At 63.8% G+C, this 56,677-nt stretch carries 60 protein-coding genes and 1 pseudogene (1 of these 61 cut by a window edge); 52 read left to right on the forward strand and 9 right to left on the reverse strand.

Translation table 11 applies throughout. The features are described 5' to 3' along the window. The first annotated feature begins 267 nt into the window (after nt 1–267). The 11 genes from BI49514_RS12930 to BI49514_RS17080 all read left to right on the forward strand — a co-directional run bounded on the left by BI49514_RS12930 (nt 268) and on the right by BI49514_RS17080 (nt 9,174). Complete coding sequence (locus BI49514_RS12930) at nt 268–1,545, forward strand: helix-turn-helix domain-containing protein (RefSeq protein WP_101546923.1); 1,278 nt, start codon at nt 268–270, stop codon at nt 1,543–1,545. A 146-nt stretch (nt 1,546–1,691) separates the two neighbouring features. Further along, the gene (gene exaC, locus BI49514_RS12935) at nt 1,692–3,215 is read left to right on the forward strand and encodes an acetaldehyde dehydrogenase ExaC (RefSeq protein ID WP_101546924.1); all 1,524 of its coding nucleotides are present in this window, start codon (nt 1,692–1,694) and stop codon (nt 3,213–3,215) included. 128 nt (nt 3,216–3,343) lie between these two features. Next, a complete protein-coding gene (gene adhP, locus BI49514_RS12940; RefSeq protein ID WP_101546925.1) occupies nt 3,344–4,363 on the forward strand; it encodes an alcohol dehydrogenase AdhP in 1,020 nt (339 codons plus the stop codon). Nucleotides 4,364–4,721: 358 nt separating this feature from the next. Continuing rightward, a complete protein-coding gene (gene rplJ, locus BI49514_RS12945; RefSeq protein WP_101546926.1) occupies nt 4,722–5,255 on the forward strand; it encodes a 50S ribosomal protein L10 in 534 nt (177 codons plus the stop codon). A gap of 59 nt (nt 5,256–5,314) precedes the next feature. Then, entirely contained in the window at nt 5,315–5,701 is a 387-nt protein-coding gene (rplL, locus tag BI49514_RS12950; RefSeq protein WP_101546927.1) for a 50S ribosomal protein L7/L12, read from the forward strand. Between the two features lie 214 nt (nt 5,702–5,915). Next, nucleotides 5,916–6,845 carry a hypothetical protein gene (locus tag BI49514_RS12955; RefSeq protein WP_244195039.1) on the forward strand — a complete coding sequence of 310 codons (930 nt, stop codon included), beginning with the start codon at nt 5,916–5,918 and terminating at the stop codon, nt 6,843–6,845. Nucleotides 6,846–6,902: 57 nt separating this feature from the next. After that, nucleotides 6,903–7,151, forward strand: coding sequence for a hypothetical protein (locus BI49514_RS17065; protein ID WP_244195040.1), 249 nt, complete (start codon nt 6,903–6,905; stop codon nt 7,149–7,151). Continuing rightward, nucleotides 7,151–7,960 carry a hypothetical protein gene (locus BI49514_RS12960; protein WP_101546928.1) on the forward strand — a complete coding sequence of 270 codons (810 nt, stop codon included), beginning with the start codon at nt 7,151–7,153 and terminating at the stop codon, nt 7,958–7,960. Before BI49514_RS17065 ends, BI49514_RS12960 begins: the two co-directional genes overlap by 1 nt. Further along, nucleotides 7,957–8,217 carry a hypothetical protein gene (locus BI49514_RS17070; protein WP_244195041.1) on the forward strand — a complete coding sequence of 87 codons (261 nt, stop codon included), beginning with the start codon at nt 7,957–7,959 and terminating at the stop codon, nt 8,215–8,217. Before BI49514_RS12960 ends, BI49514_RS17070 begins: the two co-directional genes overlap by 4 nt. A 27-nt stretch (nt 8,218–8,244) precedes the next feature. After that, complete coding sequence (locus tag BI49514_RS17075; protein WP_244195042.1) at nt 8,245–8,829, forward strand: hypothetical protein; 585 nt, start codon at nt 8,245–8,247, stop codon at nt 8,827–8,829. A gap of 132 nt (nt 8,830–8,961) precedes the next feature. Next, nucleotides 8,962–9,174, forward strand: a complete 213-nt coding sequence (locus tag BI49514_RS17080) for a hypothetical protein (RefSeq protein WP_244195043.1) — start codon at nt 8,962–8,964, stop codon at nt 9,172–9,174. 64 nt (nt 9,175–9,238) lie between these two features. Here the strand turns inward: BI49514_RS17080 and BI49514_RS12970 are convergent, their stop codons facing one another. Further along, on the reverse strand, nt 9,239–10,039 hold the full coding sequence (locus BI49514_RS12970) for an MBL fold metallo-hydrolase (protein WP_101546929.1): 801 nt from the start codon (nt 10,037–10,039) through the stop codon (nt 9,239–9,241). Nucleotides 10,040–10,138: 99 nt separating this feature from the next. On the opposite strand from BI49514_RS12970, the gene BI49514_RS12975 reads away from it, so the two are divergent. The 3 genes from BI49514_RS12975 (at nt 10,139) to BI49514_RS12985 (ending at nt 18,847) form a co-directional block, all read left to right on the forward strand. After that, nucleotides 10,139–11,167 carry a GNAT family N-acetyltransferase gene (locus BI49514_RS12975; protein WP_101546930.1) on the forward strand — a complete coding sequence of 343 codons (1,029 nt, stop codon included), beginning with the start codon at nt 10,139–10,141 and terminating at the stop codon, nt 11,165–11,167. 259 nt (nt 11,168–11,426) lie between these two features. Next, nucleotides 11,427–14,906 (forward strand): DNA-directed RNA polymerase subunit beta, encoded by a 3,480-nt coding sequence (rpoB, locus tag BI49514_RS12980; RefSeq protein ID WP_101546931.1) that lies wholly within the window; start codon nt 11,427–11,429, stop codon nt 14,904–14,906. Nucleotides 14,907–14,974: 68 nt separating this feature from the next. Then, nucleotides 14,975–18,847: a DNA-directed RNA polymerase subunit beta' gene (locus BI49514_RS12985; RefSeq protein ID WP_101546932.1), complete on the forward strand. Its 3,873-nt coding sequence runs from the start codon at nt 14,975–14,977 to the stop codon at nt 18,845–18,847. Nucleotides 18,848–19,017: 170 nt separating this feature from the next. Here the strand turns inward: BI49514_RS12985 and BI49514_RS12990 are convergent, their stop codons facing one another. Both BI49514_RS12990 and BI49514_RS12995 read right to left on the reverse strand, forming a co-directional pair. After that, nucleotides 19,018–20,043, reverse strand: a complete 1,026-nt coding sequence (locus BI49514_RS12990; protein WP_101546933.1) for an ATP-dependent 6-phosphofructokinase — start codon at nt 20,041–20,043, stop codon at nt 19,018–19,020. Continuing rightward, nucleotides 20,040–20,726 carry a DUF1707 SHOCT-like domain-containing protein gene (locus BI49514_RS12995; RefSeq protein ID WP_101546957.1) on the reverse strand — a complete coding sequence of 229 codons (687 nt, stop codon included), beginning with the start codon at nt 20,724–20,726 and terminating at the stop codon, nt 20,040–20,042. Before BI49514_RS12995 ends, BI49514_RS12990 begins: the two co-directional genes overlap by 4 nt. A 147-nt stretch (nt 20,727–20,873) precedes the next feature. Between BI49514_RS12995 and BI49514_RS13000 the strand changes: the two genes are divergently transcribed. The 5 genes from BI49514_RS13000 to BI49514_RS13020 all read left to right on the forward strand — a co-directional run bounded on the left by BI49514_RS13000 (nt 20,874) and on the right by BI49514_RS13020 (nt 27,385). Continuing rightward, complete coding sequence (locus BI49514_RS13000; protein WP_101546934.1) at nt 20,874–22,079, forward strand: glycosyltransferase; 1,206 nt, start codon at nt 20,874–20,876, stop codon at nt 22,077–22,079. Further along, complete coding sequence (locus tag BI49514_RS17085; protein WP_167443929.1) at nt 22,076–24,220, forward strand: ArnT family glycosyltransferase; 2,145 nt, start codon at nt 22,076–22,078, stop codon at nt 24,218–24,220. Before BI49514_RS13000 ends, BI49514_RS17085 begins: the two co-directional genes overlap by 4 nt. 15 nt (nt 24,221–24,235) lie before the next feature. Then, on the forward strand, nt 24,236–24,952 hold the full coding sequence (locus tag BI49514_RS13010; protein ID WP_101546935.1) for a response regulator transcription factor: 717 nt from the start codon (nt 24,236–24,238) through the stop codon (nt 24,950–24,952). Next, the gene (locus BI49514_RS13015; protein ID WP_101546936.1) at nt 24,949–26,484 is read left to right on the forward strand and encodes a sensor histidine kinase; all 1,536 of its coding nucleotides are present in this window, start codon (nt 24,949–24,951) and stop codon (nt 26,482–26,484) included. Before BI49514_RS13010 ends, BI49514_RS13015 begins: the two co-directional genes overlap by 4 nt. A gap of 91 nt (nt 26,485–26,575) precedes the next feature. Continuing rightward, nucleotides 26,576–27,385 carry a hypothetical protein gene (locus BI49514_RS13020; RefSeq protein WP_101546937.1) on the forward strand — a complete coding sequence of 270 codons (810 nt, stop codon included), beginning with the start codon at nt 26,576–26,578 and terminating at the stop codon, nt 27,383–27,385. A gap of 98 nt (nt 27,386–27,483) precedes the next feature. On the opposite strand, the gene katG is transcribed toward BI49514_RS13020, so the two are convergent. Both katG and BI49514_RS13030 read right to left on the reverse strand, forming a co-directional pair. Next, on the reverse strand, nt 27,484–29,691 hold the full coding sequence (katG, locus tag BI49514_RS13025) for a catalase/peroxidase HPI (protein WP_101546938.1): 2,208 nt from the start codon (nt 29,689–29,691) through the stop codon (nt 27,484–27,486). A gap of 120 nt (nt 29,692–29,811) precedes the next feature. Continuing rightward, nucleotides 29,812–30,288 carry a Fur family transcriptional regulator gene (locus BI49514_RS13030; protein WP_101546939.1) on the reverse strand — a complete coding sequence of 159 codons (477 nt, stop codon included), beginning with the start codon at nt 30,286–30,288 and terminating at the stop codon, nt 29,812–29,814. A 556-nt stretch (nt 30,289–30,844) separates the two neighbouring features. Between BI49514_RS13030 and rpsL the strand changes: the two genes are divergently transcribed. From rpsL to map, 27 genes are all read left to right on the forward strand, one after another. After that, complete coding sequence (rpsL, locus tag BI49514_RS13035) at nt 30,845–31,219, forward strand: 30S ribosomal protein S12 (protein ID WP_025777935.1); 375 nt, start codon at nt 30,845–30,847, stop codon at nt 31,217–31,219. Continuing rightward, nucleotides 31,219–31,689, forward strand: a complete 471-nt coding sequence (gene rpsG, locus BI49514_RS13040; protein WP_039206341.1) for a 30S ribosomal protein S7 — start codon at nt 31,219–31,221, stop codon at nt 31,687–31,689. The genes rpsL and rpsG overlap by 1 nt, the downstream gene beginning before the upstream one ends. A gap of 99 nt (nt 31,690–31,788) precedes the next feature. Further along, nucleotides 31,789–33,894: an elongation factor G gene (gene fusA, locus BI49514_RS13045; RefSeq protein WP_101546940.1), complete on the forward strand. Its 2,106-nt coding sequence runs from the start codon at nt 31,789–31,791 to the stop codon at nt 33,892–33,894. 116 nt (nt 33,895–34,010) lie between these two features. Next, nucleotides 34,011–35,204, forward strand: coding sequence for an elongation factor Tu (gene tuf / locus BI49514_RS13050; RefSeq protein WP_101546941.1), 1,194 nt, complete (start codon nt 34,011–34,013; stop codon nt 35,202–35,204). 510 nt (nt 35,205–35,714) lie between these two features. Continuing rightward, complete coding sequence (gene rpsJ / locus BI49514_RS13055; protein WP_009379191.1) at nt 35,715–36,023, forward strand: 30S ribosomal protein S10; 309 nt, start codon at nt 35,715–35,717, stop codon at nt 36,021–36,023. 11 nt (nt 36,024–36,034) lie between these two features. Next, nucleotides 36,035–36,709, forward strand: coding sequence for a 50S ribosomal protein L3 (rplC, locus tag BI49514_RS13060; RefSeq protein ID WP_101546942.1), 675 nt, complete (start codon nt 36,035–36,037; stop codon nt 36,707–36,709). 5 nt (nt 36,710–36,714) lie between these two features. Then, the gene (gene rplD, locus BI49514_RS13065; protein ID WP_101546943.1) at nt 36,715–37,368 is read left to right on the forward strand and encodes a 50S ribosomal protein L4; all 654 of its coding nucleotides are present in this window, start codon (nt 36,715–36,717) and stop codon (nt 37,366–37,368) included. Then, the gene (rplW, locus tag BI49514_RS13070) at nt 37,365–37,664 is read left to right on the forward strand and encodes a 50S ribosomal protein L23 (RefSeq protein ID WP_025777929.1); all 300 of its coding nucleotides are present in this window, start codon (nt 37,365–37,367) and stop codon (nt 37,662–37,664) included. The genes rplD and rplW overlap by 4 nt, the downstream gene beginning before the upstream one ends. 30 nt (nt 37,665–37,694) lie before the next feature. Further along, a complete protein-coding gene (rplB, locus tag BI49514_RS13075) occupies nt 37,695–38,531 on the forward strand; it encodes a 50S ribosomal protein L2 (protein ID WP_025777928.1) in 837 nt (278 codons plus the stop codon). Between the two features lie 15 nt (nt 38,532–38,546). Further along, the gene (rpsS, locus tag BI49514_RS13080) at nt 38,547–38,828 is read left to right on the forward strand and encodes a 30S ribosomal protein S19 (protein ID WP_025777927.1); all 282 of its coding nucleotides are present in this window, start codon (nt 38,547–38,549) and stop codon (nt 38,826–38,828) included. A gap of 42 nt (nt 38,829–38,870) precedes the next feature. Beyond that, nucleotides 38,871–39,257, forward strand: coding sequence for a 50S ribosomal protein L22 (rplV, locus tag BI49514_RS13085; protein ID WP_025777926.1), 387 nt, complete (start codon nt 38,871–38,873; stop codon nt 39,255–39,257). Beyond that, the gene (rpsC, locus tag BI49514_RS13090) at nt 39,257–40,072 is read left to right on the forward strand and encodes a 30S ribosomal protein S3 (protein ID WP_101546944.1); all 816 of its coding nucleotides are present in this window, start codon (nt 39,257–39,259) and stop codon (nt 40,070–40,072) included. The genes rplV and rpsC overlap by 1 nt, the downstream gene beginning before the upstream one ends. 3 nt (nt 40,073–40,075) lie before the next feature. Further along, a complete protein-coding gene (gene rplP / locus BI49514_RS13095; protein WP_025777924.1) occupies nt 40,076–40,492 on the forward strand; it encodes a 50S ribosomal protein L16 in 417 nt (138 codons plus the stop codon). 2 nt (nt 40,493–40,494) lie between these two features. Continuing rightward, nucleotides 40,495–40,746, forward strand: a complete 252-nt coding sequence (gene rpmC, locus BI49514_RS13100) for a 50S ribosomal protein L29 (protein ID WP_025777923.1) — start codon at nt 40,495–40,497, stop codon at nt 40,744–40,746. Continuing rightward, nucleotides 40,746–41,033, forward strand: coding sequence for a 30S ribosomal protein S17 (rpsQ, locus tag BI49514_RS13105; RefSeq protein ID WP_101546945.1), 288 nt, complete (start codon nt 40,746–40,748; stop codon nt 41,031–41,033). Before rpmC ends, rpsQ begins: the two co-directional genes overlap by 1 nt. A 144-nt stretch (nt 41,034–41,177) precedes the next feature. Then, nucleotides 41,178–41,546: a 50S ribosomal protein L14 gene (gene rplN, locus BI49514_RS13110; RefSeq protein WP_025777921.1), complete on the forward strand. Its 369-nt coding sequence runs from the start codon at nt 41,178–41,180 to the stop codon at nt 41,544–41,546. Nucleotides 41,547–41,548: 2 nt separating this feature from the next. Beyond that, entirely contained in the window at nt 41,549–41,917 is a 369-nt protein-coding gene (gene rplX, locus BI49514_RS13115) for a 50S ribosomal protein L24 (protein WP_039206327.1), read from the forward strand. Further along, a complete protein-coding gene (gene rplE, locus BI49514_RS13120) occupies nt 41,917–42,486 on the forward strand; it encodes a 50S ribosomal protein L5 (protein ID WP_039206325.1) in 570 nt (189 codons plus the stop codon). Before rplX ends, rplE begins: the two co-directional genes overlap by 1 nt. 67 nt (nt 42,487–42,553) lie before the next feature. Next, a complete protein-coding gene (rpsH, locus tag BI49514_RS13125) occupies nt 42,554–42,952 on the forward strand; it encodes a 30S ribosomal protein S8 (protein WP_101546946.1) in 399 nt (132 codons plus the stop codon). Between the two features lie 17 nt (nt 42,953–42,969). Beyond that, a complete protein-coding gene (gene rplF, locus BI49514_RS13130) occupies nt 42,970–43,506 on the forward strand; it encodes a 50S ribosomal protein L6 (protein WP_025777917.1) in 537 nt (178 codons plus the stop codon). Nucleotides 43,507–43,508: 2 nt separating this feature from the next. Beyond that, nucleotides 43,509–43,889 carry a 50S ribosomal protein L18 gene (gene rplR / locus BI49514_RS13135; RefSeq protein ID WP_092015640.1) on the forward strand — a complete coding sequence of 127 codons (381 nt, stop codon included), beginning with the start codon at nt 43,509–43,511 and terminating at the stop codon, nt 43,887–43,889. Beyond that, nucleotides 43,886–44,569 carry a 30S ribosomal protein S5 gene (gene rpsE / locus BI49514_RS13140; protein ID WP_101546947.1) on the forward strand — a complete coding sequence of 228 codons (684 nt, stop codon included), beginning with the start codon at nt 43,886–43,888 and terminating at the stop codon, nt 44,567–44,569. Before rplR ends, rpsE begins: the two co-directional genes overlap by 4 nt. Next, nucleotides 44,569–44,751: a 50S ribosomal protein L30 gene (gene rpmD / locus BI49514_RS13145; RefSeq protein ID WP_025777914.1), complete on the forward strand. Its 183-nt coding sequence runs from the start codon at nt 44,569–44,571 to the stop codon at nt 44,749–44,751. Before rpsE ends, rpmD begins: the two co-directional genes overlap by 1 nt. Nucleotide 44,752: 1 nt before the next feature. Then, nucleotides 44,753–45,205 (forward strand): 50S ribosomal protein L15, encoded by a 453-nt coding sequence (rplO, locus tag BI49514_RS13150; RefSeq protein WP_101546948.1) that lies wholly within the window; start codon nt 44,753–44,755, stop codon nt 45,203–45,205. Between the two features lie 347 nt (nt 45,206–45,552). Continuing rightward, a complete protein-coding gene (gene secY / locus BI49514_RS13155) occupies nt 45,553–46,854 on the forward strand; it encodes a preprotein translocase subunit SecY (RefSeq protein WP_101546949.1) in 1,302 nt (433 codons plus the stop codon). 49 nt (nt 46,855–46,903) lie between these two features. Continuing rightward, nucleotides 46,904–47,470 (forward strand): adenylate kinase, encoded by a 567-nt coding sequence (locus BI49514_RS13160; protein ID WP_101546950.1) that lies wholly within the window; start codon nt 46,904–46,906, stop codon nt 47,468–47,470. Then, nucleotides 47,467–48,303: a type I methionyl aminopeptidase gene (map, locus tag BI49514_RS13165; protein ID WP_101546951.1), complete on the forward strand. Its 837-nt coding sequence runs from the start codon at nt 47,467–47,469 to the stop codon at nt 48,301–48,303. Before BI49514_RS13160 ends, map begins: the two co-directional genes overlap by 4 nt. Before the next feature lie 31 nt (nt 48,304–48,334). Here map and BI49514_RS13170 read toward each other — a convergent pair whose 3' ends face one another. Next, nucleotides 48,335–49,480 carry a MalY/PatB family protein gene (locus BI49514_RS13170; protein ID WP_101546952.1) on the reverse strand — a complete coding sequence of 382 codons (1,146 nt, stop codon included), beginning with the start codon at nt 49,478–49,480 and terminating at the stop codon, nt 48,335–48,337. A gap of 366 nt (nt 49,481–49,846) precedes the next feature. Between BI49514_RS13170 and infA the strand changes: the two genes are divergently transcribed. The 6 genes from infA to rplQ all read left to right on the forward strand — a co-directional run bounded on the left by infA (nt 49,847) and on the right by rplQ (nt 53,004). After that, a complete protein-coding gene (gene infA / locus BI49514_RS13175; protein ID WP_009379245.1) occupies nt 49,847–50,068 on the forward strand; it encodes a translation initiation factor IF-1 in 222 nt (73 codons plus the stop codon). A gap of 58 nt (nt 50,069–50,126) precedes the next feature. Next, the gene (rpmJ, locus tag BI49514_RS13180; protein ID WP_009884960.1) at nt 50,127–50,240 is read left to right on the forward strand and encodes a 50S ribosomal protein L36; all 114 of its coding nucleotides are present in this window, start codon (nt 50,127–50,129) and stop codon (nt 50,238–50,240) included. A gap of 212 nt (nt 50,241–50,452) precedes the next feature. Continuing rightward, nucleotides 50,453–50,821: a 30S ribosomal protein S13 gene (rpsM, locus tag BI49514_RS13185; protein WP_025777905.1), complete on the forward strand. Its 369-nt coding sequence runs from the start codon at nt 50,453–50,455 to the stop codon at nt 50,819–50,821. Between the two features lie 51 nt (nt 50,822–50,872). Further along, nucleotides 50,873–51,277, forward strand: a complete 405-nt coding sequence (gene rpsK / locus BI49514_RS13190) for a 30S ribosomal protein S11 (RefSeq protein ID WP_025777904.1) — start codon at nt 50,873–50,875, stop codon at nt 51,275–51,277. A gap of 153 nt (nt 51,278–51,430) precedes the next feature. Next, entirely contained in the window at nt 51,431–52,429 is a 999-nt protein-coding gene (locus BI49514_RS13195; protein WP_025777903.1) for a DNA-directed RNA polymerase subunit alpha, read from the forward strand. A 23-nt stretch (nt 52,430–52,452) separates the two neighbouring features. After that, entirely contained in the window at nt 52,453–53,004 is a 552-nt protein-coding gene (gene rplQ / locus BI49514_RS13200; protein ID WP_101546953.1) for a 50S ribosomal protein L17, read from the forward strand. A 470-nt stretch (nt 53,005–53,474) separates the two neighbouring features. Here the strand turns inward: rplQ and putP are convergent. From putP to BI49514_RS13215, 3 genes and pseudogenes are all read right to left on the reverse strand, one after another. Next, nucleotides 53,475–54,994 (reverse strand): annotated as a pseudogene (gene putP / locus BI49514_RS13205) (sodium/proline symporter PutP). 120 nt (nt 54,995–55,114) lie between these two features. Then, a complete protein-coding gene (locus BI49514_RS13210) occupies nt 55,115–56,269 on the reverse strand; it encodes a hypothetical protein (RefSeq protein ID WP_101546954.1) in 1,155 nt (384 codons plus the stop codon). Continuing rightward, a protein-coding gene (locus BI49514_RS13215; protein ID WP_147293530.1) for a hypothetical protein crosses the window boundary here: on the reverse strand, nt 56,266–56,677 show its 3' end. 755 nt of this gene lie beyond the right edge of the window; 412 of the gene's 1,167 nt are visible here — the last part of the coding sequence; its start codon lies beyond the right edge, outside the window; the stop codon is at nt 56,266–56,268. Before BI49514_RS13215 ends, BI49514_RS13210 begins: the two co-directional genes overlap by 4 nt.

Genomic DNA, 56,677 nt, shown 5'->3' on the forward strand with positions numbered 1-56,677 from the left:
CGAAGAAGTCGAAGAGGGAGCTCAAGCGCAAGCTCAAATGGTATCTCGCGCGTCGAGTTTTCAAGGTTCTCAACGGGCTAGAAACAATTCCCACGTCGGCTTGACAGACATAGAAGGATCGGCCCAGCAACCTCGCGCGAGGTTGCTGGGCCGCCGTCAGGTCGTTCGGGGAGTGGACGGGCTCTTGTCCACGGTCGGGTTCGCGATTAGATTATGAGCAGTTGAGGCTCTCTTCCGACACCCGCCGATGGAGGTGGACCGTCCGCCATGGATTCGACGCTGCTGCTCGAAGACACCTACCAGTGTGCCGTTCGCCGGGCACATGAGCGTCTGGCCGGTCCATCGGATCCTCTCCTCCCTGCACCATCGTCGGAGCCTGGTGTGCGAGCCTCGGTGTTGGAATCCTGGCACCGGTCTCTTGCCCGGTTGCGCGACCCGGACAGCGTGGAGGTCCAAGTCCCGTTCGAAGCCGATCGACTCGCCGAGGTGCGCCGACGCCATCCTTTCCACGCGATCATGCCGCTGCTGCGATCCCACCTCATCGAACCCGCCAAGGATGCCGGTCTGCTCGCCGCCCTCGGCGACGAACAGGGGCGATTGCTCTGGGTCGAGGGGGAGCGAGGCGTGCGGAACCGCGCCGAAGCCATGGGATTCGTCTCCGGCTCGGACTGGTCCGAAGAGGTCATGGGCACTTCCGCTCCGGCGCTGGCTCTGCGCTCGGGCCGTCCGGTGCAGGTCAGCCGCGCCGAACATTTCGCCCCCGACGTCCATTCCTGGAGCTGCAGCGCTGTCCCCGTCACGCACCTTCTGACCGGGCAGGTCATCGGCATCATCGATGTCACTGGGGGAGACGACGCTGTGTCCTCCATCGTGCTCCCGCTGCTGTCCTCGACAGCCAAGGCCGCAGGTGCCCAGCTGTCCCAGCTCTTCACCCCGCAGCAGATGCACACCGGCACCGAGGCGGCCGGAACCAGACTCACCGTGCTCGGTCCCAGCCCCGCCCTGGAAGGACCGAATGGCACCCGGATCCCGCTGACCCGCAGGCATGCCGAGATCCTGCTTCTGCTGCACCGGTATCCGGACGGCATCAGCGGAGCCGGGCTGGTGGAGCGGCTGTGGGCGGTCGGCGGCAGCGAAGTCACGGTCCGGGCGGAGATCAATCGTCTGCGCAGATCGATCGACAGCCTCGGCGATCTGCGCATCGACGCGCGCCCCTATCGACTTCGCGGGGATGTCGATTCGGATCTCGAGCGAACCGTTCAGGCGCTGGCCAGCGGTGACGCGGATTCGGCCCTCGAACAGTTCACGGGAACGGTCCTGCCGGACTCCGATGCTCCGGGGGTGCGGGAGATCGGAGCGGAAGTCGACGCACTCATGCGCGAGACCCTGTTGCAGGACGGAACCTGGCAGCAGCTGTGGCGGTTTGCGAACCTGCCGGACTTCCGTGACGACGTCGAGGTCCTTATGACCGTGCTGCGCCTGGCCCCGCCCGAAGCCGCCGAACGCAACGCCGCGGTCGTGCGTCTGGAGGCGCTGGGTCTCTGAACTCGGCGAACCCATCGCGGTTCGGTGTGCGGGACGGGTTCGACCGCCTCGGCGATTTGTTGCAACCCACATGCAACGTTGGGCTCGGTAGCGTCGTGGTCACACGGAGACTATCCGGTGGAATCAGACGCATCAAAGGAGTTGCAATGACTGTCTACGCACAGCCCGGTCAGGACGGGTCGCCCGTCACGTTCAAGTCCCGCTACGAGAACTTCATCGGCGGTCAGTGGGTGCCGCCGGTCAAGGGCAATTATTTCGAGAATCCCAGTCCGGTCACCGGCAAGACCTTCACGGAGATCCCGGCCAGCACCGCCGAGGATATCGAACTCGCTCTCGACGCCGCGCACAAGGCGGCTCCGGCCTGGGGCAAGACGGCGGTGGCCGAACGGGCCAACATCCTCAATCGGATCGCCGATCGCATCGAGGAGAACCTCGAGACGCTCGCCGTCGCCGAGACCTGGGACAACGGCAAGGCGATCCGCGAACCCCTCAACGCCGACCTGCCGCTGGCAGTCGACCACTTCCGCTACTTCGCCGGAGCGATCAGGGCGCAGGAGGGCGGACTCTCGCAGATCGACGAGGACACGGTGGCGTATCACTTCCACGAACCGCTCGGCGTGGTCGGTCAGATCATTCCCTGGAACTTCCCGATCCTCATGGGCGTGTGGAAGATCGCCCCGGCCCTGGCCGCGGGCAATGCGATCGTGCTCAAGCCCGCCGAGCAGACTCCGGCGTCGATCCTCGTCCTCGTCGAACTCATCGCCGACCTGCTGCCCGAGGGCGTGCTCAACGTCGTCAACGGCTTCGGTCTCGAAGCCGGCAAGCCGCTGGCGTCGAACAAGCGGATCTCGAAGATCGCGTTCACCGGGGAGACGACGACCGGCCGCTTGATCATGCAGTACGCCTCGCAGAACATCATCCCGGTCACCCTCGAACTCGGCGGAAAGTCGCCGAATATCTTCTTCGAGGATGTTTTGGCCAAGGACGACTCGTATGCGGACAAGGCTCAGGAGGGGTTCACGATGTTCGCCCTCAACCAGGGCGAGGTCTGCACCTGCCCGTCGCGTGCGCTCATCCAGGAATCGATCGCCGATCCCTTCCTCGAGAGGGTCGTGGCCAGGACGAAGAAGATCGTCCAGGGCAACCCGCTCGACACGGACACGATGATGGGCGCCCAGGCCTCGAACGACCAGTTCGAGAAGATCATGTCCTACCTCGACATCGGCCGTCAGGAAGGCGCCGAGGTGCTTACCGGCGGCGGCAAGGCCGAGCTCGATGGGGATCTGGCCGGCGGTTTCTACGTCCAGCCGACGATCTTCAAGGGCACGAACAAGATGCGCATCTTCCAGGAGGAGATCTTCGGGCCCGTCGTCTCGGTCGCGACGTTCTCCGACTACGCCGACGCGTTGGCCACGGCCAACGACACGCTGTACGGCCTTGGTGCCGGAGTCTGGTCGCGTGACGGCAACACCGCCTACCGGGCCGGTCGTGAGATCCAAGCCGGGCGTGTGTGGGTGAACAACTACCACGCCTACCCGGCCCATGCGGCCTTCGGCGGGTACAAGGCTTCGGGCATCGGACGCGAAAACCACAAGATGATGCTCAACCACTACCAGCAGACGAAGAACCTGCTCGTCAGCTACTCGGAGAACGCCCAAGGCTTCTTCTGACCCCAATTGCTACCCGACGGCGGCGCAGCAACCTCGCGCCAGGTAGCTGGGCCGCCGTCGGGTAGTTCTTCCACCTCAAGTTCAAGCCCCGCATCGCTTCGTGAACCATCATCACAAAGGAGAGAATTATGTCCGCAATGAAAGCTGCAGTAGTCGAGGGTTTCGGCCAGGAGCTCGTCGTCGGGGACAATGCGATTCCCGACCCCGGCCCGGGCCAGGCCTTGGTCAAGCTCGTCGCCTCCGGCGTCTGCCACACCGATCTCCACGCCGTCCATGGTGATTGGCCGGTCAAACCGAAGGTGCCGCTCATCCCGGGACACGAAGGAGTCGGCATCGTCGAAAAGGTCGGCGAGGGCGTCACCGATGTCGAGGTCGGACAGATGGTCGGCAACGCTTGGCTGTGGACCGCATGCGGGACCTGTGAGCACTGCCGTCAGGGATGGGAGACCCTCTGCGAATCCCAGGTCAACGGCGGCTACGGCGTCGACGGCTCCTTCGGTGAGTACATGCTCGTCGATACGAAGTTCGCCGCCATTGTCCCCGACGATGCCGATCCCTATGAGATCGCCCCGGTCCTCTGCGCCGGCGTCACCGTGTACAAGGGACTCAAACGCACCGAGGTGAAGCCGGGCCAATGGGTCGTCATCTCCGGAATCGGCGGACTCGGACACATCGCCGTCCAGTACGCTGTCGCTATGGGCATGCGCGTCGTCGCCGTCGACGTCGCCGACGACAAGCTGGCGCTGGCGAAGAAGCACGGTGCCGAAATCACCGTCAACGCCTTCGCCGAGGATCCGGCCGAGATCATCCAGGACAAGATCGGCGGCTCACACGGAGTCCTCGTCACCGCCGTCCACCCCGCGGCGTTCGGTCAGGCAATTGGAATGACTCGCCGAGGCGGCACCATCGTCTTCAACGGACTGCCGCCCGGTGACTTCCCGGCACCGATCTTCGACATCGTGCTCAAGGGCCTGACGATCCGCGGTTCGATCGTCGGCACCCGACAGGACATGGTCGAGGCGTTGGAATTCTACGCCGCCGGCAAGATCCACCCGACGTTCACGAAGCGACCGCTCGAGGACATCAACGCGATCTTCGATGAGATGGAACACGGCAAGATCGACGGCCGCGTCGTCATCGAATACTGACGAACCTGCACACCCGCGCCCTAAAACTACCTGACGGCGGCGCAGCAACCTCGCGCCAGGTTGCTGCGCCGCCGTCAGGTAGTGTGGGAGGGGTCTCGGTGGTCGGATTGGACTTGCCGGGACAGACTTCGTTAGACTTGAACCACCCAAGACCGTCGGTCTCTGTGGAATCATCGGAATTCGCCATCGAATCCCGGTGCCCGCAGACGAAGACTCCTAGTGAGTGACCCGCGCAGGTGAGCTCGAAATACTTCCGTAGGATTCCTTTTGGAATCGACGGCCAAGCGTTTCACGCCTTCCTGCGTGGAGCGCTTTTTCTGTTGTCGGGACAGACCGGACGACTTATGAAAGGAACACCATGGCGAGGCCAGACAAGGCAGCCGCAGTCGAGGAGATCAAACAGCAGTTTGAGAACTCCGACGCTGTGTTGCTGACCGAGTACCGCGGTCTCACCGTCGCGCAGATGAAAGAACTGCGCGTCTCTCTCGGTGAGAACGTCAGCTACGCCGTGGTAAAGAACACGCTGACCAAGATTGCAGCCAAGGAAGCCGGAGTCGCCGGTCTCGATGAGCACCTCAATGGGCCCACCGCGATCGCGTTCGTCAACGGCGAACCACCTGAGGCTGCCAAGGCTCTGCGTAACTTTGCCAAGGCGAACGACAAGCTCGTGGTGAAGGGCGGCTACTTCGATGGAGCCGCGCTCAGCCCCGAACAGGTCAACCAGCTCGCCGACCTCGAATCCCGCGAAGTGCTGCTTGCAAAGGCAGCCGGTGCCATGAAGGCAAGCCTCCACCAGGCGGCTTACCTCTTCACCGCTCCGCTGGTCAAGGCCGTGCGCACTGTCGATGCCCTCCGCGAGAAGCAGGACGACGCTCCTGCCTCCGACGCCTGAGCATCACCACAAACCGAACCGGTCGCTGATCGTGACCAAAACAGGAAGGACTAGCCACCATGGCTAAGCTCACCACCGACGAGCTCCTCGAGGCTTTCAAGGAGCTCACCCTCATCGAACTGTCCGAGTTCGTCAAGAAGTTCGAAGAAGAGTTCGACGTCGAGGCTGCCGCTCCGGCCGCCGTCGCCGCTGCTCCTGCCGCTGGCGGAGCCGGCGAAGCCGCTGCTGAAGAGCAGACCGAATTCGACGTCATCCTCGAATCGGCCGGCGAGAAGAAGGTTCCCGTCATCAAGGAAGTCCGTGGACTCACCTCCCTCGGACTCAAGGAAGCCAAGGACCTCGTCGACGGAGCTCCCAAGGCCGTCCTCGAAGGCGCTTCGAAGGAAGACGCCGAGAAGGCCAAGGAGACCCTCGAGGCTGCCGGCGCCACCGTCACCCTCAAGTGATCTTCTGCGCAGCAGCCTGACTGCTGCATAGGCTTCGAACCCCCACGGTCCGCCGTGGGGGTTCTCTGCATTCCCACCGGGAATGTCCACTCCAACAGGAATGCCCTAGGAATGCCCTCATTCGCCGAGGATGTCCGCCCCGACCCGTGCCGATGTGACCGATTCGGGACACCGATCGACAAGGGCCGGGCAGAAGCTGAACTACCCTTGACTGGTGACTGAGACGACGAGCTACGCCCGCGCACAGCAGCAGCTGCGCGATCGCATCCGCGGAACCTGGGCGCAGCATCCCCTCTACATCGACGAGATCATCAGGCCCGGACTGACCGCGAGTCAGATCAAGGCCATTCGGCGAGCCTCACAGCAGACCGAGGACACCGGCCTCACTCACTATCTCGCGATCATTCCCGGCCCCCTGACCATGGGCTACGGCGATTGGGCGAAGTTCACCTCCGGCTTCGCCTTCGACATGCATCAGGAATCGGGGGAGAAGGAGACCCTCGTCCTCTTCAGTGAAGGCGAGACCTCCGCCCGCTCGTTCGCCTACCTCGTCACCGACAACGGACCCGTCGTCCCCACGGGTGCCCCGGAACTCATGAAGTCCAGCAGCGACGACTTCATCCCCCTCGAACTCGCCGTGCCCTACTATCTGCGGGTCCTCGTCGCTGCCGCCAAAGGCACCGAATCTCCCCAGGCACCGGATTTCGACACCCGCGACGTCGGTGACCGCGATGAGGACTACATCGAACGCTTCGGCCTCGACAACTCCGACCCCGACGCGCTCGTCTTCGGTGCCACGGCCGTCGCAGCCCTCGGTGCGCCCCTGTGGCTGCTGCATCGCCGTCATCGTTATTCCTGGCGGTCTGAGCTGACGACGAAACCCGAACTGGTCACGTCGCACAAACTGAAGAAGGCCGTCACCGAGGCGGCCGCCCCGATCCCCGAACCCGACCATCCCGATGACGACACGTGGGCCCTGCATGACCGGGGCAGACGAATCCAGGATGCGCTGGCGGCTCTGACCGCGGCCCACCCGGATTGGGCAGAATCTGTCGACTTCGCCCACCGCAACGGCGTGTTCGTCCTCGTCGCCCTCGACCGTTGGCTGCGCCGACAGCTGCGCAGGCGCTCCAGCCGAGTCTAAGACGAACCGCGCTTCTGCTTTCTCTTCCCGCATCATCGCAAGGACATTGAGGACCATGTGCTCAAACAGTCGGGCCGCAGCCTCACCGTAGGGCTGTGCGCCGACTGTCGTCAGGAGCTGGCGACCGGCCACGACCCGGAACGACTGATGGTGCCCAAACGTCCCGGCTCCACCCGTGCAGTTCCGTACTTCCAGCGCGATGACGCCTACGCGCTCTCCGGTTTCGGAAGCTTCCAACCTCTCGACGAGGCGGTGCTGGATGGAATGAGTCCACAGCGCTCCGCCGCTGTCGGAAGGAGCCGATGATGGCCGCCGGAAGCGTGCGTTCGAACACCCCACTCGACTGGCTCATCGCCGTCGTCGCGGTCGCCGCAGTGTCGATCGGCGCCACTCTGCTGAGCATACATCTGTTCGATCAGGCGAAGGCCGAGAGGATCACCGCAGCCGACAGTGATGCGATCGTCGTCGACTCGATCTACGACTACCGCATCGAAGGCGCCCATGACCCGAACTACGCAACAGACCGCTACCAGGCGATCGCGACGTCCTTCGCAGCAGATCCCGTCTACTTCGACGGCTACCCGGAGTTCGAGATCGACGAGGGCGATGTCGACTCCATCCGCGCGGAGATCGCCGAGGCCGACAGCCCGATCTATGTGGCGTTCCTCAACGTTTCGGATCTCGACGATGCCGATGGAGACCTCGATCTGTTGGCGGCTCGGATCGTCACCGAGATGAATGACCCCGAGGCTGCAGTGCTCACGGTCGATGCCACCGGCCGCATGGGACTGGCGGAGAAGGGCCTCATCCGACCTTCGCTGCTGACTCTGTCGGGGGACTTCGACGACAGCGACTCCGATGGCGCGCTCGCGGGAGTGCGTAAGATCAGTGCTGCCGAGACCGAGGATGTCGAATCGCGCTACTCGCACCGTCACGATGACGACGGGAACCCGGAGGTGACCTCCGAGGACACGACGAAGGACCCGCACCCGCTGTCGTACAGCACCGGCGGCGCTGTGGCCGGAGCCGTCTTCGGCATCCTCGTCGGCGGGGGAATCGGCGTCGGAACATACTTCATCCGCCGCGCACTGAAGAAACGGACAGCGAAGCAGTGACCCAACAGGCCCAGACGATCGCCGAGGCGCTCAACACCGATCCGGTCTACGTGACGAATGCCGCGAAGGGGGAGACCAACGAAGCGCTGCTGCAGAAGGCGGAGACGAAGATCGACAGCCTCGACTTCGACGTCTTTGTCATCGTCACCGGAGGCGACGGTGCCGATAGGGATCTGCTCGAGCAGATCGAGGTCTTCAACGGTGATGAGGGTGCGTTCATCATGATCGATACGAACACCGACCTCGCTGTCGACTGAACCTTCGAGGACCAGCACGATCTGCAGATGCAGGTGATGGAGCAGATGTCCGTCGGGCGCGAACAATGGAGCCACAGCACTCCGTCGCAGACGAAGCTGAACATGCTCCTCGACCTCTACGCCGATCCGCAGGAAGCATCCGAGTACGCAACCGGACAGAAGGCACCGGGCAGCGAGGTGCAGACGGTCGACGGTTCGAACTCGACAGCCACTCTGTTCCTCGGGGGAGCGGTTCTGGTTCTGGCGCTGGTCATCGCCGTCATCTGGTTCGCCCGGTCTCGGCGAGAACGGGCGAAAGCCGCCCGCACCCGCCGTCGCTTCGAACTGCCCGCACGACTGCTCGACCGAGTCGATGACCTGCAGCGGAAGACCCTGCGAGAAGGACTGAACGAGGACACGACAGAGCTGGCCCACGAGATCACGCAGCTGCAGACCCAGGACCTCAGCACCACAGATGCCGAGGGAGTGGAAAGAGCGCTCGACGCCTACCAGATGGCCACATCCATCGTCGACGAGACCGAGGCCGAACGCATCGACCTCGCCGGGGCCATGGTGCTGCTGCGTCAGGCCGGACGCGAGATCGCCGAGGTGAAGCTGCACAGATCGACCTAGCGCGGGGCGAAGACCGGAAAATCCGATTCTGCCCGCTCTGCTGGCTCGACGAAGTCGGCAAAGACGCGGGGACTCCCGCAGAGTCTGTGCACGGTCAACCCTCTCCACGGAGAGGCGCGATCGAATCAGCTGGTGAGCACCGAGTGCAAGGGACAGTTGGCGGGAAAGAGCGTTCGCGTCCCCGTCTGCGGCAGCTGCCTGTCCGATCTGCACTCCGGCCGCGAACTGCAGTGGATCTTCGACGGCGACCGACCCTACGTCGAGGGCCGCAGCGTTTGGGCAAAGACGCGGTTCGGAGCGATCGGCGGCGATCTCGTCACCGCCCTGCACCGGCACGGCTCCTAGGGAACCGGCCGGCTGAGTCCACTCAGCCAGTGCACGTCCGACCGCTGCTCAGGCCGGTCCGGAATCAGACCAGGCGGTGCTCCCGGGGAATCGTCCGATCATGATCACCCGGCATGGAGCGGGCGGGCAGAGCCACCTCGGCGTCTCCCTGATCGACCCTCATCCCCTCGATATCGGCGAGCTGACGGGAAACGAAATCACGGTCGACCGGGACCCCGTGACCGGGAACGAAGGTCCTCGCCTCAGGAAACGACAGCAGGGTGTGCAGGCTCGATGCCCATTCGCTCAAAGAAGCATCGGCCCCGGCCTGAGGTGCATCCGCCTCTTCCACGAGGTCGCCGGTGAAGACGATGCCGAGCTCGGGCAGTCGGACGACGAGGTCGGCCGTCGAATGTCCTCCGAGCACATGGAACTCGACCGGACAGTCACCGAGGTCGAGGTGCCACACATCACCGGGTGTCGGATCGACGGGCGAGACGTCGACGATGAGGTCACCGGGATCCGTGGGAAGGCTCGACCGATATTCATCCGGGAAGTCGCCGTCCGCGACTCCGTCGAGGGCGATCCAGGCCGTGGCATCCTGATCGGCGGCGAACGATGACGATGCGTACACGGCGGTGACACCTGCGGAGACGGCTGCGGCGGCGCCGAAGAAGTGATCCCAATGATCATGGGTGATTGCGAGCTCGATCGCGCGGGGACGGCTGCCTCCGATCTCCTCGCCGAGGCGGCCCGCCCGCTCCACCAGAGGTGCGGCGGCCGCTGGGCCGGGGCCCGCGTCGACGAGCAGAGAGCGATCGGTGCCGACGATGATTCCGCAGTTGACCGCGGCCGGATCGAAGCTGAGGATACTCACTCGTGTCATGGTCGCAGTCTAGAATGTCTCTCACCGCCTGTCAGCGCGACGATGCGCGAAGGAGTCATTGCAATGCGAGGCGGCCATCAGCGACGACAGAGGCCACAGATGGAGATCACTCGGATCAGGTCCGGACACGGCGACCCGGCGGCAATCGAGGCATTGATACCCGAGCTGCTGGCTTTCGACACTGTCATCAATCGAGCATCCGGGCTGGGGGAGGACTTCGACCCGATTCCCGAGGATGTGCGGCACGCGCTGACCGGCAGGAGCGAGTACCGGACCACGCTCACATGGATCGGTCGCAACCACGGAGACATCGTCGCCAGGGGCACTGCAGACCTGCGTCTGACGAGCAACACCGACGCCGCAGAGCTCTGGTGCGCGGTCCGACCCGATCTGCGCCGACGAGGACTGGGCGCGGCCCTGCTCGAGCGGATGGAGTCCGACCTGGCGGCAGACGGACGGACCGCGCTGTCGACGTATTGTGAGATCCCGGAGTCTGCCAGAACTGCCGATCTGCGCGGGGCCCATCTTGCCGCCGAGACCGGTGCCGGGACGCTGCCGGTTTCTCTGCCGGGAGTGTCGTTCCTCAGCGCTCACGGGTACGGGCTCGCTCAGATCGAACGGTGCTCGGTCGCTCCGACCGCAACTGCGGCCGAGCTCGACCTCGGTGCCAAGGCCGACGACTACGTCATCGAGACATGGCGAGGTCCGGTCCCGGAACAGCGGCTCGAGCACATCGCACTGTGCAAGCGCCGGCTGAGCACCGACGTGCCGGGAGCAGCGAAATTCGGGGGAGAGGAGACCTGGGACGGTGAGCGGGTGAGGGCCCTCGACGCAGAGAAGGAAGCAAGGGGCGAATCCATGGCCACGGCGCTCGCCCTCCTCGACGGGGAGCCGGCGGGATACACGCAGGTCGGAAACTCGGCCGATCGGCCGACCGTCGGGTGGCAGGGCGGAGCCCTGGTGCTGAACGAGCATCGTGGCCACCGGCTCGGCGCCAGGCTCAAGATCGCCAATCATCGCAGCATCGCTGAGAACACGGCGGTCGACCGGGTGTACACCTGGAACGCCGTGGAGAATTCGTGGATGCTGGCGATCAACGATCAGGCGGGATTCGCCACGTGGGCCTGAGTGGGGATGGGGACGAAGAATCTGCACTGACTCTGTCATCTTGCCAGACTTGACCTGATGCTATAAGCTTGATATTTGCATCGTTCTGCCTGTGGTGTGCCTTCATATAGCGGTGGGCACAGCATTTCCACTCAAGTGAACCATGCCGACGCCGGGAGTCGAAATCTGACACACCCCGCATATGTCGTGGATGTCCGGACGTCGCCGGATCGAGTGGGCAGACGAAGTATCAGATGGTGAAGCACTCGGAAGGAACCAATTGGCCGCCGCCAACGACAACACCAGGACCGCTAATCCCCCCAAGAGAATTTCCTTCGCGAAGATTCGCGAGCCCCTCGAGGTTCCCGATCTGCTCGGTCTGCAGACGGACAGCTTCGACTGGCTGATCGGATCGGAGGCGTGGCAGGACCGCGTCGCTGAGGCCATCGAGATCGGGGACGACTCAGTCGCAACCACCTCGGGACTCGAAGACATCTTCGAAGAGATCTCGCCGATCGAAGACTTCGGCGGATCCATGTCGCTGTCGTTCCGCGAGCACCGGTTCGAAGCTCCCAGGTACTCGATCGATGAGTGCAAGGAACGCGATATGACCTACTCGGCGCCGCTGTACGTCACCGCCGAGTTCATGAACAACAACACGGGCGAGATCAAGAGCCAGACCGTGTTCATGGGTGACTTCCCCCTCATGACCGACAAGGGCACGTTCATCGTCAACGGCACCGAGCGCGTCGTCGTCTCCCAGCTCGTGCGTTCGCCCGGCGCCTACTTCGAATCCAGCGTCGACAAGACCACGGACAAGGACATCTTCACCGCGAAGATCATCCCGTCCCGCGGTGCCTGGCTGGAGTTCGAGGTCGACAAGCGCGACCAGGTCGGTGTTCGCCTCGACCGCAAGCGCAAGCAGTCCGTGACTGTTCTGCTCAAGGCCCTCGGCTGGTCCGAAGCGAAGATCCTCGAAGAGTTCGGCGAGTTCGAATCGATCCGCGAGACGATGGCCAAGGACACCGTCACCACGCAGGACGAAGCGCTGCTCGACATCTACAAGAAGCTGCGCCCGGCCGAGCCCGCGACCGCTGAGGCCGCTCGCAACCTGCTCAACAACCTGTACTTCAACCCGAAGCGCTACGACCTGGCCAAGGTCGGCCGCTACAAGGTCAACCGCAAGCTCGGCGTCGAAGCCCCGCTGTCGGACTCGGTGCTCTCTACCGAGGACGTCGTCGCCACCATCCGCTACCTCGTGTCTCTGCACGCCGGAGTTGACACGGCCAAGGGCACCCGCGACGGTGAAGAGGTCGAGATCAGCGTCAAGCTCGACGACATCGATCACTTCGGCAATCGCCGCATCCGTGCCGTCGGCGAGCTCATCGAGAACCAGATCCGCACCGGTCTGTCCCGGATGGAGCGCGTCGTGCGTGAGCGCATGACCACTCAGGACGTCGAGGCGATCACCCCGCAGACCCTGATCAACATCCGCCCCGTGGTGGCTGCGATCAAGGAGTTCTTCGGCACCTCGCAGCTCTCGCAGTTCATGGATCAGAACAACCCGCTCGCGGGTCTGACCCACAAACGCCGTCTCTCCGCACTGGGACCCGGCGGTCTCTCGCGTGACCGTGCCGCCATGGAAGTCCGTGACGTGCACCCCTCGCACTACGGCCGCATGTGCCCGATCGAGACCCCCGAAGGTCCGAACATCGGTCTGATCGGTTCGCTGGCGTCCTACGCCCGCATCAACCCCTTCGGCTTCATCGAGACGCCTTACCGCAAGGTCGTCGACGGTGTCGTGACCGATGAGACGCAGTACCTGACCGCCGATGACGAACTCGAGTTCAACATCGCCCAGGCCAACGCACCGCTGACCGATGACCAGCGTTTCGCTGAGGTCGAGGTCCTGGCCCGCCCGAAGGGCGGCGGCGGTGAGGCCGAGCTGGTCCAGCACGACCAGATCGACTTCATGGATGTCTCCGCACGTCAGATGGTGTCTGTGGCTTCGGCTCTGATTCCGTTCCTCGAGCACGACGACGCCAACCGCGCCCTCATGGGTGCGAACATGCAGCGTCAGGCCGTGCCGCTGGTGATGGCCGAATCCCCGGTCGTGGGCACCGGCATGGAATACCGTGCCGCCGTCGACGCCGGCGATGTCATCACCGCTGAGAAGTCCGGTGTCATCACCGAGGTCTCGGCCGACTACGTCACTGTGCTCGCCGACGACGGAACCCAGCTGACCTACAAGGCGGCGAAGTTCAAGCGGTCGAACCACGGCACCTCGTACAACCAGCGCATCCTCGTCGACGAAGGCGACCGCGTCGAGGCCGGAACCGTCCTCGCCGACGGACCGTCCACCGAGAACGGCGAGATGGCTCTGGGCAAGAACCTACTCGTGGCGTTCATGTCCTGGGAAGGCTACAACTACGAGGATGCGATCATCCTCTCGCAGCGTCTCGTCCAGGACGATGTGCTCTCCTCGATCCACATCGAAGAGCACGAAGTCGATGCTCGCGACACCAAGCTCGGTGCCGAAGAGATCACTCGGGACATCCCGAACATCTCGCCCGATGCCCTGGCCGACCTCGACGATCGCGGAATCATCCGGATCGGCGCCGAAGTCACCGACGGTGACATCCTCGTCGGCAAGGTCACCCCGAAGGGTGAGACCGAACTGACCCCGGAAGAGCGCCTGCTGCGCGCGATCTTCGGTGAGAAGTCCCGTGAGGTCCGTGACACCTCGCTGCGCGTTCCCCACGGCGAGATCGGCACCGTCATCGGTGTGCGCGTCTTCGACCGCGAGGACGACGACGAGCTCTCGCCCGGCGTCAACCAGATGGTCCGTGTCTACGTGGCTCAGCGCCGCAAGATCACCATCGGTGACAAGATGGCCGGTCGTCACGGAAACAAGGGCGTCATTTCGACGATCCTGCCGGTCGAGGATATGCCGTTCCTCGCCGACGGCACCCCTGTCGACGTCATCCTCAACCCGCACGGTGTTCCCCGTCGTATGAACATCGGACAGGTCTTCGAGGTCCACCTCGGATGGATCTCGAAGCAGGGCTGGAAGATCGAGGGCAACCCCGAATGGGCTGCCGAGCTGCCGGAGGCCGCTCGCGAAGCCGAGGCCGGCACCAACCTGGCCACCCCGGTCTTCGACGGTGCGCACGAGCAGGAGCTGCGCGGACTGCTGGATTCGACGACCCCGAACCGCGATGGGGACCGCCTCATCGATTCCTCGGGCAAGGCCCAGCTGTTCGACGGACGCTCCGGTGAGCCGTTCCCGTACCCGATCTCGGTCGGCTACATGTACATGCTCAAGCTCCACCACCTCGTCGACGACAAGATCCACGCGCGTTCGACCGGACCGTACTCGATGATCACCCAGCAGCCGCTCGGTGGTAAGGCGCAGTTCGGTGGTCAGCGCTTCGGTGAGATGGAAGTCTGGGCCCTCGAGGCCTACGGCGCCGCCTACACCCTGCAGGAGCTTCTGACGATCAAGTCCGATGACATCCCAGGCCGTGTGAAGGTCTACGAAGCCATCGTCAAGGGTGAGAACCTGCCCGACCCGGGAATCCCGGAGTCGTTCAAGGTCCTCATCAAGGAGATGCAGTCCCTGTGCCTCAACGTCGAAGTCCTGTCTTCCGACGGAGGCCATGTTGAGATGGGCGAGTCGGAGGACGAGGTCTACCGCGCCGCCGAAGAACTCGGCATCGACCTCTCCCGCCGCGAAGCACAGACCGTAGAAGAAGTCTGAGGACTTCCACTTCAACCGACACAACTTTTTGATGAACGATTCGTTCATCGCCAGGAAAGAGGATTTACGTGCCTGACGTCAATTTCTTTGATGAACTGCGCATCGGTCTTGCCACCACGGAGAACATCCGCGGCTGGTCACACGGTGAGGTGAAAAAGCCTGAGACCATCAACTACCGCACCCTGAAGCCGGAGAAAGACGGACTCTTCTGCGAGAAGATCTTCGGTCCCACCCGTGATTGGGAGTGCGCCTGCGGAAAGTACAAGCGAGTCCGCTTCAAGGGCATCATCTGCGAGCGCTGCGGCGTCGAGGTGACCCGTGCCAAGGTGCGTCGTGAGCGGATGGGCCACCTCGAGCTCGCCGCCCCCGTCACCCACATCTGGTACTTCAAGGGTGTGCCCTCGCGTTTGGGCTACCTGCTGGATCTGGCTCCGAAGGACCTCGAGAAGGTCATCTACTTCGCGGCCTACATGATCACCTCGGTCGACGAGGATTCCCGTCACCGTGATCTGCCCAGCCTGCAGAACAAGATCGATGTCGAGAAGCAGCAGATCGGCACCCGCCGTGACGCCGACATCGACCGTCGTGCCAAGAAACTCGAAGAGGATCTCGCCGCACTCGAGGCCGAAGGCGGAACCGCCCAGGCCAAGAAGAAGCTGCGCGACACCGCTGAGAAGGAAATGGACAAGCTGCGCAAGAACGCCGACCGCGAGGTCGACCGTATCGAGCAGGTGTGGGACCGGTTCAAGAACCTCAAGGTCAACGACCTCGAAGGTGACGAGAGCCTGTACCGCGAGATGTTCCACCGCTTCGGCCTGTACTTCACCGGAGCCATGGGCGCCGAAGCCATCCAGAAGCGCCTCATCGACTTCGATCTCGAAGGCGAAGCCGAGAAGCTGCGTGAGCTCATCGCCACCGGCAAGGGACAGCGCAAGACCCGTGCGCTCAAGCGCCTCAAGGTCGTCAACGCGTTCCTGACCACCGACAACAACCCCGATGGCATGGTCCTCGACGTCGTTCCGGTGATCCCGCCGGAGCTGCGCCCGATGGTGCAGCTCGATGGTGGACGCTTCGCGACCTCGGACCTCAACGACCTCTACCGTCGCGTCATCAACCGCAACAACCGCCTCAAGCGTCTGCTCGACCTCGGTGCTCCCGAGATCATCGTCAACAACGAGAAGCGGATGCTGCAGGAGGCCGTGGACTCGCTGTTCGACAACGGACGTCGCGGACGTCCGGTGACCGGACCGGGCAACCGCCCGCTCAAGTCGCTGTCGGACATGCTCAAGGGCAAGCAGGGACGCTTCCGTCAGAACCTGCTCGGTAAGCGTGTGGACTACTCGGGCCGTTCGGTCATCGTCGTCGGTCCGCAGCTGCACCTGCACCAGTGCGGTCTGCCGAAGACCATGGCTCTCGAGCTGTTCAAGCCCTTCGTGATGAAGCGCCTGGTCGATCTCAACCACGCTCAGAACATCAAGTCGGCCAAGCGCATGGTCGAGCGCCAGCATCCGCAGGTGTGGGACGTCCTCGAAGAGGTCATCACCGAACACCCCGTGCTGCTCAACCGTGCACCGACCCTGCACCGTCTGGGCATCCAGGCGTTCGAGCCGCAGCTCATCGAGGGTAAGGCCATCCAGCTGCACCCGCTCGTCTGCTCGGCGTTCAACGCTGACTTCGACGGTGACCAGATGGCTGTGCACCTGCCGCTGAGCCCCGAGGCGCAGGCAGAGGCCCGCATCCTCATGCTCTCGGCCAACAACATCCTCAAGCCCTCGGACGGCAAGCCCGTGACCATGCCTTCGCAGGATATGATCATCGGTCTGTTCCACCTCACCTCCGAGCGCAAGGGACTGGCCGGCGAGGGCCGTGCGTTCTCCGGTATGGGCGAAGCCATCATGGCTTTCGACCGCGGAGAGCTCGACCTCGGTTCGCCGATCACCATCCGCCTGGAAGACGTCGTCCCCAACGCGGACATGGAGCTCCCTGAGGGCTGGGAGGCCGGCGACCCGCTGGACGTGGCGACCACCCTGGGCCGCGCGACGTTCAACGAGTACCTGCCTGCCGACTACGCGTTCGTGAACTCCACGATCGACAAGAAGGCCCTGAGCCGGATCGTCAACCACCTCGCCGAGGAGTACCCGAAGGTCGAGGTTGCACACACGCTGGACAACTTCAAGGCCGGCGGCTTCCACTGGGCCACCCGCTCGGGCATCACCATTGCGATGTCGGATGTCGTCTCACCCGAGGCGAAGACCGAGATCATCAACGATGCCGAGGTCATCGACACGAAGGTTCAGCAGCAGTACGAACTCGGTGCACTCACCGACGACGAGCGCCGCAACGAGCTCGTCAAGCTGTGGACGGAGACGACCGAGAAGGTCGACCAGATCATGCGCACGAACTTCCCTGAGGAGAACTCGGTGCTGCGTCTGGTCGAGTCCGGTGCTTCCGGTAACTGGATGCAGGTGCGTCAGCTGGCCGGTATGCGCGGACTGGTGACGAACCCGCAGGGTGAGATCATCCCGCGTCCGATCGTCTCGAACTACCGTGAGGGACTCGCCGTGCTCGAGTACTTCATCGCCTCGCACGGTGCTCGTAAGGGTCTGGCCGATACCGCTCTGCGTACCGCTGACTCCGGCTACCTGACCCGTCGTCTCGTCGACGTCTCGCAAGATGTCATCATCCGCGCGGCAGAGGCCGAGTCGAACAAGGGCATCACCCTGCCGATCGCCGAACGCGATCACGAGGGCAACCTGGTTCCGCACGAGTACGCCGAGACCAGCGTCTACGGTCGTCTCACCGTCTCCGATGTCACCGACGCCGAGGGCAATATGCTCCTTCCGGCCAAGTCCGATGTCACCGGCGCAGTGGTGGACATGCTCGTGGCCAACGGCATCGAGGAGCTCAAGGTCCACTCCGTGCTGACTGCCGATTCCGATGCGCAGATCTCCGCCGAGCACTACGGTCGCTCGATGGCGACCGGCCAGCTCGTCGACATCGGCGAGGCCATCGGCACCGTCGCAGCACAGTCGATCGGTGAGCCCGGTACCCAGCTGACGATGCGTACGTTCCACACCGGTGGTGCCGCCGCTTCGACAGGTGATATCACGCAGGGTCTGCCGCGTGTGACCGAGCTCTTCGAAGCTCGCACACCGAAGGGCTTCGCCCCCATCGCCGAGGCGACCGGACGGGCGAAGATCGACGACAGCCGCAAGACCCGCTTCGTCATCATCACCCCTGATGACGGCAGCGAAGAGATCGAGCATGCAGTGTCCAAGCGTGCCCGTCTCATGGTCGAGGACGGTCAGCACGTCAAGGCCGGAGAGCAGCTCATCGTCGGTGCCGTCGATCCGAAGCAGGTGCTGCGCATCCGCGGACGCCGTGAGGCCGAGCGCTTCCTCGTCGAGGAAGTTCAGAAGGTCTACCGTTCGCAGGGTGTGGGCATCCACGACAAGCACATCGAGGTCATCGTGCGGCAGATGCTGCGTCGCGTGACCGTGATCGAGTCGGGCGATACGAACCTGCTGCCCGGCGAGCTCGTCGACCGCGGCCGCTACCAGGCGGAGAACCGTCGTGTGGTCGCCGAAGGCGGCCAGCCGGCATCGGCTCGTGACGAGCTGATGGGTATCACGAAGGCTTCGCTGGCCACCGAGTCGTGGCTGTCGGCCGCGTCCTTCCAGGAGACCACTCGCGTCCTCACCGAGGCGGCCATGGAAGGCAAGTCCGATACGCTCATGGGGCTGAAGGAGAACGTCATCCTCGGTAAGCTCATCCCTGCCGGCACCGGCCTGCAGACCCACCGCAACCTCGTGGTGGAGCCGACCGAAGAGGCCAAGGCCGAGATGTTCACCAACAGCTACGGCGACTTCTACGCGGGCATCGGAGCCGATTCCGGTTCCGCCATCCCACTGGAGGACTACGACTACGGAGCGTTCAGCTGATCAGCTGATCTCCCGGCCGTAAGGCAGACAGGAGGGGCACCCGCCGTGCGGTGGGTGCCTCTCCTGCCATTTGTGTCTGCGATATCGAGAAACGGGTGGAGTGTCGAAACACGGGCGTGTGCGCCCGTCTCTCGACACTCCACCCGTTTCTCGATGAAGGTGCCGTGGTCTCAGCCGAAGAGCACCTGCGCCTCTTCCCAGCGATGCAGCGGCACCGACTTGAGACTGTGCACGGCCGAGGACATCTCCACGGAGACGATGTCCGTGCCTTTGAGGCTGGCCATCTTCCCCCAGTGGCCATGCTGGGCGAGGTCGACCGCCGCCATGCCCAGCCGCGTGGACAGTACGCGGTCGTACGCAGTGGGGGAGCCGCCTCGCTGCAGGTGTCCCAAGATCGTGGCCCGGGATTCGATTCCGGTGATCTCTTCGATCTTCGGAGCGAGGTAGTTCGCGATCCCGCCGAGGCGGACGCGGCCCTTGTTGTCCACGCCGTGGTCGGCGACCTGGGAATCGAACCCCTCGGGAACGAACCCTTCCGCGACGACGACGATCGGTGCACGTCCGCGATCTTTGGCCGAGGTCACCCATTCGGCGATCTGGTCGAAGTCGACCGGGAACTCGGGCATGAGGATCGCATGGGCGCCTGCGGCCATGCCCGCGTGCAGGGCGATCCAACCGACGTTGCGTCCCATGACCTCGATGACCATGCAGCGGTGGTGCGATTCGGCTGTGGTGCGCAGCCGGTCGATCGCTTCCGTGGCGATGGACTGAGCGGTGTCGAAGCCGAAAGTGTAGTCGGTGTTGCCGAGGTCGTTGTCGATGGTCTTGGGGACTCCCACGATGTGCAGACCCTCCTCGTTGACCAGGCGCGAGGCCCCTGCGAGTGTGCCCTCGCCGCCGATGGCGATGAGTGAATCGATGCCGTGGGCGGCCATGACCTCGCGCATGCGCCCGGGACCGCCGTCCTCATACGGGTGGGTGCGTGAGGTGCCGAGGATGGTGCCGCCGCGACCGGAGAGGCCTCGGACATCGAGCATGGTCATATCGAACATGTCGTCGTCGAGCAGGCCACGCCAGCCGTCGCGGATGCCGACGAATGAGGCATTGTGGGTGCGGATTCCCTTGCGGACGATGCCGCGGATGACAGCGTTGAGGCCCGGGCAGTCTCCGCCCGATGTGAGTACGCCGATCTTCATTCCAGTTGACCCTGATCCTTTGCTCGGTAGCCTTTGGCCAGATGGACATCGTGTCCGGCCATGAGTGAGAAGCCCTTGAGGACGACGGTGCCGTTCGATCCGTCGCCCCGCGCGGCCTGACGGACCTCATTGCCCGCCATGATGTTGATCGTCTCGTCACGGATGCGCACACCCGGCGGGACGTAGATGTCGTTGCCGCCCCACATCGAGTAGGAAACCAGCTCGACAGTCACACCCGGTCCCATGACGGCGCACAGATCGATATTGTCCCCGCCCATGAGCGCATAGGTGGTGACCTGTCCGGTGCCTGGCGCCACGTCGATCTCACGGCCGGACATGATGGCCACCGAGTTCGTGGGCGGGGCGGAACCCGGATCGACGGCCGGGCTGAGCTCGGCCGGTCCCCGTCGCTGCAGAGCCGACCCCGGACCCGATTCCTGACCTTGCCCGGTCTGTCGGGCAAGCCTCTGGTGGAGTCGGTGGCCCTCCGGCAGATCGTCGATCAGCGGCATGAGGTCATCGAGGAACTTCGCGGAGATGGCATCATCCTGCCGCTGCGCGGTCTCTTCGGGGTCGAGGCGTCCGTTCGTCACCGCCTCCGTGATCACGGAGAGGACCTCGTCCCGGTCCTTGTCGGAGGCACGGATCCGGCGCTTCGGCGCAGGGGAGTCATCTTCGGCCATGGCCACCAGTGTAGCGGGAATCACCCGCCCGGACCGGGCCTTCCGCCGAGGCGGTCGGACGGGGCACTGTGTCGTGTCGTCCCGTCCACAGCCGGGCCACAGCTGCGACCGATGGTGGGCCTAAGCAGAGACGCGAATGTGGTCCCCATGAGATACGAGAGCAGCGCCGGGAACCAGCCCGCAGCGCACCCAGCAGCCCCGTCCCTTCGAACGGTCACGACCGTCGACCTCGTCGTCCCGGTCTACAACGAGGAGGCTTCGCTGGCCGCCTCGATCGAGACCCTCCTGGCCGTCGAACCCTCCCGAGGCACCGAGGTCACGATCATCATCGCCGACAATGCGAGCACCGATAAGACTCACATCATCGCCGCGACCCTGGCGGCCGAACACCCGAACGTCGAATACGTGCGGCTCGAGCAGAAGGGCCGCGGGCGCGCACTGTCCCGGGTGTGGCAGTCCTCGACGGCGGATATCGTTGCCTACACAGATGTCGATCTCGCCACCGACACCCGAGTCCTCGAACCGATGGTCGAGGTGATCCGTTCGGGACTGGCTGATGTCGCCATCGCCTCGCGCCTGCAGCCGGGTCTCGAGATCGAACGCGGCGTCAGACGCGAGATCATCTCCCGCTGCTACAACCGAATGCTCAAGCTCAGCCTCGGTGTCGGCTTCAGCGACGCCCAGTGCGGATTCAAAGCGCTGTCGGCACGGGCGGCGAAGGAACTGCTCCCGCAGGTCGAGGACAGTGAGTGGTTCTTCGACACTGAGCTGCTCGCCCGCGCCGAGTGGGCCGGGTACCGCATCCACGAGTTCGGTACGGACTGGACGGATGACCCTGACTCCTCCGTCGACGTCGTCAGCACGGCGTGGAAGGACATCAAGGGCATCGTCCGGCTGCGGACCGGCGGACGCATCCGGACGAGTCACGAAGTCCCCGCACCAAACACCGGAGCACAGATCCTCCACTTCATCGACGTCGGGATCATCAGCACCGTGCTCTACGCCGTGCTGTTTCTCCTCGGCATCCAATTCGTCTCGGAATCCGCGGCGAACATCCTTGCGCTGCTCCTTTCGACGATCGCGAACACGGCCCTCAACCGAGGCCACACCTTCGGAGTGAGATCTCCGCACCGCCGCCTGACCTCCCAATTGAAGGGCATGGCGGCCTTCGGCCTGTGCCTGGCTTTCACCTCGGCAGGTCTGGCCGTCGCAGATGGATTCACCGGACCGTCGGCAACTGTGGGCACGCTCGCCGTGCTGACGGCGGCGAATCTCGCCGCCACTGTGGTCCGGTTCGTGCTCATGCGCACGTGGGTGTTCGCATGCCGCACCCGTCAGGAGGGCTCGGCATGAGGCGACATTGGTATCCGATCACACTCACCGTTCTCACACTCGGCACGATCGCGGCGTTTCTCGCCAACCTCACGGCCAACGGCTGGGCGAACTCCTTCTATGCAGCGGCTGTGCAGGCCGGATCGGAGGACTGGGAGGCGTTCCTCTTCGGCTCCCTCGACTCGGCGAACGCGATCACCGTCGACAAACCCCCGGCCTCCCTGTGGCTGATGGCCCTGAGCGCCCGGCTCTTCGGCTTCTCTTCGTTCTCGATGCTCCTGCCCCAGGTCCTCCTGGCCGGGGTGAGTGTGCTCCTCATCGTCCATTCGGTGCGGCTGAGCCTGAGATCCCACGTCGGATCGCGCCTCGAGAAGGCTGCCGCGCTGGTCGCCGGCGTGATCTTCGCGGTCTCCCCGGTAGTGGCGCTGATGTTCCGGTTCAACAATCCGGATGCGCTGCTTGTGACCCTGATGATCGGTGCGGTCGTTGCGACTCAGCACGCACTGCGCAGTCTCACCGAGGCCCACCGGCGACGCTCGGCCCGCCGCATAGTCGGCTGGCTCGTCCTCGCCGGAGTCTGCCTCGGGCTGGGCTTCCTGACCAAACAGTTCCAGGTCCTCCTCATCGTCCCCGGCCTGGCTGTGGCCTGGGTGCTCTTCGCCCGCACCTCCCGGCCCCGTCGCCTGCTGTGGCTGCTCGTCCCGCTCGGGTCGATGATCGTCAGCGCCGGCTGGTGGATCGCCCTCGTCGAACTCACCCCTGCCGGCTCCCGCCCCTACATCGGCGGCTCGCAGTCGAACTCCTTCCTCGAACTCACCTTCGGCTACAACGGGTTCGGGCGGCTGACCGGCAATGAGACCGGGTCGGTCGGCGCCGGAGGCGGCGGTCAGGGCGGCGGATGGGGCGAAACGGGCATCACCCGGCTGTTCACCGGCAGCTTCGGCCAGCAGGTCTCGTGGTTCCTGCCCACCGCCCTGTTCCTGCTGGCCGTCACGATCGTTCTCCTTATCCTCGCCGAGGCGGCCCGTCGTCGCCGTGTTCCTACAGGCACGGACCGGTCCGTCACGGTCGGGAGCACTCCGAGCAGGGCACGGAAGCCGAATGCCGTCACCGACGACGACCGGGCGGTCCGCGCGTCCGGCGCAACCGGCACTGGCAGCCTCGGTGCGGGACTGCTCATGTGGGGTGCGTGGCTGATCGTCACGTGGCTCGTGCTGTCGAATATGAACGGGATCGTCCACGAGTACTACACGGTTGCGCTCATTCCCGCGATCGCCGCCGTCATCGGCCTCGGCGTCGCGGTGCTGCTCGCCCGTGACGGATTCCTCCCGCGTCTGCTGCTGGCGGCGGCTTGGGCCCTGACCGGGGCCTGGCAGTTCATCATCAGCTCGCAGATGACCGGGATCCCGGGCGTCCTACGCTGGTGCGTGCTCATTGCCTCGATCCTCGGCGCTCTGGTCCTCATCGTCATCGCGCACAGGCGGATCGGCACGGCGCTCGCCTCGGTGCTCGTCGCACTGGCCATCCTCGGCAGCGCTGCGATTCCGGCTCAGCTGGCCGTGCGCACGATTGCCGGGACGGCGCAGGGATCGATCGTCACGATCGTCGGCACGAGCTCGGGCATGGGCGGTGGACCCGGCGGTGGCGGAATGCCCGGCGGAGGAGCCAGGCCGGGCGGTGGCGCCGGCGGCACGGATGGCACGACCGTTGGCACGCCGGGCGGGACACGCAATTCCGAAGCCGGCACGGGCGGCACCGGGGGGATGCCCGGAGGCGCCGGCGGCGGAATGGGCGGTCTGCTGGGCGCCTCCGAACCCTCGGACGAACTGACACAGCTGCTCGAACAGGATGCCTCGGACTACACGTGGGTGGCTGCGACGACGGGGGCCAACCAGGCTGCGGGATACCAGCTCTCGCTCGAAGAGCCGGTGATGGCGATCGGCGGGTTCAACGGCACCGATCCTTCGCCGACCCTCTCCGAGTTCAAACAACTCGTGGCCGACGGCAAGATCCACTACTACATCGGATCGGGCTCTGGCGGCGGTCAGGGCCCCGGCGGGGGCTCGGACTCTGCCTCATCCCAGATCGCGGCCTGGGTCGAGGCGAATTACGAGGCGACGACCGTCGACTCCGTTTCGCTCTACGATCTCAGTGCGGGTTGAGGGGATAATCGAGCTATGAACCCGACAGCAGATCCGCCGGCGCGCATCCTCATCGTCGACGACGAAGCGAATCTCTCCGAGCTCCTCGTCATGGCCTGCCACGTCAGAGGTTGGGAAGCCGAGGGAGTCGGCACCGGCCGCGAGGCCGTGGCGCTGGCCAGAAGCGAACGCTTCGACGCGATCGTCCTCGACGTCATGCTGCCCGACCTCGACGGGTTCGCCGTGATCGAGAAGATCCGAGCCGAGGGCATCGAGACTCCGGTGGTATTCCTCTCTGCCAGAGACGAGGTCGACGACCGGCTGACGGGTCTGCGGCTGGGCGGGGACGACTACGTGACGAAGCCGTTCAACCTCGATGAGGTCATCGCCCGAATCGAGGTGCGCCTGCGCCGGGGGGTCTCGAACGGCCCGGTCGACGAGGATGATGTGCTGCGCGTGGGTGACCTCGAACTCGACGAACGCTCCCACGAGGTCACCCGCTCCGGCCATCCGATCGAGCTGACGGCTCGCGAATACGAGGTGCTGCTGCTGTTTATGCGCAACCCGCGGGTGGTGCTGTCGAAAGCTCAGATCCTTGATCGCGTGTGGGACTACGACTTCGGCGGCAACGGCAACATCGTCGAACTCTACGTCTCTTACCTGCGGAAGAAGATCGACACCCCGTTCCCCGACCTGCCGAACCTCTTCCACACCAAGCGCGGGGCCGGCTACATCATGCGGGCGGAACCGTGACTCTGCGCCGCTGGCGGCTGCAGACGAGGCTCATCGTCCTCGCCGGACTCGTCCTCCTCCTCGTCGGCGCCGGAATCGGCACCGCCTCCTGGCTGAGCGTGCGCGGTTCGCTGATGGCCGACCTCGACTCCCAGCTGACATCGATGACCTCGCATGCACGTTCGGGAGACGGCCCCGGTGCGGGCCCCGGGACGAGCGGCAATCCGGGCACCTCCGGTGGGGGCGACGACTCGGCCGCGGCGGTCGATTCGGCTCTGCGCTATCTCTTCCAGCCAGGGGTCGGCGATGGTGCTCTCGTCGTCGTCGATTCCGGCGGTGGGGGAGAGGGGCTCATCGCCGAGGCGGGGCTTGCCCGTCCGCGCGCGCTGTCCGCAGAAGCGATCGACGCCTTGCTCGAAGTCGAGCCCGAGGGCACTGAGTCCGCCCATGAGTCTGTGCGGGTGCCGGGGTTCGGCGCCTACCGGGTCGTGGCCTTCCACGACGGCGGAACCACCACCGTCTACGGTGTCCCGCAGGGCAGTGTCGATTCCGCGCTCGAGCGCACTGCCTGGACGACCGCGTTCGTGGTCCTCATCGGCGTCATCGCCACGGCCGCGCTCATGGCCGTGATCATCCACCGCCAGCTGCGGGACCTGCGCGACGTCGCCCGCACAGCCAGGGAGGTCACCGACCTCGAGCTGAGCGCAGGCAAACCCGAGCTCGCCCTGCGGGTTCCCGCCGACCTCGCGGTGCCGGGCACGGAGGTCGGTGATGTGGGAGCTTCGGTCAACCGGATGCTCGACCACGTCGGCTCCGCCCTCGAGGAGCGCTACCGCGGCACGGAGCAGATGCGCCGCTTCGTCGCCGACGCCTCCCATGAGCTGCGCACTCCGATCGCGACGATCCGCGGTTGGGCCGACCTTACCCGTCCGTACCGTGATGATCTGCCCGCCGAGGTGACCACCTCCTTGGGCAAGATCGATTCCGGAGCGATGCGGATGTCCTCCCTCGTCGATGATCTCCTTCTCCTCGCCCGGCTCGAAGCCGGCCGCCAGCCGACGAGGGAGGACACCGTCGACGTCTCTTCCCTGCTCGTCGAACTCGTCGAGGACGCCCATGTGGTCAATCCCGACCACGCGATCTCCCTCGATGTCCCCCCGGAGGCCCTCGAGGTGCGCGGAGCGGCTGATCAGGTCCGCCGGGTCGTGTCGATCGTGCTCACGAACGCCTGCGTGCACACGCCCCCGGGGACCAGGGTGCACGTCGAGGCACTGGCGGCCCGGAAGCCGGTCTCCGGACAGTTGCCCAGCGATGTCGTGGCGATCCGCATCAGCGACGACGGTGGGGGCATTCCGCCCGAGATCCGGGACCGGGTCTTCGACCGTTTCGTGCGTGGAGACCCTTCGCGGGCACGGCAGGACGGAGCCAAGGGAGGTTCCTCGGGGCTGGGACTGTCGATCGCCGCGGGACTCGTCGAACTCATGCGCGGCGGCATCTCGATGTCGAGCACGGACGCTGGTACGAGCTTCGAGCTGCGCCTGCCTGCCGCCTGAGGCGAGTCGCACAGGTTGGCCACAGGCACGACTGGGAGGGGCTACAGCGAGTTTGCGGAGAGTGGAATCACCGACAACCAGAGGAGATTCCATGACCGAGAACCAGAACCCCGACCAGAACCCTAATCTGGACCGCAACCACGCGGAGAACACAGCGTCGGGCTCGAACGCCGCGGACAGCACCCGCAGGATCGAAGCGCAGGGCACGGCAGGACCTCATGCCGGACCCAACTGGGCGACGCAGTCGCAGCCGTCCGACCAGGGCCGTGCGAACGAACGGGTCGATCAGACCACTCGCTCGGCACCCGATCCGCAGGCCGTGAGCCCGGAGGGACAGCGGCCGTGGGTGAACCCCTACCACCGAACCGCTCCGATCGCCCAGTCCGGCGGCTCCGAGGAACCACGCAAGCAGAAGCGACGCGTCCCGCTCATCCCCGCAGTGCTCGCCGGATCGGCTCTCTTCGTCGTCGGCGGTCTCGCCGGAGGAGCGATCGGTGCATCGGCGGCCATGGCGTCGAAAGATTCGGGGACGAGTCAGGGGCCGGGAGGCCAGAACGGACCCGGCGGAATGGGCGGCCAACAGGGCGGTGCTCAGGACGGCGGCGGACAGCCGAATGGCGACGGAATGCCCGGAGGACAGTCCAACGGCGGAGGTATGCCCGGCGGACAGTCCAACGGAATGCAGGGAAATCAGAGCGGCAGCGCCGACTCCGGGAGCTCCTCCGACGGATCCAGCTCCGACGGAACCAGCTCGGACGGCAGCGCCTCTGACGCCGACGGATCGGACGCAAGCGCTGGCACCACCTCGGCGGGCACCGACGAGACAACGATCGAGAACGCAGCCGTGACTCACTTCGACCGGATCTTCACCGGATTCGCCGTCCTCAACCGGGACGAGTGAACGCCGCCTGATATCGGCGAAGCAAAGACGATGCCCCCACCGATCGGTGGGGGCATCGTCATGCTGACGCGTCGGTCACCTCGGTGACTGACGCCGGATCAGCGCTTGAGGTCGAAGCGGTCGGCTTCGACGAGCTTCGTCCAGGCCTTGACGAAGTCGGCGACGAACTTCTCATTCGCGTCATCCGAGCCGTAGACTTCGGCGATCGCACGCAGTTCGGAGTTCGCTCCGAACAGGAGGTCGATCCGGCTGCCGGTCCACAGCTTCTCGCCCTCGGGGGAGAAGCACTCGTAGACATTGGCCGTCTCTGACGGTCCGACGGGCTTCCAGACGTTGCCGAGGTCGAGCAGATTGACGAAGAAGTCGTTCGTCAGCTCGCCGGGGCGATCGGTGAAGACACCGAGCTCGGAATCTTCGTAGTTCGCACCGAGGACGCGGAGCCCGCCGATGAGGACCGTGAGCTCCGGCGGGGTCAGACCCAGCAGGCTGGCCTTGTCGAGCAGAAGGTACTCGGCCTTGAGCGGAAGTCCCTCGGTGAGGTAGTTGCGGAAACCGTCGTGGGTCGGCTCGAGGTAGCTGAACGAGTCGACATCGGTCTGTTCCTGGGTGGCGTCGCCGCGACCGGTGGAGACCGGAACCGTGATCGAGTGACCGGCCGCCGCGGCAGCGATCTCGACACCGACGGCGCCGGCGATCGCCAGCACATCGGCAAACGATGCGCCGGTGGACTCGGCGATGCCCTCGAGCGCGGGGAGCACCTCGGCGAGCTTGGCGGGCTCATTGGCCTCCCAGCTGCGCTGCGGTTCGAGACGGAGGCGACCTCCGTTGACGCCGCCGCGCATGTCCGAGACGCGGTGTGACGAGGCCGCGGCCCATGTCGTCGACACGAGCTGCGAGACGGTCAGCCCGGACTCGCGGACGGCTGCCTTGACGGCTTCGAGGCCGGCGTCATCAAGCGGGGTGCCGGCCGGAACCGGGTCCTGCCAGATGAGCTCTTCGCTCGGAGCTTCGGGGCCGAGGTAACGGGTCGCCGGGCCCATATCGCGGTGGGTGAGCTTGAACCAGGCGCGAGCGAAAGCATCTTCGAACGCCTTCTGGTCGTCCTTGAAGCGGCGCGAGATCTTCTCGTACGCCGGGTCGAAGCGCAGCGACAGGTCGGTCGTGAGCATACGGGGCTCGCGACGTCCGTCGCCCTGGGCCATGGGGACCATATCGTCCCCGCCGCCGTCCTTGGGACGCCACTGCAGGTGTCCGCCTTCGTTCTCGAAGACCTCCCACTCGTAGGCGAAGAGAATGTGGAAGAACTCGTTGTCCCAGCGAGTCGGGTGGTAGGTCCACGTGACCTCGATGCCCGAGCCGATGGAGTCGTTGCCCTGCCCCGTGCCGAAATCGGACTTCCAGCCCAGACCCTGCGCTTCGAGCGGAGCGGCTTCCGGGTCGGCACCTTTGTGCGATTCAGGACCGGCACCGTGCGTCTTGCCGAAGGTGTGTCCGCCGGCGATGAGGGCGACGGTCTCCTCGTCGTTCATAGCCATGCGTCCGAAGGTCTCGCGGATGTCGATCGCGGCCTTGACCGGATCGGGTTCGCCCTCCGGGCCCTCGGGGTTGACGTAGATGAGGCCCATGGTGGTCGCCGCCAGAGGCTTCTGCAGCTCACGGTTGCCCACGTAGCGCTTGTCGGTGCCCAGCCATTCGGTCTCGGAGCCCCAGTACACATCGTTGTCGGGTTCCCAGACGTCCTTGCGGCCGCCGGCGAAGCCGAAGGTCTTGAAGCCCATCGATTCGAGCGCGACGTTGCCGGCGAGGATGAAGAGGTCTGCCCAGGAGATCTTCTTGCCGTACTTCTTCTTCACCGGCCACAGCAGACGGCGAGCCTTGTCGAGCGAAACGTTGTCGGGCCAGGAGTTCAGAGGTGCGAAGCGCTGCTGACCCTCGCCGCCGCCTCCGCGGCCGTCCTGAACGCGGTAGGTGCCGGCCGAGTGCCAGGCCATGCGGATCATGAACGGACCATAGTGTCCGAAATCAGCGGACCACCAGTCCTGGTTGTCCTTCTGCAGGGTTTCGATGTCGGCCTTGAGCTGGTAGTAGTCAAGGCTGTTGAACTCCGCGTCGTAGTCGAAGTCAGGATCCATGGGGTCGCGTGCCGGCTGTCCCTTGGCGAGGATCTTGAGGTTGAGGCGGTTGGGCCACCACTGAGCGTTGGCATCGCCCTGGACGGGGTTGACCAGCTGGTCCGAATCCGGCGCCGCAGCCGGCGCCGTGGAAGTGTGGGCGACCGGGCAGCCGCCGGTGGTCATCTGGGTCATCGTGTTCCTTTCACAGTCGAGTCGCGTTCGACGACTCGGATGACGGGATGGGCAACCCTCGCAGAAAGGGCATAGTCGTGTCCTCGGAAGAGGGCGGGTGGTGATGAACGGAAGCCGGGGTCACACGGCCGAGAACTGATCGTCGCCGGTCAGCTGAGCACCGGCGGCCGCGCAGTCGGGGCACAGGCCCCAGAATGTCACTTCGGCCTGATCGATGACGAAGCCGGCATCGTGGGACGGCGTCAGGCACGGAGCCTGACCGATCGTGCAGTCGACATCGACGATGAGACTGCATGACCGGCACACCAGGTGATGGTGATTGTCCCCGATGCGGCGTTCGTACCGAGCCACAGAGCCTGAAGGCTTGATGCAGCGCAGCAGCCCTACCTCGGTGAGAGTGCGGAGCGAGTCATAGACAGCCTGGTGGGAGACCGCCGGCAGCGATTCCCGCACCGAGCGGATCACGGTTTCGGTATCCGTATGCGGGTGATCCCGCACGGCATCGAGGACTGCGACCCGCTGTTTCGTCACACGCAGCGACGTCTGCCGCAGAGCCGCGGCAGCGTCTTCGTCGTGTTCATGCTTCGTCTTGTTCACAGCACCAGAATGCCAGCTTATCTTGAACGAGTCAAGGAAAGTGATGGCAGGTTCTCGCCGAGGCGGCCGGCGGGTCGCGCTGTGGGTGCCGGTGACCGGGTGGTGCGGTTCGCTTGCAGTTGAGGGTCATGTGGTTGTTCGGCGTCGTTCGAGGTGAGAGGCGTGGTCCTCAGGGCGAGCGATGCGCTGCGTGATTTCCGCGGCGGGGCGGGGTAGGATGGATGATCGCCATTTTGACCAGACGTGCTCGAGAGAGATATTCTGGTAGGCGACTGATTGTGTTATCTGCGTCGTCGATCGATCCTGCCGGGTGTTCTGTGAGGCCCGGAATCCTTGAGAGAAGTCGTCGCTGCAGGCCGCCGAGAAGTCGTCGCTGCGCTTCCGTGTCCTTGCGACACACCCGGACGCAGGGGTCGATGACTCGCGTGGTTACTGGCATCGGGAGCCAAGCTTCACCCGGTGTCCGGTCGGATATGTCCCACGGTTCACAGAGACGACTGCGGTCGTGGCCGAAATTGGGAATTAGGTCTATCGAGAAGCAAATGGAGAACGCTTAGTGCCGACTATCCAACAGCTCGTCCGCAAGGGACGGCATGTCAATACAGCAGGATCGGACGCTCCTGCCCTCAAGGGCAGCCCGCAGCGTCGTGGAGTGTGCACCCGTGTGTACACCACTACCCCCAAGAAGCCGAACTCGGCTCTTCGCAAGGTCGCTCGTGTCAAGCTTTCGAGCCAGATCGAAGTGACCGCATACATCCCGGGCGAGGGACACAACCTGCAGGAGCACTCGATCGTGCTCGTGCGCGGTGGCCGCGTCAAGGATCTGCCCGGTGTTCGCTACCGGATCGTCCGCGGTTCGCTCGACACCCAGGGTGTCAAGGGTCGCCAGCAGGCCCGCAGCAAGTACGGTGCGAAGAGGGAGAAGAAGTAATGCCACGTAAAGGTCCTGCACCCAAGCGACCGATCGTCGTTGACCCGGTCTTCAGCTCACCGCTCGTCACGCAGCTGATCAACAAGATCCTGCTCGACGGCAAGCGCTCGACCGCAGAGCGGATCGTCTACGGTGCCCTCGAAGGCACCCGCGAGAAGAACGGCAACGACCCCGTTGTCAACCTGAAGAAGGCTCTCGACAACATCCGTCCGTCCCTCGAGGTCCGCTCCCGCCGTGTCGGCGGCGCGACCTACCAGGTGCCGATTGATGTTCGCCCGGCTCGTTCGACCACCCTGGCTCTGCGGTGGCTCGTGGGATACTCCCGCCAGCGCCGTGAGAAGACCATGACCGAACGACTCATGAATGAGATCCTGGACGCCGGCAACGGCCTCGGCGCAGCAGTCAAGCGCCGCGAGGATACTCACAAGATGGCCGAATCCAACAAGGCCTTCGCCCACTACCGCTGGTAATCGCCTGCCCTGTGCGCCGGTCGGCGGACCTTGTCCGCGAGTTCTGTCGGCCGGCAGCGCAGGGGAGTCGAGCAAATCATCGATTGAGAGAGAGACACCGTGGCACTTGACGTGCTCAGCGACCTGAACAAGGTCCGTAATATCGGCATCATGGCCCACATCGATGCCGGTAAGACAACTACGACCGAACGCATCCTCTTCTACACCGGCGTGAACTACAAGATGGGTGAGACCCACGACGGCGCCGGCACCATGGACTGGATGGACCAGGAGAAGGAGCGCGGCATCACGATCACGTCGGCCGCGACGACCTGCTACTGGGACAACAACCAGATCAACATCATCGACACCCCCGGTCACGTTGACTTCACGGTCGAGGTCGAGCGTTCGCTGCGCGTCCTCGACGGCGCTGTCGCTGTGTTCGACGGCAAGGAGGGCGTTGAGCCCCAGTCCGAGACCGTGTGGCGTCAGGCCGACAAGTACGATGTTCCGCGCGTCTGCTTCGTCAACAAGATGGACAAGCTCGGTGCTGACTTCTACTTCACCGTCGACACCATCAAGGAGCGCCTCGGCGCGAAGCCGCTGGTCATCCAGCTGCCGATCGGTGCCGAAAGCGACTTCGCCGGTGTCGTCGACCTGCTTGAGATGAAGGCCTACGTCTGGCCCGATGAGACCAAGATGGGTCAGGACATGACCGAGGTCGAGATCCCCGAGGATCTCAAGGACAAGGCTGTTCAGTACCGTGCGCAGCTCGTCGAGGACGTCGCCGAGAGCTCGGAAGAGCTCATGGAGAAGTACCTCGAGGGCGAAGAGCTCACGACGGCTGACGTCAAGGCCGGTATCCGCGAACTCGTCATCAAGTCCGAGGCCTTCCCCGTCATGTGCGGTTCCGCGTACAAGAACAAGGGCGTGCAGCCCATGCTCAACGCGGTCATCGACTACCTCCCGTCGCCGCTCGACGTGCCTCCGATGATCGGTCACAACCCGAACAACGACGAAGAGGAACTGACCCGCAAGCCTTCGACGGACGAGCCGTTCTCGGCTCTGGCCTTCAAGGTCGCCTCCCACCCGTTCTTCGGCTCGCTGACCTATGTGCGCGTGTACTCCGGTCACGTCAAGTCCGGTGAGCAGGTGCTCAACACCTCGTCGGGTAAGAAGGAGCGCGTCGGCAAGCTCTTCCAGATGCACTCCAACAAGGAGAACCCTGTCGAAGAGGCATTCGCCGGCCACATCTACGCCTTCATCGGTCTCAAGGAGACCACGACGGGTGACACCCTCAGCGACCCGGCGAACCCGATCGCTCTCGAATCGATGACCTTCCCGGAGCCTGTGATCTCCGTGGCCATCGAGCCGAAGACCAAGGGCGACCAGGAGAAGCTGTCCTCGGCCATCCAGAAGTTCGTCAAGGAAGACCCGACCTACCAGGTCGAGCTTGACGACGAGACCGGCCAGACCGTCATCCGCGGAATGGGCGAGCTGCACCTCGACATCCTCGTCGACCGCATGCGTCGCGAGTTCAAGGTCGAGGCGAACGTCGGCAAGCCGCAGGTCGCCTACCGTGAGACCATCCGCCGCACTGTCGAGAAGTACGATTACACCCACAAGAAGCAGACGGGTGGATCGGGACAGTTCGCGAAGGTCCAGGTCACCTTCGAGCCCCTCGAGGTCGAAGGCGATACGATTTACGAGTTCGAGAATGCCATCACGGGCGGACGCGTTCCGCGCGAGTACATTCCGAGCGTCGACGCCGGCATCCAGGACGCCATGCAGTTCGGTGCCCTCGCCGGTTACCCCATGGTGGGTGTCAAGGCCACTCTGGTCGACGGCGCCTACCACGATGTCGACTCTTCGGAGATGGCATTCAAGATCGCCGGTTCGATGGTCTTCAAGGAGGCCGTCCAGCGGGCGAACCCGGTTCTTCTCGAACCGGTCATGGACGTCGAGGTGCGTACCCCTGAGGAATACATGGGTGACGTCATCGGCGACCTGAATTCCCGGCGTGGACAGATTCAGTCGATGGACGATGCTTCCGGTGTGAAGGTCGTCAAGGCTGTGGTCCCGCTCTCGGAGATGTTCGGTTACATCGGTGATCTGCGGTCGAAGACCCAGGGCCGTGCGGTGTACTCGATGACGTTCTCCAGCTATGCGGAGGTCCCGAAGGCTGTTGCCGAGGAGATCATCCAGAAGGTGCGCGGCGGAGAGTAATCTCCGAATTCCGGTCGCCCCGGTGATCAAGAACATGGTCGCCGGAATGAAAGATAACCAACAAAAGGTCTAAGATATGAACCGCATATCTTTTGACAACCACGAGGAGGAACCCAGTGGCAAAGGCTAGTTTCGAACGGACTAAGCCGCACGTCAACATCGGCACCATCGGCCACGTTGACCACGGAAAGACCACCCTGACCGCCGCGATCACCAAGGTCCTGGCGGATCAGTACCCGGATCTCAACGAGGCACGCGCCTTCGACCAGGTCGACAACGCACCTGAGGAGAAGGAGCGCGGCATCACGATCAACGTCTCGCACGTTGAGTACCAGACGGAGAAGCGTCACTACGCTCACGTCGATGCCCCGGGTCACGCCGACTACGTGAAGAACATGATCACCGGTGCCGCTCAGATGGACGGTGCGATCCTCGTCGTCGCCGCCACTGACGGCCCGATGCCCCAGACTCGTGAGCACGTGCTGCTCGCGCGTCAGGTCGGTGTTCCCTACATCGTGTGCGCGCTGAACAAGGCTGACATGGTCGATGACGAAGAGCTCCTCGAGCTCGTCGAATTCGAGGTTCGCGATCTGCTCTCCAGCCAGGAATTCGACGGAGACAACGCTCCTGTCGTTCCGGTGTCCGCTCTCAAGGCGCTGGAAGGCGACGAGAAGTGGGTCAAGAGCGTTCAGGAACTCATGGCAGCCGTCGACGAGAACGTTCCCGAGCCGGAGCGCGATGTCGACAAGCCGTTCCTCATGCCCGTCGAGGACGTCTTCACGATCACCGGTCGTGGAACCGTCGTCACCGGTCGTGTCGAGCGCGGCGTCCTCCTGCCGAACGACGAAATCGAAATCGTCGGCATCAAGGAGAAGTCGTCCAAGACGACCGTCACCGCCATCGAGATGTTCCGCAAGACCCTGCCGGATGCCCGTGCAGGTGAGAACGTCGGTCTGCTTCTGCGCGGCACCAAGCGCGAAGACGTGGAGCGCGGTCAGGTCATCGTGAAGCCGGGTTCGATCACCCCGCACACCAAGTTCGAAGCTCAGGTCTACATCCTGAGCAAGGACGAGGGCGGACGTCACAACCCGTTCTACTCGAACTACCGTCCGCAGTTCTACTTCCGGACCACCGACGTCACCGGTGTCATCACGCTGCCTGAGGGCACCGAGATGGTCATGCCCGGCGACAACACCGACATGTCGGTCGAGCTCATCCAGCCGATCGCTATGGAGGACGGCCTCCGCTTCGCTATCCGCGAGGGTGGACGCACCGTCGGCGCCGGTCGAGTCACCAAGATCAACGCCTGATCTGACTCACTGAGTACCACCGGCTAGGGCCGCAGTTCTTCGGAGCTGCGGCCCTTCCGCATGTTCGGGACGCACTTGCCGACAACCGGTCAGATGATGCTGTTTGGGGGAGTTGCGCTGGGCCGTCTGATTGAGGGCCGGCATGAATCGGGTTCGCGCCGTCCTTGAGAGTTCCCTCACAGGCACCGTTCACGGAATTGCGCGGGTGAAGTGCTCTATGACAAGATAGTGAAGTTGCGTTTTGGGCGTTGACCCCTGCACTGCGGTAGTGATACCGCGAACAGCCTGAAACACTATCGGATCGATGAATCTGCATCATGCGGGTTCGGACCGAGCAGCCAATGAGTAGAAGCGCCGTCGGCGCTGGGAGAGAAGTGAGAATTTCTCCGCCAGGATCAGCCGACACGCCCGACCTCGGGGGTCGGTCATGGTCAGCCGGCACAGACGGCAGAGAGTCTCCGACGCTCTGCGAGTTGATGGCCGGAAGCAACTAAAGAAAGAGACGACGCCATGGCGGGACAGAAGATCCGCATTCGGCTCAAGTCGTACGACCACGCTGTGATTGACAGTGCTGCACGCAAGATCGTGGACACCGTCACTCGCGCAGGTGCGACTGTTGTGGGCCCCGTGCCGTTGCCAACGGAGAAGAACGTTTACTGCGTCATCCGTTCGCCGCACAAATACAAGGACAGCCGTGAGCATTTCGAAATGCGCACGCACAAGCGTCTGATCGACATCGTCGACCCGACGCCGAAGGCAGTCGACTCGCTGATGCGTCTCGACCTCGCTGACGACGTCAACATCGAGATCAAGCTCTAAGGGAGGCAGCAATGGCGAACACTCGTTCATCCGCTCTCCCGACCACTCGCAAGGTCAAAGGCCTTCTGGGAACCAAGCTGGGCATGACCCAGGTCTGGGATGAGCAGAACAACCTCGTGCCGGTGACCGTGGTGGCCACCGGTAACAACGTCGTAACCCAGGTCCGCAACGAGGAAACCGATGGTTACCCCGCTGTGCAGATCGCGTTCGGCGAGATCGATCCTCGCAAGGTCAACAAGCCGACTGCAGGCCACTTCGAGAAGGCGGGTGTGACCCCACGCCGTCACCTCGTCGAGCTGCGCACTGCAGATGCTGCTGACTACGCGCTCGGCCAGGAACTCGGCGTCGACACGTTCGAAGCCGGACTCAAGGTTGATGTGACCGCGAAGACCAAGGGCAAGGGAACCGCCGGTGTCATGAAGCGTCACGGCTTCTCCGGTGTCGGTGCCTCCCACGGTCAGCACCGCAACCACCGCAAGCCAGGTTCGATCGGCGGAGCCGCGACACCTGGTCGCGTGTTCAAGGGTATGCGCATGGCCGGCCGTATGGGCGCTGTCAAGCACACCACCCAGAACCTCACGATCCACGCCGTGGACAACGAGAACAACTTCCTGCTCATCAAGGGCGCCGTTCCCGGCCCCAAGGGTGGAGTCGTCCTCGTTCGCTCGGCCGCGAAGGAGGCCTGAACGTCATGACTGATGTAAAGACAGTCGACGTCATCGATGCCGCTGGTGCCAAGGCCGGCTCCGTTGATCTGCCCGCCGAGGTCTTCGGCGTGCCGACCAATGTGCCCCTGATCCACCAGGTCGTCGTTGCACAGCTGGCTGCGGCCCGTCAGGGTACGCACAAGACGAAGACCCGCTCCGAAGTTCGCGGTGGAGGTCGCAAGCCCTACCGTCAGAAGGGAACCGGCAACGCCCGTCAGGGTTCGATCCGCGCTCCTCAGTACAACGGCGGTGGAATCGTGCACGGACCGGTCCCGCGCGATTACTCGCAGCGGACCCCCAAGAAGATGAAGGCCGCCGCTCTGCGCGGAGCCCTGTCTGATCGTGCACGCCTCGATCAGGTCTTCGTGATGAAGAACCTGGTCACCGGCGACGCACCGTCGACCAAGCAGGCGAAGGCCGCACTGGCCGGTCTGTCCGAACGCAAGAACACCCTCGTGGTGCTCGAGCGTGACGACGAGCTCACCTACCTGAGCGTGCGCAATCTGCCCCATGTCCACGTGCTCACCGCCGATCAGCTCAACACCTATGATGTGCTGCTTGCCGACGACATCGTGTTCACCGAGGCAGCTCTGGCCGCGTTCCTGAGCGGAAACCGCAAATCGGAGGACGCATCATGAGTCTGAACTTCAAGGACCCGCGCGACATCATCGTCGCACCGGTCGTCTCGGAGAAGACCTACAGCCTGATGGACGAAGGCAAGTACACCTTCCTCGTCGACCAGGACTCGAACAAAACCGAGATCAAGCAAGCCATTGAAACGATCTTCGATGTGCAGGTCGCCAAGGTCAACACCCTGAACCGTCAGGGCAAGCGCCGCCGCACCCGCACCGGTTGGGGAAAGCGCAAGGACACCAAGCGTGCCATTGTCGCCCTCAAGGACGGATCGATCGACATCTTCGGTGGATCGCTCTAAGCGATCCTTCGTCAAAGAAGGACAAGACTCATGGGAATCCGTAAGCACAAGCCGACGACCCCGGGCCGCCGTGGCTCGTCGGTCGCCGACTTCGTCGAAGTGACCCGGTCTACACCGGAGAAGTCGCTTCTGCGCCCGCTGCCCAAGCGCGGCGGCCGCAACAGCCAGGGACGCGTGACCACCCGCCATCAGGGTGGCGGTCACAAGCGTCAGTACCGTGTCATCGACTTCCGCCGCCATGACAAAGATGGCGTTCCGGCGAAGGTCGCACACATCGAATATGACCCGAACCGTACGGCTCGCATCGCTCTGCTGCACTATGCAGACGGAGAGAAGCGCTACATCATCGCCCCGCAGAACCTCAAGCAGGGCGCACAGGTGGAAGCCGGTCCGGGTGCAGACATCAAGCCGGGCAACAACCTTGCCCTGCGCAACATCCCAGTCGGCACCGTGGTGCACGCAGTTGAAATGCGTCCCGGCGGCGGTGCCAAGATCGCTCGTTCTGCCGGTTCGTCCGTGCAGCTCGTGGCGAAGTACGGCCGTTTCGCACAGCTGCGGATGCCTTCGGGCGAGATCCGCAACGTCGATGCGCGCTGCCGTGCGACGATCGGCGAGGTCGGCAATGCCGAGCAGTCGAACATCAGCTGGGGCAAAGCAGGCCGCATGCGTTGGAAGGGCAAGCGCCCGACCGTCCGCGGTGTCGTGATGAACCCGATCGACCACCCGCATGGTGGTGGCGAGGGCCGTACTTCGGGTGGTCGTCACCCAGTCAGCCCGTGGGGTCAGTTGGAGGGCCGCACACGCCGGCCGAACAAAGAGAGCGACAAGTACATCGTGCGCCGTCGCCGGACCGGCAAGAAGCGCTGATTGGAGTACTGACTTATGCCTCGTAGCCTCAAAAAGGGTCCTTTCGTCGACGAACACCTCTTCCAGAAGGTGGCTCGTCAGAACGAGAAGAACACCAAAAATGTCATCAAAACATGGTCTCGTCGCTCGATGATCATCCCGGACTTCCTGGGACACACCATCGCAGTACATGACGGACGCAAGCATGTCCCCGTCTTCATCACTGAGTCGATGGTCGGACACAAGCTCGGCGAGTTCGCACCGACACGGACGTTCCGTGGCCACGAAAAGGACGATCGCAAGGGTCGCCGCCGCTGAGGCGGGGCACTCTTTCGATCCTAGAGAAGAGAGAAGGAAGCGATGGAAGCCAAGGCTAAGGCGCGGTACCTGCGCGTTACGCCTCGCAAGGCTCGGCGCGTCATCGACCTCATTCGTGGTCAGCAGGCGACCGAAGCACTTGCAGTGTTGAAGTTTGCAGAACAGTCGGCATCAGATCCGATTTACAAGCTCGTGGCCTCCGGCATCGCCAATGCGCGTGTCCGGGCCGACGAGGAAGGCGTTGCGTTCGACGAGAACGAACTGGTCATCTCCGAAGCCTTCGTGGACGAGGGGCCGACCATGAAGCGGTTCCGTCCGCGTGCCCAGGGTCGCGCTTTTCGCATTGAGAAGCGCACCAGCCACGTGACAGTGGTCCTGGCCAGCGGTGACGACCTGCCTCAGCGCAAGAGCCGGAAGGGGAACCGCTAATGGGCCAGAAGATCAATCCGAATGGATTCCGACTCGGAATCACCACGGATCACAAGTCGAAGTGGTTCGCTGACTCGACCAAGCCGGGGCAGCGCTACCGCGATTACGTGCTCGAAGATGTCAAGATCCGCCAGATGATGAACACCGGCCTGGAACGTGCCGGCATCTCGAAGGTCAACATCGAACGCACGCGTGACCGTGTCCGCGTCGACATCCACACCGCACGCCCGGGCATCGTCATCGGCCGTCGCGGAGCCGAAGCAGACCGCATCCGCGGTCAGCTCGAAAAGCTCACAGGCAAGCAGATTCAGCTCAACATCCTTGAGGTGAAGAACCCCGAGGTCGACGCTCAGCTCGTCGCCCAGGGCGTTGCCGAACAGCTCGCCAGCCGCGTGGCCTTCCGCCGCGCAATGCGCAAGTCGATCCAGAGCGCCCAGCGCGCAGGTGCCAAGGGCATCCGCGTGCAGTGCTCCGGCCGCCTCGGCGGTGCTGAGATGAGCCGGTCCGAGTTCTACCGCGAAGGTCGTGTGCCGCTGCACACCCTGCGCGCGAACATCGACTTCGGCGTTCACGAAGCCCACACCACTTTCGGACGCATCGGCGTCAAGGTGTGGATCTACAAGGGCGACATGACCGACAAGGAGCTTGCCGCCGAGCAGGCCAAGGCTCCTGCTGCTCGTGGCCCGCGTGGCCGTGGGCGCGGTCGTGGAGGCCGCGGACGTGGTCAGGAAGGCGCACCGCGCCGTGGCGACCAGGCCCGTAATAATGAGAACAGCGCCGAAGCCCCCGCGGCTGAGGCCGGATCGGAGGGCTGAGAAATGCTGATCCCTCGTCGAGTGAAATTCCGCAAGCAGCACCACCCCAACCGGGGCGGCGCAGCCAAGGGAGGCACGACGGTGTCCTTCGGTGACTACGGCATCCAGGCTCTTGAGCCGGCTTACGTCACCAACCGTCAGATCGAGGCCGCACGTATTGCCATGACCCGCTACATCAAGCGCGGCGGCAAGGTGTGGATCAACATCTACCCTGATCACCCGCTGACGAAGAAGCCTGCCGAAACCCGCATGGGTTCCGGTAAGGGTTCGCCGGAGTGGTGGATCGCCAATGTCAAACCCGGTCGAGTCATGTTCGAACTCGGCGGTGTGTCCGAGGAAGTTGCTCGCGAGGCTCTGCGCCTGGCGATCCATAAGCTTCCGCTGAAGGCCCGTATCGTGGCCCGCGAAGGTGGTGAGTGAGAATGGCTATCGGTTCGAAGAACCTTTCCATCGACGCGCTTGACGGTTACGACAACGAGCGTCTGCAGGAAGAGCTCAAGAAGGCCAAAGCCGAGCTGTTCAACCTGCGTTTCCAGTCGGCCACCGGCCAGCTGGAGAGCCACGGTCGCCTCAAGGCCGTGCGTCGCGACATCGCTCGTATCTACACCGTGCTCAACGAACGGGAGCTGGACATCCGTCCGAACCCCGCTGATGCCAAGGAAGAGAGCAAGTGATGGCGGAGACCACGAACACCGAGGCCACTGCTGCGGAACGAAACTCCCGCAAGACCGCACGTGGCTACGTAGTATCCGACAAGATGGACAAGACCATCGTCGTCGAGGTTGAGGAGCGCAAGACGCACCGCCTCTACGGCAAGGTCCTGCGTCAGTCGGTCAAGTACAAGGTTCACGACGAAGAGAACACCGCCGGTATCGGCGACCTCGTCCTCGTGGCCGAGACGCGGCCCATTTCGGCCGCGAAGCGTTGGCGGCTCGTCGAGATCATCGAACGCGCCAAGTAGTCAACGCCACCCCACCCACCTGGTCCCGCCCGCGGTCTCTTGCAGGCCGCGGGCGGCTACCGGGAACGGGGTGAAATGTCAATGAATCCGTTCCGCAAGGCTCGCGCTCAGGCGTGAGAACCAGCGCGACGACAGGAGAAAATAGTGATTCAGCAAGAGTCGCGACTCAAAGTCGCCGACAACACTGGCGCCAAGCAGATCCTGGCCATCAGGATCCTGGGTGGCTCCGGTCGGCGCTACGCCTCGATCGGTGACACCATCGTGGCAACCGTCAAGGACGCAATCCCGGGCGGAAACGTGAAGAAGGGTGACGTCGTCAAGGCCGTCATCGTTCGCACTGCCAAGGAACGCCGTCGTCCCGACGGTTCCTACATCAAGTTCGACGAGAATGCAGCTGTCATCCTCAAGAACGATGAGGAGCCTCGCGGAACCCGTATCTTCGGGCCCGTGGGACGCGAACTCCGCGACAAGAAGTTCATGAAGATCGTCTCCCTGGCACCGGAGGTGTTGTGAGCATGGCGAACAAGCTCAAGATCAAGAAGGGCGACCTCGTCCAGGTCATCGCCGGCGCTCGGCAGTCCCGCGGCGGCGATCGTGGCAAGCAGGGCAAGGTCCTTGCCGTCTACCCCGAACGCAACCGCGTCCTCGTTGAGGGTGTCAACCGCGTGATCAAGCACAAGAAGGCTACGCAGACTCAGGCCGGCGGCACCGCTGGTGGCCGTGAGACCCACGAAGCCCCCATCCACGTGTCCAACGTGGCGCTCGTTGATCCCAAGGACAACAAGCCCACCCGCGTCGGATACCGCGAAGAGAGCGTCGAACGCGACGGTCGCACCAAGACCATCCGGGTTCGTTTCTCGCGTCGCACCGGGGAGGAGATCTGATGACGGAAACAACCACCAGCCGTCCTGCACCGCGTCTCAAGCAGATTTACCGCGAAGAGATCGTTGCGAAGCTGCAGGAAGAGTTCAACTACGCCAACCCCATGCAGGTTCCCGGACTGACCAAGGTCGTCGTGAACATGGGTGTGGGTGACGCAGCACGCGATTCCAAGATGATCGAAGGCGCGATCAACGACCTGACTCTGATCACCGGTCAGAAGCCTGTCGTGACCCGCGCACGGAAGTCCATCGCTCAGTTCAAGCTGCGCGAAGGTCAGCCCATCGGCGCCCACGTCACCATGCGTGGAGCTCGGATGTGGGAGTTCATCGACCGCGTCATCACTCTGGCACTTCCGCGTATCCGCGACTTCCGCGGACTCTCGGACCGTCAGTTCGACGGAAACGGTAACTACACTTTCGGCCTCACGGAACAGTCCATGTTCCACGAGATCGACCAGGACCGGATCGACCGTGTCCGCGGTATGGATATCACCGTCGTCACCACCGCGGCAACCGACGACGAGGGACGTGCACTGCTGCGTCACCTCGGGTTCCCGTTCAAACAAAAATAATCTCTACGTTGCAGGTCCAAGCACAGTACGTGGGCGGAAACCGTAACGAGGAAGGGCACGTGCCCAAATGACAATGACTGATCCAGTCGCAGACATGCTTACGCGTCTGCGCAACGCCAACTCGGCTTACCACGAGGACGTCAGCATGCCGTTCTCGAAGCTCAAGTCGAACATCGCCGAGATCCTCAAGCTCGAGGGCTACATCACCGACTGGAGCGTCGAAGACGCCGAAGTCGGCAAGACGCTGCTCCTCGACCTGAAGTTCGGACCCAACCGGGAACGTTCGATCGCCGGTCTGCGCCGTGTGTCGAAGCCGGGACTGCGCGTCTACGCGAAGTCCACGAACCTGCCTAAGGTTCTCGGCGGCCTCGGCATCGCCATCCTGTCGACCTCGTCAGGCCTCCTGACGGACCGTCAGGCCGCCAAGAAGGGTGTGGGTGGGGAAGTCCTCGCCTACGTCTGGTAAAGGAAGGAGAGAAGAACATGTCACGTATTGGCAAGAACCCGATCTCCGTTCCCAGCGGCGTCGAGGTCAAGGTCGACGGCCAGGATGTCGCCGTCAAGGGACCTAAGGGCGAGCTGTCCGTCACCATCGCCGAGCCGATCACCGTATCGCTCGAAGACGGTGTCATCACGGTTGCCCGTCCGGACGAAGAGCGCGAATCGCGTTCTCTGCACGGACTGTCCCGTACGCTCATCAACAACATGATCGTCGGTGTGACCGATGGCTACTCCAAGGCCCTCGAGATCGTCGGAACCGGTTACCGTGTCCTGGCCAAGGGATCGAACCTCGAGTTCGCCCTCGGCTACAGCCACCCGATCGTCGTCGAGCCGCCGGAGGGAATCTCCTTCAGCGTCGACGGTCAGACCAAGGTCGCTGTCCACGGAATCGACAAGCAGCTCGTCGGTGAGACCGCTGCCAACATCCGGAAGCTGCGCAAGCCCGAGCCTTATAAGGGCAAGGGTGTGCGCTACGCCGGCGAAATCGTCCGTCGCAAGGTCGGAAAGGCTGGTAAGTAAAGATGGCCTTTGGCAAGAAGGAAAGCTACGGCAAAGGCAGGGCAGCTGCTCGCAAGCGTCGTCACGCTCGACTGCGCAAGCATGTCAGCGGCACGACCGAGCGCCCTCGCCTGTCAGTGACTCGCTCCACGCGCCACGTCTTCGTCCAGGTCATCGACGACACCGTCGGCAAGACCCTGGTCTCGGCCTCCACTATGGAAGCCGACCTGCGGACATTCGAAGGCGATAAGACCGGCAAAGCCCGCAAGGTGGGCGAGCTGGTTGCTCAGCGCGCCAAGGACGCCGGAATCGATTCCGTCGTCTTCGACCGTGGAGGCAACGCCTACCACGGTCGTGTGCAGGCAATCGCCGAAGGTGCCCGTGAAGGAGGATTGGCCCTATGAGCACTGAAGAGAACAAGGAACAGCAGGCAGCTGCTGAGACCCGCACCGACAACAGCGGTGACCGTTCCTCCCGTGGCCGCGGCCAGGGTGGACAGGGCGGTCAGGGTCGCGGACGCGGCGAAGGCCGTGGACGCAGTGGTCGCAACGACCGTGAAGACAAGAACCAGTTCATCGAACACGTCATCACGATCAACCGCGTGTCGAAGGTCGTCAAGGGTGGACGTAGGTTCTCCTTCACGGCTCTCGTCGTGGTCGGTGACGGCGACGGCATGGTCGGCATGGGCTACGGCAAGGCGAAGGAAGTTCCTGCCGCCATCGCCAAGGGTGTCGAGGAAGCGAAGAAGAACTTCTTCCGCGTTCCCCGCATCCAGAAGACCATTCCGCACCCCATCCAGGGCGAGGAAGCCGCAGGCGTCGTCCTGCTGCGTCCGGCCGCTCCGGGTACCGGTGTCATCGCCGGTGGACCCGTTCGTGCGGTCCTCGATGCGGCAGGCGTCCAGGACGTCCTGTCCAAGTCGCTGGGCTCGGCGAACGCGATCAACATCGTGCACGCTGCGATCGCCGCGCTGAAGGGCCTTGAGCGTCCGGAAGAGGTTGCGGCTCGCCGTGGCCTGCCCGTCGACGAAGTTGCTCCGCACGCACTGCTGCGAGCAGCTGCGGAAAGTGGGGCGAAGTCCTGATGGCAAAGCTCAAGATTACTCAGCGCAAGTCCGCTATCGGATACCGTCAGAGCCAGCGTGACACGCTGCGTTCGCTCGGTCTCAAGCGGACCAACGACGTTGTGGTGCAGGAAGATCGCCCCGAGATCCGGGGAATGATCAACGCTGTCCGCCACATCGTGACTGTGGAAGAGGTCGATTGATATGTCGAACAACGACTCGCTGAAGCTGCACGATCTGCGCCCTGCTCCCGGAGCCAAGACCGCCAAGACCCGCGTCGGTCGTGGTGAGGCTTCGAAGGGTAAGACCGCCGGACGCGGAACCAAGGGCACGAAGGCCCGCTACCAGGTTCCGCACGGCTTCGAGGGCGGCCAGACCCCGATGCACATGCGTCTGCCCAAGCTGCGTGGATTCAAGAACCCCGCCAAGGTGGAGTTCCAGGTTGTCAACCTCGACAAACTGTCCAGCCTGTTCCCCGAGGGCGGAGACGTCACCGTCGCCGATCTCGTGGAGAAGGGCGCTGTGCGCGCAAAGCAGCCCGTCAAGGTTCTCGGCACCGGTGAGATCACCGTGGCTCTGAACATCACTGCAGACAAGTTCTCCGGCTCCGCAGCCGAGAAGATCAAGGCTGCAGGCGGAAGCACCAACGAGGCCTGATCCGTTCCACTCGGAACGGATTCCCGGCTTCAACGCTGGTCAAGGGGGCGGTCACTTCGGTGGCCGCCCCCTTCTGCATCCCTGAACTCCGGCGGCGGTGGTCATCATTCCAGGCCGAGACCGGCCAGACGCCCTCTCGAGCACTGCGTGAAACCGCTCCGATGCCATCTCAACTCCTGTCTGAAACCGCTCTGAGGCCACCTCGGACACAGGTTGCGCAGAGGCGTCACAGGGCTTCGCCGGTTTCGGGCTGGAGGGCATACCCTGGTAGTCTTTTGCAGGTATTTGTCTCAATCGCCAGGTCGCGACCACGACTCTGACTTTTCATCCCCCAACGAGGAGGACGCTTGATCGGCGCAATCCGGAGGGCCTTCAGAACGCCCGACTTGAGGAAGAAACTCCTCTTCACCCTGGGCATTCTTGTCATCTTCCGACTCGGCTCGTTCATTCCTTCGCCTGGAATCGACTACACCAAGGTGCAGGAATGCGTGGCTTCGCCTCAGCTCAATGAGGGCGGATTCGCCATGATCAACCTCTTCAGCGGCGGCGCGCTGCTGCAGCTGTCGATCTTCGCCCTGGGCATCATGCCGTATATCACCGCGAGCATCATCGTCCAGCTGCTGCGAGTGGTCATTCCTCGCTTCGAAGCCCTCCATAAGGAAGGCGCCTCTGGTCAGGCGAAGCTGACTCAGTACACTCGCTACCTCACGATCGGCCTCGCGATCCTCAACTCGACGACCCTCGTGGCGACCGTGCGCTCCGGTGCACTGTTCGGCGACGTCCAGAACTGCCAGGACCTCATCGCCAACGACACCTGGTGGGGCATTGCAGTCCTCGTCCTCACACTGACCGCGGGAACCGGCCTGATCATGTGGCTGGGTGAGCAGATCACCGAACACGGTGTGGGCAACGGAATGTCGCTGCTCATCTTCACGTCCGTCGCTTCTGCCTTCCCGTCCTCGCTCGGTGCGATCTTCCGCGAGCAGGGTGTCGACATCTTCATCATCGTCATGGCCGTCGGACTCGTCCTCATCGCCCTCGTCGTCTTCGTCGAGCAGTCGCAGCGCAGGATCCCCGTCCAGTACGCCAAGCGCATGGTGGGCCGTCGGATGTTCGGCGGAACGTCGACCTACATCCCGATCAAGGTGAATATGGCCGGTGTCATCCCCGTCATCTTCGCCTCCTCGGTGCTCTACCTGCCGAATCTGATCTCGCAGTTCTTCGACCCGGAATCCAAGGCAGTCGAATGGATCAACACCTACTTCACCCGCGGTGACCATCCTCTCTACATCACCGTGTATGCGCTGCTGACGATCTTCTTCGCCTACTTCTACGTCGCGATCACCTTCAACCCTGAAGAGGTCGCGGACAACATGAAGAAGTACGGCGGCTTCATCCCGGGTATCCGTGCCGGTCGCCCGACCGCCGAGTACCTCAGCTACGTACTCAGCCGCATCAACTTCCCCGGCTCGCTCTACCTGGCTTTCGTCGCCCTCATTCCGCTGATCGCTCTGGTTCTCATCAACGCCAACCAGAACTTCCCGTTCGGCGGCACCTCACTGCTGATCGTCGTCGGCGTCGGCCTCGAAACGGTCAAGCAGATCGACGCGCAGATGCAGCAGCGCCACTACGAGGGTCTGCTGCGCTGATTCGACCGGACGCTGACGTTCAGCGGACATTCCATTGGAAGGACACCTTATGAGTTCACGCATCATCCTGATCGGCCCTCCCGGCGCAGGCAAGGGCACCCAGGCCGCACGCCTGTCCGAGGCGCTCGGCGTCCCGGCCATCTCGACCGGAGACATCTTCCGGGCGAATGTGAAGGGTGAGACCGAACTGGGCAAGCTGGCCAAGCGCTACATGGATGCCGGCGAGTACGTGCCCGACGAGGTCACGAACTCGATGGTCGCAGATCGACTGGCACAGGATGACGCAGCCGAGGGCTTCCTCCTCGACGGATATCCTCGCACCAGCGCCCAGGTCGACGAACTCGACAGGATGCTCGCTGCCGAGGATAAGGCGATCGAGCACGTGGTCGAGCTCACGGCCGACACCGACGAGGTCGTCGCTCGTCTACTCGCGCGTGCTCAGACCGAGGGCCGCAGCGACGACAGCGAAGACGTCATCCGCCATCGCCTCGACGTCTACGAAGAGCAGACCCAGCCGCTGACCGATATCTACCGCAGCCGCGGACTGCTTCGCCAGGTCGACGGACTCGGCGAAGTCAACGACATCACCGAACGCATCCTCTCGACCATTCGATGATTTTCGGACCACGTATCGAGCTGAAGACTCCCGCAGAGCTTGAGCTCATGCATCGGGCCGGGCAGGTGACAGCAGAAGTGCTCTCAGCGGCCCGGTCCGCGGCCGTTCCCGGAGCCACCACCGCCGAGGTGGACGCCGCTGCGGAAGCCGTCATCGACGCCGCCGGGGCCCGCTCGAACTTCAAGGGCTATCAGGGATTCCCTGCGGTCGTGTGCATATCCGTGAACGAGGAGATCGTCCACGGCATCCCGGGATCCCGTGTCCTCAACGCCGGCGACATCGTGTCGATCGACGGCGGCGCCGTCGTGGACGGCTTCCACGGGGACTCAGCACTGACGATGAGCGTCGGCGGCGAAGAAGCAGGCACTGCAGCCGACCGTGAGCTGTCCTCTGCCACCGAGGCGGCTATGTGGGCAGGCATCGCGGCGTTCGCGACCGGTACGAAGGTCAGCGACATCGGCGACGCCATCGATGACTTCGTCTCCGAATCATTCCCCCACCTGGGCCTCGTCGAGGAATTCACGGGACACGGCATCGGCACCTCCATGCATATGGCGCCTGAGGTCCTCAACTACCGTGCACGCTCGAACGGCCCGAAGATCAAGCCCGGAATGTGCCTGGCGATCGAGCCGATGCTCACCACGGGAGGTGCGGACACGCGCACTCTCGCCGACGACTGGACTGCCGTGACGGCGGATGGGTCACGGGCGAGCCACTGGGAACACAGCGTGGCCCGCCATGACGGGGGAGTCTGGGTACTCACAGCCGCCGACGGGGGAACGGCCGGGCTGGCGCCGTTCGGAATCACTCCCGTGGCTCCGAAAGACGCCTGAGGGTAAACGGATCCTGAGCTCGGGCCGAAGCTCAGAGGATCCGGGCGATCCTCTTGACCGCCTCGGTGAGCAGAGGTCGGGGGAGTGCGAAGTTGAAGCGGATATGTCCGGCCCCGACCTCGCCGCAGAGTCGACCCTCGGTCACGGCCACCTCGGCGCGGGATCGGATGTGATCGGACAGGTTCGACTCCAGTCCATAGCCGCGCAGATCCAGCCAGGCCAGATAGGTGCCTTCCGGTTCCATATAGGCGGCACCCGGCAGCAGCGACCCGACGAGATCGGTGAAGTGGTCGCGGTTGCCTTTGAGGTAGCCGTTGACTTTGCTCAGCCAGTCATTCCCACGCGTGTACGCGGCGGTGGTGGCGAGTGTCCCCGGGTTCGACGCCGCCCCCGAGACGAACTGTCCCTTCTTCGCCCAGACCTCACGGTCGCTGGGGGAGGTGAGGATGAGCTGGGCGCATTTGAGACCGGGGATGTTGAAGGCCTTCGATGCGGCTGTCGCGGTGGCGGTTTGGGCGGCGGTCGCCTCGGTGAGCGTGGCATAGGGAATGTGCCGCGCGGGGGCATAGACGACCGGTGCATGGATCTCATCGGAGAACACCCGGGCACCGGCCTTCTCCACGACGTCGGCGAGAGCCAGCAGCTCGGCCTCGGTGCAGACCTTGCCGATCGGATTGTGCGGATTGCACAGGACGAACGTGGCTCCGGGGGTCAGGGCAGAGGCGATGGCATCGAGGTTGAATGACCAGCCGGACTCCGATCGCAGCATCGGGACTTCGATGAGCTCGCGGCCGGTCACTCGCGCGACATCGAAGAACGGCATATAAGCCGGTGTCGGCAGCACGATCGGAGTGTCGGGTGGGGTGAGGTGGGTGAGGACGCCGAGGAACGCAGCCAGCACGTCACTGGCCGGTTCGATGTGACCGACGGGGATCCGCCAGCCGTAGTGCTCGGAGCAGAAACTCGAGGTCGCTGTTCTCAGGTCGGCGGTCAGGTCGGCGGGAGCGTAGCCGTAGAGGTCGCGATCGTCGATGGTCTGCAGCGACTGCCGCACCGCGGGAGCCACCCCGAAGTCCATCTCGGCGATGAAGGCGCCGATGGAGCCAGGGAAGGACGACCACTTGCGGCCGCCCTTCGCGACAAGGGACTCCTCGGTGATTGCATCGAAATCGGACATCTCTGTACTCCTCTTCGGGGACTGCGTCGGGTGCGGTTCTCACGCTAGCAGTCGGGGCGGCCGCGGTGCGCTCGATTCGTCGTCAGGGGACATGGGAACGGTGCGCCGCCTCGGCGAAGATGGGATTGTAAGGGACTTCACGCTCAGAAGCGAACACCGTGTGGAAGATTCTTTCTCCGTAGTGTAGGGTTGATGATTGGTCTGTTCTCATTCAACTCACCCTTTTCAGATGTGGGCGGCTTCTGCCATCCACTTCTTTTATGTGGTGACGAGGACTGCAGACCGAGGGGTCACCGGCATTGAGTCGGTGATACACGATTACGTCGAACGCGAAGGTTTCGCGGGAATACGAGGTTAGCGAACGATATGGCCAAAAAAGAAGGGGTCATTGAGATCGAAGGCACCGTTGTCGAGGCTCTGCCGAACGCATCGTTTCGGGTTGAGCTGAGCAACGGGCACAAGGTGCTCGCACATATCTCCGGAAAGATGCGTCAGCACTATATCCGCATCCTTCCCGAGGACCGGGTCATTGTGGAGCTGTCTCCATACGATCTCTCGCGCGGACGAATCGTTTACCGCTACAAGTAAGGATCTTCGATCATTCGCGTCCTGTCCGGCCGGGCAGGGACCGAAAGAAGGAAAAACGATGAAGGTTAAGCCCAGCGTCAAGAAGATCTGCGAGAACTGCCAGATTACCCGCCGTCACGGCCGGGTCATCGTCATCTGCTCCAACCCGCGCCACAAGCAGCGCCAGGGCTGAGCAGCTCGTTTCGAGCAGATCGAGGTTCCACAGCGGAGCCTCAGCAGCACCACACCCGCGCAAACCTCGCCATCTGCGTTCGGAGCCATGAGAAGTGAGAGCTTCCGGGGAACGGACACAGGACGATACCTCCGGTCGGGGGCCGGAGACCTTGGGAGACCAAGGACAGGTTTGCATCAGCACCTCCGAAACAACAACAGGAGACAGTACCCATGGCACGACTTGCCGGAGTCGACATCCCGCGTGAAAAGCGCGTGGAAGTCGCCTTGACTTACATCTATGGTGTGGGCCGCACCCGTGCGCGCCAGACCCTGACCGAAACGGGAATCAGCCCTGATACCCGTGTGAAGGACTTGAGCGACGCAGAGCTCGTCCAGCTGCGTGACTACATCGAGGGCACATTCCAGGTTGAGGGTGACCTCCGTCGTGAGGTGGCCGCCGATATCCGCCGCAAGGTCGAAATCGGAAGCTATGAAGGCCTGCGTCACCGCCGCGGTCTGCCGGTTCGCGGTCAGCGGACCAAGACGAATGCGCGTACCCGCAAGGGACCGAAGCGCACCGTGGCCGGTAAGAAGAAGTAACACGCTCACTCGGTTGGCTGAGGCCAACCACCTCGATCAGGAGTAGGACATATGCCTCCCAAGTCACGCGCCGCTACAGTGCGCAAGCCTCGCCGCAAGCTGAAGAAGAATATCGTTGCCGGCCAGGCTCACATCAAATCAACCTTCAACAACACCATCGTGTCGATCACCGATCCGACCGGTGCTGTCATCTCCTGGGCCTCCTCAGGTGAGATCGGCTTCAAGGGTTCGCGCAAGTCGACCCCGTACGCCGCTCAGATGGCTGCCGAATCGGCTGCTCGCCGGGCGCAGGAACACGGCCTGAAGAAGGTCGACGTGTTCGTCAAGGGACCGGGCTCGGGCCGCGAGACCGCCATCCGTTCGCTGCAGGCCGCCGGCCTGGAACTGGGAACCATCCAGGATGTCACCCCCGTTCCGTTCAACGGCTGCCGTCCCCCCAAGCGCCGCCGCGGCTGATCCTTCCGTGGAACTGCAACGGATGACGGGTGCGAGCCCGACATCGGTCGCAGAACGGATTCCCAGATAACCCGAACCGTTCTTCATGGCTTTTGAGGCCATGACGTGCAGTGCGAACGTCATATAGCGGATGTTCGCTGAAAGGAAGCCCACGTGCTCATTGCACAGCGCCCAACGCTCACGGAAGAAGTCGTCTCCGATAACCGCTCACGGTTCGCCATCGAACCGCTCGAGCCCGGATTCGGCTACACCCTCGGCAACTCGCTTCGCCGGACCCTGCTGTCCTCGATCCCTGGTGCCGCCGTCACATCCATCCGGATCGACGGAGTGCTCCACGAGTTCAGCACCGTGCCGGGAGTCAAAGAGGATGTCACCGAGTTCATCCTCAACCTGAAGTCCCTGGTCGTATCGTCCGAATTCGACGAACCGGTCGTCGCCTACCTGCGCAAGCAGGGACCTGGCACCGTGACCGCTGCCGATGTCTCTGCTCCTGCCGGGGTCGAGATCCACAATCCGGACCTGCACATCGCCACACTGAATGGTGAGGGTCGTCTGGACATGGAACTGACCATCGAACGTGGACGCGGATACGTTTCGAGCGCTCAGAACAAGAACGCGGATGCAGAGATCGGCCGGATCCCGGTCGATTCCATCTACTCCCCGGTTCTCAAGGTCACCTACAAGGTCGAAGCCACGCGTGTCGAACAGCGCACCGACTTCGACCGTCTCGTCCTCGACGTCGAAACCAAGCCCTCGATGACCCCGCGCGATGCCATCGCATCTGCGGGCAAGACCCTGGTCGAACTCTTCGGCCTGGCTCGAGAGCTCAACGTCGAAGCAGAAGGCATCGAGATCGGACCCTCGCCTGTGGACGCGGCACTCGCCGCCGACCTGGCGCTGGCGATCGAAGATCTCGACCTGACCGTGCGCTCCTACAACTGCCTCAAGCGCGAAGGCATCCACACCGTCGGCGAACTCGTTGCTCGCAGCGAAGCCGACCTGATGGATATCCGCAACTTTGGTTCGAAGTCGATCGACGAGGTCAAGGCGAAGCTCAATGAGCTCGGCCTGAGCCTCAAGGACAGTCCTGCCGGGTTCGAAGCCGGTCTCGTTGATGAGGACCAGTCCTACGTCGAAGACGAACAGTACTGATTAAGACCTAGGAGTAACTGACAATGCCAACCCCAACCAAGGGTCCCCGCCTCGGCGGTTCGCCCACACACGAGCGCATGATGCTCAACAATCTGGCAGCCCAGCTGTTCGAGCACAAGCAGATCAAGACGACCGTGACGAAGGCCAAGCGCCTGCGCCCGGTTGCCGAGCGCATGATCACGAACGCCAAGAAGGGTGACCTGGCCGCACGTCGTCGCGTGCTCGGCCAGATCTCCGACAAGTCGATCGTCCACGAGCTCTTCACCTCGATCGCCGAAACGATGTCCGAGCGTCCCGGTGGGTACACCCGTATCACCAAGATCGGCCCCCGTCCCGGCGACAACGCCCCGATGGCCGTCATCGAACTGGTTCTCGAGCCCTACTCGCCGAAGCAGGCAACCGTGAAGGAAGCCGAACAGGCTACCGCCGCCGCTGCCGCTCCGGCAGAAGAGGCACCGGCTGAGGCTGAGGTCGTCGAAGAGGCTCCGGCCGAAGACGCCGCAGTTGAGACAGAGGCAGTCGAGGCTGACGCCGAGACCGCTGAAGAGTCCTCCGAGGCTGCCGAGGAGAAGTAAGCTCCTCGACCGACTAACGGCTCGGATCTTCGCAGCCGTGAGTCACACACTTCAGGCGGGCACCGACACCGGTGCCCGCCTGAAGTGCATTCACTGCCTTTGGGAGGGTAGTGGGGCGATGTTCGAAGGAATCGGGCCGACTCGGCGGGGTCGGTTTCCACGCACCTGTCCGGCCACCTCGGCGTGATCAATTGCTTTTCGTTCCAATCATCGGTTTCGATCCAGATGATTGGAACGAAGAGCGATTATTCGGGTACGGAACCTGAGGCTCGCTACGTTATTTCATCGCATGAGTGACCGGCGCCCCTTCTGATCGGGCTGGTGTCTGCAGACGTACCGTGATGCGTTCAGCGCACCGAAAGCGGGTAAGCCATGGGTCAGACTGACGGCTCGATATGACGACGGCCGGGGCACGATCGTGCCCCGGCCTTCGTTCAGTTCGCGTCGACTCTCACCTCACGAGTCAGTTCTCACTTCACGCGGGAGAGTTCCACGGATTCGTCGAACTCGATGTCAGAAGCCTCGTCGTGCTTGTAAGTGAATCGACTGACGACGATGGCGACGATGAGGTTGACGATGAAGCCGGGAATGATTTCGTAGATCGCATCCGTCATCGGGGTGCTCACCTGGCCCCAGACGAAGGCCACGACCGCGCCGGAGAGCAGACCGAACAGGGCGCCCCAGTTGCTCAGACGCTTCCAGAACAGAGTGAGCAGGACGATCGGCCCGAAGGAGGCGCCGAAACCTGCCCACGCGAAGGCGACGAGGTCGAGGATGCTGTTCGACGGTGAGATCGCCAGGACCACTGCGATGACGGCGACGACGAGTACGCCGAGGCGGCCGAGCAGCACGTAGGTCTTGTCCTGCAGCGTCCGCGTGGATCCGGTGCGCAGGGCCACGATCTTGAACAGATCTTCGATGAGCGCTGACGACGTGACGACGAGCTGCGAGGAGATCGTCGACATGATCGCCGCGAGCACCGCTGCCAAGACGAGGCCGGCGATGAACGGGTGGAAGAGGATCTGCGCGAGGTCGAGGAAGACGGTCTCGGCGTCGGCGGGTTCCATATCCGCGTGCTGAGAGAAGTAGGAGATGCCGACGATGGCGGTGGCGACGGCGCCGAGCGCCGAGATCGCCATCCAGCCGACGCCGATGCGGCGGGCGACGGTGGCATCCGCGGGGGTGCGCAGGGCCATGAAGCGCACGATGATGTGCGGCTGGCCGAAGAGCCCAGGCCCCACGCCAGGGCGGATACGATGGACGCGATCGTCGCGAAGGTCCAGAAGTCGTCTGAGCCGAAGAGGCTGAGCAGACCGGGATCGATTTCGGAGACGTTGCTGATCACCGTCGTCGGCCCGCCGGCGTTGATGACGGCGACGATCGGCACGGCAATCAGGGCAGCGAACATCAGCAGGCCCTGGGCGACATCCGTGAGTGTCGCGCCGAGGAATCCGCCGAAGAGGGTGTAGATCATCGTGATCGCGGCGACGAGCAGCATTCCGCCGAGGTAGTTGAGTCCGAAGCTCGACTCGAAGAACTTGCCGGCCGCCACCATGCCCGAGGAGACGTAGAAGGTGAAGAAGACCAGAATGATGATGCCGCAGACGATGCGCAGCAGTCGTGTCCGATCCTTCAGCCGCTGTTCGAAGAAGCTGGGAATCGTGATCGAGTCGCCGGCCTTCTCCGTGAACGCACGCAGTCGAGGCGCGACGATCTTCCAGTTGACCCAGGCGCCGATGGTCAGGCCGATGGCGATCCAGGCTTCGATGAGACCGGAGACGTAGATGGCGCCGGGCAGACCCATGAGCAGCCACCCCGACATATCCGAGGCACCGGCGCTCAGAGCGGCAACGCTGGGGCGCAGTCCACGTCCCGCGAGCATATAGTCGTCGAGACTGTTCTTCGTCTTGCGATAGGCGAACCAGCCGATGGCCAGCATGCCGATGAAGTAGAGGACGATCGCGATCGTGCGGAAAGTGGTTTCCGACATTTGAGCTCAGCTCCTTCGATAGGCCGAGCCGACCTTACAGCACAAGAGGTCGCAGGTGTGAATTCCCTGTGCGCCGCGCCTCCTGCGCGGATACGCCGGGAAGTACCGCCGACGGCTGGTCTAGGCAGATGACACTCGGGGTGCTCGGGGGACCGGTGTCCTGGAGGCCCCCACCGAGAAAGCCGCGATCGGACGACTGCTGATGAAGGCCGCGAGCTCACTTCGCACGGTCGGGCTGTCCTTGAGTTCGGAATGGACGTCGACGCGCAGGCCGTGCCGGTCGAGCGTCAGCCAGATGCGCAGGAGGATCCGTCCGATCTCCACTTCGTCTGCGGTCGACAGCTCCGGTCGTTCGGGGACGGTCAGGATCAGATGGTGGGGATGTCGTCGTTCGCGACGTGTCGCCGCGGGTTTCGTCGCGGCAGTCAAGCGGAGGCGTGCTCGCAGTGAACGCGGAAACTCCGCGATCCGTGTCCCACGATCTGACTTCGCGAACGACCTCATTGCGGAGTCGGCCACTGCCGCTGGTGCGAGTCCGGCCGATGCCAGACCGGCGATCCAGGAATGCAGACAGGGGCGATCGAGGAATGCCGCGGCTCGAGCACTCGCGGCGGGGATGCGCAGACACGCAGCGGTGAGTCCATCCCGGTGGTAGCGCGGGTCGTCGGGATCGAAGCGCAGCCAGCTCAGTGTCTCGGCGAACACGGACCGGTCGCCGAAAGAATGCAGCGAGGCGCGACGCAGCCATCCGCGCCAGGCGCGGTCCGGGATCTCCACCAGGTCGACCGCTGGGCCGGCCATGGCACTTCGGCAGGTTTCGGCCGCCTCCGCGAAACGGGTTTCTGCCCGGTCCAAGGGCCCGCGGTCGACCTGACGGTGGTGGAGGTCGGCCACACCGAACCTGGGCCACGCAACGCCTTCCGACGGCATCGTGTCCGTGTCGGTTGGGTTCGCCGTGGATTCCGCGGTGGCGAGGCGCACCCGGATGTTGACGGTGGGGCCGCGCCCTCGAACGGTGACCGATTCGGTGCGCACCCCCGCCTCGGCGGCGGCGATCGCCAGCGACTCAACCCAGCAGCCCATGCTCAGGTGGAGATCCTCACTGCGCGGGTCCCCGTGCGGCAGTAGACGGGCAGGGTCCACGTCGACCCGCACCTCGGCGGCCTCCGGTGCGCAGTCCGTGATTTCGGGCACCCACGGTTGAGTGTTGTGGGCGGATGGGGCGGAAGCGGCGACAGTGAAGAGAGATTCGACGAGGGCGGTGGTCAGTGTCAAGGGCGCTCCTCGGGCGGGGATGAGAGCAGAGTTCGGTCGACGAACACGAGCCGGTGCAGCTGCCTGCCGCCGGAGCGGGCGAAGACCGCCGCCGAGGCGGGATTGTCCTCGGCGATGAACGTGACCCGCAGTCGTCGATATCCCTTGGCGACCAGTGCGGAGTTGAGTTCGCGGATCGCGAGGCTGAGCAGGCCCGAACTCTGATGGCAGGGGTCGGTGCCCTGGATGATGAGCACCGCGTCCTTGATCGTCTGCCGGTGCCGGAGCAGGTCGAGGACGGTTCGCACACCCAGGCGGCCGCCGTGGCGGCGCAGGATCGGCACCGGGTCGGGGATGACGAGAGCGAAGCAGCGAGGCGGGGCGTCGGTGGGATCGTTCGCCCCGGTGATATCGACGATGAGATCCGGA

Source organism: Brevibacterium iodinum ATCC 49514 (genome assembly GCF_900169265.1).
Lineage (GTDB): Bacteria > Actinomycetota > Actinomycetes > Actinomycetales > Brevibacteriaceae > Brevibacterium > Brevibacterium iodinum.

Coding starts and splice junctions, on each gene's coding strand:
- rpmJ (WP_009884960.1), top strand. CDS start 50,127: ATGAAGGTTAAGCCCAGCGTCAAGAAGATCTGCGAGAACTGCCAGATT.
- BI49514_RS12930 (WP_101546923.1), top strand. CDS start 268: ATGGATTCGACGCTGCTGCTCGAAGACACCTACCAGTGTGCCGTTCGC.
- rplO (WP_101546948.1), top strand. CDS start 44,753: ATGTCGAACAACGACTCGCTGAAGCTGCACGATCTGCGCCCTGCTCCC.
- rpmD (WP_025777914.1), top strand. CDS start 44,569: ATGGCAAAGCTCAAGATTACTCAGCGCAAGTCCGCTATCGGATACCGT.
- BI49514_RS12960 (WP_101546928.1), top strand. CDS start 7,151: ATGGCCGCCGGAAGCGTGCGTTCGAACACCCCACTCGACTGGCTCATC.
- rpsC (WP_101546944.1), top strand. CDS start 39,257: ATGGGCCAGAAGATCAATCCGAATGGATTCCGACTCGGAATCACCACG.
- BI49514_RS12970 (WP_101546929.1), bottom strand. CDS start 10,039: ATGACACGAGTGAGTATCCTCAGCTTCGATCCGGCCGCGGTCAACTGC.
- rplP (WP_025777924.1), top strand. CDS start 40,076: ATGCTGATCCCTCGTCGAGTGAAATTCCGCAAGCAGCACCACCCCAAC.
- katG (WP_101546938.1), bottom strand. CDS start 29,691: ATGACCCAGATGACCACCGGCGGCTGCCCGGTCGCCCACACTTCCACG.
- rplJ (WP_101546926.1), top strand. CDS start 4,722: ATGGCGAGGCCAGACAAGGCAGCCGCAGTCGAGGAGATCAAACAGCAG.
- infA (WP_009379245.1), top strand. CDS start 49,847: ATGGCCAAAAAAGAAGGGGTCATTGAGATCGAAGGCACCGTTGTCGAG.
- rplR (WP_092015640.1), top strand. CDS start 43,509: ATGGCCTTTGGCAAGAAGGAAAGCTACGGCAAAGGCAGGGCAGCTGCT.
- map (WP_101546951.1), top strand. CDS start 47,467: ATGATTTTCGGACCACGTATCGAGCTGAAGACTCCCGCAGAGCTTGAG.
- BI49514_RS13000 (WP_101546934.1), top strand. CDS start 20,874: ATGAGATACGAGAGCAGCGCCGGGAACCAGCCCGCAGCGCACCCAGCA.
- rpsQ (WP_101546945.1), top strand. CDS start 40,746: ATGGCGGAGACCACGAACACCGAGGCCACTGCTGCGGAACGAAACTCC.
- BI49514_RS13170 (WP_101546952.1), bottom strand. CDS start 49,480: ATGTCCGATTTCGATGCAATCACCGAGGAGTCCCTTGTCGCGAAGGGC.
- exaC (WP_101546924.1), top strand. CDS start 1,692: ATGACTGTCTACGCACAGCCCGGTCAGGACGGGTCGCCCGTCACGTTC.
- rplL (WP_101546927.1), top strand. CDS start 5,315: ATGGCTAAGCTCACCACCGACGAGCTCCTCGAGGCTTTCAAGGAGCTC.
- rplB (WP_025777928.1), top strand. CDS start 37,695: ATGGGAATCCGTAAGCACAAGCCGACGACCCCGGGCCGCCGTGGCTCG.
- BI49514_RS13160 (WP_101546950.1), top strand. CDS start 46,904: ATGAGTTCACGCATCATCCTGATCGGCCCTCCCGGCGCAGGCAAGGGC.
- rplV (WP_025777926.1), top strand. CDS start 38,871: ATGGAAGCCAAGGCTAAGGCGCGGTACCTGCGCGTTACGCCTCGCAAG.
- rpsM (WP_025777905.1), top strand. CDS start 50,453: ATGGCACGACTTGCCGGAGTCGACATCCCGCGTGAAAAGCGCGTGGAA.
- rplE (WP_039206325.1), top strand. CDS start 41,917: ATGACGGAAACAACCACCAGCCGTCCTGCACCGCGTCTCAAGCAGATT.
- rpsK (WP_025777904.1), top strand. CDS start 50,873: ATGCCTCCCAAGTCACGCGCCGCTACAGTGCGCAAGCCTCGCCGCAAG.
- rpsJ (WP_009379191.1), top strand. CDS start 35,715: ATGGCGGGACAGAAGATCCGCATTCGGCTCAAGTCGTACGACCACGCT.
- rplD (WP_101546943.1), top strand. CDS start 36,715: ATGACTGATGTAAAGACAGTCGACGTCATCGATGCCGCTGGTGCCAAG.
- rplQ (WP_101546953.1), top strand. CDS start 52,453: ATGCCAACCCCAACCAAGGGTCCCCGCCTCGGCGGTTCGCCCACACAC.
- adhP (WP_101546925.1), top strand. CDS start 3,344: ATGTCCGCAATGAAAGCTGCAGTAGTCGAGGGTTTCGGCCAGGAGCTC.
- rpmC (WP_025777923.1), top strand. CDS start 40,495: ATGGCTATCGGTTCGAAGAACCTTTCCATCGACGCGCTTGACGGTTAC.
- rpsG (WP_039206341.1), top strand. CDS start 31,219: ATGCCACGTAAAGGTCCTGCACCCAAGCGACCGATCGTCGTTGACCCG.
- BI49514_RS12990 (WP_101546933.1), bottom strand. CDS start 20,043: ATGAAGATCGGCGTACTCACATCGGGCGGAGACTGCCCGGGCCTCAAC.
- rplW (WP_025777929.1), top strand. CDS start 37,365: ATGAGTCTGAACTTCAAGGACCCGCGCGACATCATCGTCGCACCGGTC.
- BI49514_RS13020 (WP_101546937.1), top strand. CDS start 26,576: ATGACCGAGAACCAGAACCCCGACCAGAACCCTAATCTGGACCGCAAC.
- rplF (WP_025777917.1), top strand. CDS start 42,970: ATGTCACGTATTGGCAAGAACCCGATCTCCGTTCCCAGCGGCGTCGAG.
- BI49514_RS12975 (WP_101546930.1), top strand. CDS start 10,139: ATGGAGATCACTCGGATCAGGTCCGGACACGGCGACCCGGCGGCAATC.
- BI49514_RS17075 (WP_244195042.1), top strand. CDS start 8,245: ATGCAGGTGATGGAGCAGATGTCCGTCGGGCGCGAACAATGGAGCCAC.
- rpsE (WP_101546947.1), top strand. CDS start 43,886: ATGAGCACTGAAGAGAACAAGGAACAGCAGGCAGCTGCTGAGACCCGC.
- rpsH (WP_101546946.1), top strand. CDS start 42,554: ATGACAATGACTGATCCAGTCGCAGACATGCTTACGCGTCTGCGCAAC.
- rplX (WP_039206327.1), top strand. CDS start 41,549: ATGGCGAACAAGCTCAAGATCAAGAAGGGCGACCTCGTCCAGGTCATC.
- rplC (WP_101546942.1), top strand. CDS start 36,035: ATGGCGAACACTCGTTCATCCGCTCTCCCGACCACTCGCAAGGTCAAA.
- rpsS (WP_025777927.1), top strand. CDS start 38,547: ATGCCTCGTAGCCTCAAAAAGGGTCCTTTCGTCGACGAACACCTCTTC.
- BI49514_RS17085 (WP_167443929.1), top strand. CDS start 22,076: ATGAGGCGACATTGGTATCCGATCACACTCACCGTTCTCACACTCGGC.
- BI49514_RS13010 (WP_101546935.1), top strand. CDS start 24,236: ATGAACCCGACAGCAGATCCGCCGGCGCGCATCCTCATCGTCGACGAC.
- BI49514_RS12995 (WP_101546957.1), bottom strand. CDS start 20,726: ATGGCCGAAGATGACTCCCCTGCGCCGAAGCGCCGGATCCGTGCCTCC.